Source organism: Nonomuraea sp. NPDC049758, from assembly GCF_040674635.1.
Lineage (GTDB): Bacteria > Actinomycetota > Actinomycetes > Streptosporangiales > Streptosporangiaceae > Nonomuraea.
The window spans coordinates 281448-335886 of sequence record NZ_JBFAMZ010000005.1 but is presented as its reverse complement, the minus strand read 5'-3'; the positions used below and the strand labels follow the sequence as shown (position 1 = coordinate 335886).

Below are 54439 nucleotides of genomic sequence, written 5' to 3'. Positions count from 1 at the left end.
GGTCGCCGCGGGCGTGGTCGACGACAACGGCGAGATCGTCGAACACACGCTCAGGCCGACCGCGGCCGACCGGCCCGACGTGGTCGCCGACACGGTCGCGGACGTCGTCCGCGAGCTGTCGCAGGGCAGGGACGTCGAGGCGGTCGGCGTCGGCGCGGCCGGGTTCGTCGACGAGACCCGCTCGATCGTGCGCTTCGCCCCCAACCTCGCCTGGCGCGAGGAGCCGCTGCAGAAGAAGATCGGCGACCTGGTCGGCCTGCCCGTCGTGATCGAGAACGACGCCAACGCCATGGCCTGGGGCGAAACCAGGTTCGGCGCCGGGCGCGGCCAGTCCCACGTGGTCTGCCTGACGCTCGGCACCGGCATCGGCGGCGGCATCGTCATCGACGGCGCCCTCTACCGCGGCCGCTGGGGCATGGGCGCCGAGCTCGGTCACATGCAGGTCGTGCCCGACGGACGGGTGTGCGGCTGCGGCAACATCGGCTGCTGGGAGCAGTACGCCAGCGGCCAGGCCCTGGTCAAGGAGGCCAGGGAGATCGCCGCCCGGCAGCCCGACCGCGCCGAGATCCTGCTCGGCCTGGCCGGCGGCCGGATCGAGGGCGAAGAGGTGACCGAGGCCGCCCGGCTGGGCGACAAGGCCTCGCTGGCCGCCTTCCGCAGCCTGGCCGACTGGCTCGGGCAGGGCATGGCCGACCTGGCCGCCGTGCTCGACCCCGGCTGCTTCATCGTCGGCGGCGGCGTCTCCCGGGCCGCCGACCTGTTCCTCGACGAGGCCCGCGAGGTGTTCGCCAGGCAGCTCACCGGCCACGGCCACCGGCCGCTCGCCGACATCCGGCTGGCCGAGCTGGGCGCGTCGGCGGGGGTGGTCGGGGCTGCCGACCTGGCCAGGCGGCGCTAGCCGCGTGCCGGCCGTGGCTCCCTCGTCCGGCACGCGGGGCATGCGCGACGGCGTGCTGGTCAGGATCGCCTCGTACAACGTGCGCAGCATGCGCGACGACGTGCCCGCGCTGCGCCGGGTGCTCGCCGCCATGCGGGCCGACCTGGTGTGCGTCCAGGAGGCGCCGAGGTTCGCCCGGTGGCGGGCCAGGCGCCGGGCCCTGGCCGAGGCCGGCGGCCTGCGCGTGGCCACGCCGGGACGCGCCGGCGGCGTGTGCGTGCTGGCCGGGCCGCGGGCCCGGGTGCTGGAGGCGCGGCTGCACCGGCTCAAGGCGTTCCCCGGCCTGGAACGCCGGGTGCTGGCCGTCGCCGTCGTCGAGATCGGCGGCGCGCGGCTGGCCGTCGGCTCGCTCCACCTCGACCTGCACCTCGCCGCCCGGCTGCGGCACGCGGGCGAGGCCATGTCCCTCATGGAACGGGCGGCCGCCGCGCACGACGCCGCCGTCGTGGTCGGCGCCGACGTCAACGAGCGGGGGCACCAGCCGGCCTGGCGTCTCCTGGCCGCCCGGCTGTCCGACTGCCACGCCGTCGCGCCCGCGGGCGACGGGCTGACCTTCCCCGCCGCGCGGCCCGCCGAGCGCATCGACGCGGTGTTCGCCGCGCGCGAGGCACGCGTCCTGTCCTGCGGGGGAGTGGCGGCCGGGAACGCCGATCTGGCCGGGGCCAGCGACCATCTGCCGGTGCTCGCCGAGTTGCAGGTTGGACTCTGACGGGCGAGCCGCCCGGGCCAGCCCGTAGCATTTGTTCATGACCCGTCGCTCTCAGCGGCGTGCGCTCTCCGTCCTTCTGGCGACGTCCGTGGCCTTGCCGCAGGTCACGCCCGCCGCGCATGCCGAGCCCCGCCCCGCCGCCGAGGCGTGGCAGAAGTCGACGAGCGCGCGCCTCGACGCGGACGGCTCGCTCTCCGACGTGCTCGCCGTCTCGCCGGGCGACGTGTGGGCGGTCGGCCAGCAGGAGATCTGGGACGTCTGGAAGAACCGCGGCACGATCCGCCACTGGAACGGCAGCAGCTGGAACGAGGTGGCCGTGCGCGACGCCACCGCCGCGGGCAACCTGCGCGGCCTGGCCGCCGCCGGCGCCTCCGACGTGTGGGCGGTCGGCGACGGCCACGACGGCCTGCCCTATCTGGCCCACGGCGATGTCACCGGCTTCGACCGGGTCCGGCCACAGGGGCTGCACGCCGGCGACTGGCTGGGCGGCATCGACGCCAAGCCGGGCCGGGTGGTCGCGGTCGGCAGCCGGGAGAAGTCCGGGCTCGTCCTCACCGGCCAGGGCAACACCTGGACCGTCCAGCAGACCAAGGAGAAGGGCGCGCTCTACGCGGTCGCCTCGGGCTTCGCCGTCGGCGACACCGGCGGCGCGCCGCTGATCATGCACTACACGTCGGGGGCCTGGAAGTCGATGTCCGTGCCCGCCGTCCCCGGCGGCTACCTGCGTGACATCCAGGTCGACAGCTCCAAGCGGGCGGTGGCCGTCGGCGGGGTCTACCACGGTCCCGGCGAGATCTCGCCGCTCGTGCTCACCTGGAACGGCAAGCGCTGGCAGCGCCTGGCGATCCCGGCCACCGGCGCCCGCCTCTACGGCGTCACCGGCGACGGCAAGGGCCGCTACTGGATGACCGGCTACGACCCGGAGCAGGCGGCCCAGCCGTTCGTGATGCGCTGCGAGAAGGACGCCTGCCAGATCATCCGCGGCGCCGCGGAGAAGGGCCGCAGCAGCGTACGCCTCCAGGCGGTGGCCTACCTGGCCGGCAAGGGGGCGCTGTGGGCGGTCGGCCACGCCGTCGACGCGGCCGACCGCTACACCGACGTCGTGGAGTCCTTCGCCCCCCGCACCACCACGGCCAAGTCGTAGCGGGCCGGGCTACAGGACGGCGCCGTCGTCCCAGCCGGAGTCGTTGGGCGGGCCGTCGCCCATCCGCACGACCAGCGCCACGAACCCGCCGATGAACGCCGCCACCGCGGTGAACAGCGCCCACCCCTCCATCTGCCAGCTGGCCATCGCCGCCACCAGCAGGTAGGCGGGCCCGCCGAACAGCGCCACCCAGGCGAGCTTGGTGGGCAGGTCGAGCTTGGGCAGCGGCGGCGGGGGAGGCGGCTCGAAGTGCCCCTCGTCCTCGTCGTCGTCGCGGGCGGGTTCGTGGCGGTCGTCGCGGTCGGGCGCGTCCTGGTCGAGTTCGGGCTCCTCGGACGGTTTGACCACCCTGCGGGTGGGCTCGGCGGGCACGTTCTCGCTGTCCGGCCATGGCTGGTCGGCCGAGTCGCGCTCGGCTGTGTCGTTGAAGGACGCGACGATCTGCCGCCAGACCTCGTCCTCGTCACTCTGGGGCGTCACCTAGATGGGCCTCTCCGCAGCGATCGCGACTTCCCCCTGGGTGCGATCAGTCCCTCTGCAAGGGTACCGAGGCATGTGTCCGGATGAAGTCGAGGCTACCGGCAAAGATCCTGTCGGCATCGTTGTCAAGCGTCGCAACATGGTAGCTGTCCGTGAGCTCCTCGATCGTGGCCTGCGGGACCTTCTGGCGAATGATCGCCACACTCGTCGGTTTCACCACGTGGTCGTCGCGGCTGTGGAAGACCAGCAGCGGCTGGGTGACCTTCGCCAGGTCGGCCTGCACCAGTGACCACAGCCCCGGCAGCGACGCGGCCGCCTTGACGGGCGTGCGGGCGTAGGCCAGCTCGGTCACGCCGGGCTTCTTGACGTCGTTGGCGACGCCGGGCACCGACGGCAGGAACCACTTCAGCAGCGGCGCCAGCCTCAGCAGCGGCACGTCACTGGCGATGGACGGGTTGACCACCACCACGCCCCTGACCGCGTCCCCGTGCACCTCGGCCAGCCGCAGCGCCAGGCAGCCGCCCAGCGACAGGCCCGCCACGAACAGCTCCGAGCAGCGCCCCTGGAGGTCGGCGAACGCCTTCTCCACCTCGGCGTACCAGTCTTCCCAGCGGGTGCGGTTCATCTCCTGCCATGTGGTGCCGTGCCCCGGCTGGCGGGGCAGCGAGACGCTGACCCCATGGCCCGCCAGGTACTCGGCCCAGGGCCGCAGCGACTGCGGCGTGCCGGTGAACCCATGGCACAGCAGCACACCGACCTGACCCGCTCGGTGGTGGTAGGGCTCCGCGCCTGGCATGAGCGGCATAACAGCTCCTTGACGCAATTTCATCCCGGAACTGCCCGATCGTCGCACGTTCAGGGGTGATTGTGCGAGAGCTGGTGTAGTTGCATCTCGCCAGGGATGGGAAGATGACTCTGCTCAATCACGATGTCCTGGGGAAGAGGTGGCCGGGTGTTCTACTGGGTGGTCAAGGCCATCTTGAAGCCGATCCTCATGCTCTTCCGCCCGTGGACGGAGGGCGGGGACAACGTACCCAAGCAGGGTCCCGCGATCCTGGCCGGAAACCACCTCTCCTTCGCCGACCACTTCTTCGGCCCGCTGCAGATCCGCCGCAAGGTGATCTCGCTCGGCAAGGCCGACTACTTCACCGGCACCGGCATCAAGGGCTTCTTCACCCGGCTGTTCTTCAGCGGCGTCGGCACGGTGCCGATCGACCGCTCCGGCGGCAAGGCCAGCGAGGCCGCGCTCCGCACCGGCCTGCGCATCCTGCGCGAGGGAGACGTCCTCGGCATCTACCCCGAGGGCACCCGTTCGCCCGACGGCCGCCTCTACAAGGGCAAGACCGGCGTGGCCCGGCTGGCGCTGGAGTCGCGGGTGCCGGTCATCCCGTGGGCGATGGTCAACACGTACGAGATGATGCCGCCCGGGCGGCTGTTCCCCAAGCTCGGCATCCGGCCGGGCGTCCGGTTCGGCAAGCCGCTCGACTTCTCCCGCTACTACGGCATGGAGGACGACCGGCTGGTCCTGCGCGCGGTCACCGACGAGATCATGTACGCGCTGATGGAGCTGTCCGGCCAGGAGTACGTCGACAAGTACGCCGCCAGCGCCCGGGTCGAGATGGAACGCGCCCGCCGCGCCGCCGCCAAGACCGGCTCCTGAGGGCCTGCCCGTTTTCCGGCCGGCCGTTTTCCGGCCGGTTCCCTGCGCCTTCGCGGTCAGCTTCTGAGGGCCTGCTCGCTTTTCGTCATCGCGCTGGTCAGTGAGGTCAGCTCCGCCCGGGTGAGCCGGTCGATCAGGTAGTCCCGCACGACCTCCACGTGCCCGGGAGCGACGCGTTCCAGGCAGCGCTCGCCCGCCTCCGTGAGCACCGCCAGCACCCCGCGGTCGTCGGAGGGGCACGTGGTGCGCTCCACCAGCCCCGCCTTCTCCAGCTGCGTGATCTGGTACGTCAGCGCGCTCTTCGACACCACCACGCCCCGGGCCAGCTCGGTCATGCGCATCCGGCGCTCGGGGGCGGCCGACAACCGCACGAGGATCTCGTACTGCGGGTGCGTCAGCCCCGCCGCGGCCTTGAGCTGCTCCTCGATGCGCCGTTCGAGCAGATGGGAGGCCGACAGGAAGGCGCGCCAGGCGGCCATCTCCGTCTCGTCGAGCCAGCGGGTGTCCGTCACGTCCCAAGTGTACTTGTTGTTCAGATTTGAACTACCGGTAGAGTGGTTGTTCAAATCTGAACGACTCCCTTGGAGGGTCCATGATCGACCAGGCGCGTCCCATCGCCCTGCTGCTGGCCAGGCTCGCCATCGGCGTGATCTTCCTGGTGCACGGCTACCAGAAGTTCGCCGACATGGGCATCGCGGGCACCACGAAGTTCTTCGAGTCCGCGGGCATCCCCCTGGCCGGGGTGGCCGCACCGGCCGTGGCGGTGCTGGAGGTGGCCGGCGGGATCGCGCTGATCCTCGGCGCCGCCCTGCCGATCGCGGGCACGCTGCTGGCCCTCGACATGATCGGGGCGATCGTGTTCGTCCACGGCTCCAGCGGCTTCGGGGCCGGTGAAGGGGGCTACGAGTTCGTCCTCGCGCTGGCGGCGGCGAGCCTGGCGGTGGGATTCACCGGCGGCGGCGCCCTGGCGCTCGACGCCCTCCTCGGCCGCCGCCGCACCACGGCTCCGGCCACCGCCTAGCGGCCCGCCCGTTCCGGCCGCTCACGACCCTCGCGCGCCCACGCGTGGGGGTCCTGCGGTCTTTGCTGTCGTCCGTACGGCGTGCGCGGGGGATCCTGCGGTCGGGGCTTCGTCTGTACGGCGGTCGGGCGTCGGGTGTACCGGTGACGTCTCACCGGGCCCGGGCCAGGGCCCGGGACTGGGGCGTCAGGTCAGGTGGGCGCGGATCTGCCGGATGTGCTCAGGGGTGGTGCGGCAGCAGCCGCCGATCAGCGACGCCCCGGCGCGCTCCCACTCCTTGGCGGCCAGGCCGTACTCCACCGGGTCGGACAGGCCCAGCCACCGGCGCTGCTCGGCGTCCCACGTCTCGCCCGAGTTCGGGTAGACCACGACGGGCAGTCCGCCGGACAGGCGGGCGACCAGCCCGGGGATGTGCCGCGGCGCCGTGCAGTTGACGCCGACCGCCACCACCTGCGGGTTTCCGGAGAACAGCGCGGCGGCCCGGTCGATCGGGGTGCCGTCGTTGATGCGCTCGGCGTCGCGGCAGGAGAAGCTCACCCACGCCTTGACCCCCGGCGTGGAGGCCAGCAGCCCGGCCAGCGCCCGCGCCTCGGCGTAGGACGGGATCGTCTCGCAGGCCAGCAGGTCGGCGCCGGCGGCGGCCAGGATCTCCCAGCGCGGACGGTGCCAGGCCAGCAGGCCGTCTTCGTCGAGGTCGTAGTCGCCGGTGTACTCGGCGCCGTTGGCCAGATAGGCGCCGTAGGGGCCGACCGAGGCCGCCACCAGGCCGCGACCGGCCTCGTCGCGGGCCTGCCCGGCCAGCTCGACCGACAGCCTGATCAGCCGCTCGGCCTCGGACCGGTCGAGCCCGCGCCGCTGGAAGCCGGGGATGGTGGCCTGGTAGCTCGCCGTGGTCGCCACGTCGGCGCCCGCCGCGTAGTAGTCGGCGTGCACCCGCCTGATGAGCTCGGGCTGCTCCAGCAGCAGGCGCGCCGACCAGAGCTCGTCGCGCAGATCCGCGCCGAGCGACTCCAGATGCGTGGACAGGCCGCCGTCCAGGACGAGTGTGCTCACCCGTCCAGAATAGGAGGCCGCGGGGGATGGTGGCACATGGGAATGGCACGCCTTTTCCCGGAGACGGCTGAATATCGCGGCGGAGATATCGCCGGGCGTGGAATTCATAATGGGTCGTGGGGGCATTCGCGCGCCGGTTTGCGGGTGCGCCGGGTCGTTCGCGGCGCCGGGGCCCGTCATGGCGTGCCGTCGTTCCCTGGACGCCCGCCACGGCCCATTACGCCGGGCTTGCAGATAATTAGGCAGCGAAATCAGCAAAGAATACAGAATCCCCGCCATTGGCGGAAACGGCGGTTCTGGAAACGGCGCTACCGCCAAGTCCGGTGCGGCACGGTTGGACCCGTTAGTGGCCGATTAGCGATTCGCCACATGTGTCCCTGAACGCGAGCCCCGTCGATCACCACCCAGCCGCCCCACCCCGCCGGCCCGCCGCCCGGCCCCCGCGGTACTGCCCGCCGCCGCACAGCCGGCCGCCGGGCCGCGCTGCGGCGCGTTCCCGCGTCGGACCGTTCATGGATGGAGGTGGCAGCGCTGCCGGGTGGTGCAGCGCTGCCGGGGTGTCAGGTGGGTGTCAGCCTCGTTTCCAGAAGGGGCGGTGGCGCTTGCCGGGCTCGGGGTCGCCCGGGGCGAGTGGGCCGTCCTCGGGGAGAGGGTCGCCGGGGGCGAGTGGGCCGTCCTTGGGGAGTGGGTCGCCCGGCGCGATGGGGGCGTCCGGGAGAGTGGGGTCGGTCGGGGCGTGGTCGGCGGGGGTGCCGGTGAGCGTGGCCAGCGCTTCGAGGGCGTGGTCGTGCAGGGCACGGAGATCCGCGCCGGGACGTTCGGCCGCCTCCAGCTCCCGGGCCAGCGTCGCCAGCGCCTCGTTCCCGCCCAGGTACGCCGCCAGCGCCGCCAGACGCGAGCCCAGGTCGGCCAGGTACAGCGCGTCCGGTGCGCGCATCGCCCTGAGCCGGTCCAGTTCGGCCTTCAGCTGCGGCCTGACCGACTCCAGCCGGTGCGCCGGACGCGGCGACGACGGAGGTGCGAACTTGGGCGAAGCCCCATGCCCAGGGCCGCCACCGGAGCCGGGTGCGGACGGCGCAGGACCGGCAGGGCCGCCCGTGAGGGGCGGGGCCGGGAAGGGGGCGTCGGCCGGGGAGGGGCCGCCGAGCGGAGCCGGCGCGCCGAAGCCCTGGTCGAAGGACGGCGGGGCCGGCGGCATCATCCGGGCGGCACTCGCGGGACGCGCCATCGTCATCGCCTGCGCCACGAACCCCCCGCCCATGGACGGGTTCGGCGGCAGCTCCCACCCGCTGGGCGGCTCGACCGGCTGGATCACCCGGTGCTCGGGCGCGCCCTCCGCCACCTGCCTCGTGTCGATCGCCACGTACGCCGTGAACCTGCACAGAACGCCGTTCTCCAGCGAGACCTCGACGATCCGCGACTCCAGCCCGTGCTCGCCCATGGCGTACCGGTCCTCCAGCTCGCGCAGGTGGGCGCGGGCCCAGACGGCGCGGAGGGCCGGACTGGCGGTGGTCACCCCCGTGACGCGCTCCTCCCACGGCCCCCCGGCCGACGTGCCGCGCACGGTGACGGCCTCGGCGCCCTCGCGGCACCGTCCGTACACACGGAGGGGGACCCCGGGGAAGATCGAGCCGAGGTGGGTCACGGTGCCGGGCTCGGTCTCCAGCCCCTTCAGGGACAGGTCCGTCACCAGCGGCGCGCCGATCCTGCGGTGGATCTGCTCCATCGCCGCGTCGAGCCGGTCCTCGGACTCCACCAGCTCGCACCGGCCGGCGCCCAGCCCGGCGAGCCGGCCGAGGAAGCCGGCGTTCACCGCCCGGTCGATGCCGACCGTGTGCACCCGCATCGCCGACAGCGCGCCGCCGGCCTGCTCCAGGATCTGGTCCTCGTTGCCCACCTGGCCGTCGGTGACCAGCACCACCACCCGCTCCCTGTCGCCGGGCGCGCCGAGGAGCGCGATGGCGCGGCGCAGCGGTTCGAGCAGCTCGGTGCCGCCGCGCGCGTCGACCCGCGCCAGGTGCTCGACCGCGCGGTACCGGTTGCGGTCGGACGCCGCCACCAGCCCCTCGAACGCCGCCTCGACCACCGAGTCGAACGTCAGCACGTTGAAGCGGTCGTGCGCGGTCAGCGTGTCGACGATGCGCGCCGCCGCCCGCCGCGCCGCGACCATCTTCCAGCCGCCCATGCTGCCCGAACGGTCGAGCACCAGCACCACGTCCCGCGGCGCGCGGGCGGCCTGGAGGGCGGGCGGGACGACGGTGAGCGCGAACGTGCCCCGCCCGTCGAACTGCAGGGACGTGGACGCCTCGAACGACAGCCGCAGGATGAAGTCACGGTCGAGGCGCTCGCCCGGACGCAGGCGCACGGTGTGGCCGTCCTCCTCGACCACGTGCAGGCTGGAGGCCAGCTCCCGCAGGTCCAGCCCGGAGGCGTCGACGCGGGCGGTGAGCGAGAGCCGCACGGGGCTGGGGAAGCCGGGCAGCAGCACCGGCGGCGTGATCCTCGACGCGTCGGGGACGGCGTCGGTGTCCGGCGCCACCCCGGAGCCCGCCGGGTCGCCGTCGAGCGGGGTGCCCGGGACGTACCGCGGGGCCACGACGAGCGGGAACCGGAAGGTCGCCGCGCCGTCCTCGTAGGGGAGGGGCTGGCTCATGGTCAGCCTGATCGAGACGCGTTCGCCGGGCAGGATGTTGCCCACCCTGATGGTGAAGACGTCGGGCCGGTCCTCCTCGGCGATGGCCGCCCGCCTGCCCTCGCGCAGCGCCTGGTCGTAGTCGGCCCTGGCCTGCCCGCGCTCCTTCAGCACGCCCTCCACGACCCGGTCGTCGGCCTCCATCCTGAAGGCCGTCACCGCCGCCCGGTCGGGCAGCGGGAAGACGTAGGTCGCCTCCAGCGTGACGTCGAACGGGTTGCGGAACCCCTGCTCGACCTCGACCCCGGCGACGAGCCCGGCGATGTCGGCGTGCACGTCCACGCTGTCCAGCGGCAGGTTGCCGCGCTCGGTCAGCAGCGCGCCGAACCCGGCCTCCGGCACCGGCAGGCACCGTGCGGGCTCCAGCGAAGTGATCTTCACAGCAGTCTCCTCTCTACGAGCACCGCGAGCAGCGGCCCAGCCGCCGCCAGCACCGCCTGAACGTCGTCCTCGGACGGAGGACGCCCCCCGTCCCACACAATGCGCACCCCGTCCGCGAGCACGACCCCCGCGGCCGGCCCGCCCCCGGCATGCCCCGCTTCGGCGTCGGCGGGGCGTTCGCTCCCGGCCGGGGCGCGGCGGACCGGCCGCTCGGCCCAGAACCTCTCGCGGCCCGGCTCGCCGCCGCCCGTAGCCCGCCCGCCCGGCGGGCGTCCAGCCGCGCGCGCCTGGCCGTCGAAGGCCCCGTTCGCCTCGCCGCCGGACGTCACGTTCGTCGTCGTGGCGATGACGGACGCGGGCCCCGCCGAGCGCGGGCCGTCCGGCGGAGAACCAGGGACCGCCCGCCCGTCGCCCGCGGACGGCACGTCGGCGAGCCCGGCGGCCGACGCCAGCGTGGCGTTCGTCGCGCCGGCCAGCGCCGTCTGGATCTCGGCGATCGAGTGCCCCGCCGCCTGCATGCGCTTGACGGCCACCAGTTGCAGCAGGTGCCGCCGGCCGTAGCGGGCGATCCTGCCGCGCCGGGTCAGGGGCGGGTCCACGAGGCCGATGGTGGTGTACCACCGGATCAGGCGTTCCCCGGGCACGTCGCGGACCCGGCCGTTGACCGGCTGGGCGCCTGCGCGCAGCGCCCGCGCCGCATGCTCGGCCAGCTCGCCGATGGTCCAGGTGTCGCTCATACCTCCACAATGACACTGTCACTATTACACTGTCAACGATGGAAAGATCGGAAGAATCCGCCCCCGGATGACGTTCTAAATAGGCATAAGCACCACTGAAGGGGAGGAAATACGACATGGCTACGATCACCGGTCCGCTCTCGGGCGAAGCCAAGAACACTGTCGCCGAAGCCCTGCAGGACGCCCTGGTCGATCTGATCGATCTGTCGCTGGTCGCCAAGCAGGCGCACTGGAACCTTGTCGGCGCCCATTTCCGCCCGATTCACCTCCAGCTCGACGAGCTGACCGACCTGGCCCGCGCCCACATGGACACCATCGCCGAGCGGTCGGTCGCGCTCGGTGTGAACCCCGACGGGCGCTCGGCGACCGTCGCCAAGTCCACCCGGCTCCAGCAGCCCGAGCGCGGCTGGCTGGAGGACGGCAAGGTGGTGGCGACGATCACCGACATCCTCGACGGCATCAGCAAGCGCATGTACGAGCGCATCCGCGCCACCGACGAGGCCGACCCGGTCAGCCAGGACCTGCTCATCGCCGTGACGCAGGACATCGACAAGCAGCACTGGATGTTCCAGGCCCAGCGCTGACCGCGCGCGGCCCCGGCCGCACCACCCGAAAAGCCCGGGCACGACCACAGTGTCCGGGCTTTCGCGTGTCCGCCCCCAAGATGGGCGATCTTCCGTCCGGTGGGTACGGACTGTCACGCATCGTCCAGGGGCCTGCGGCGATCTCACGCCACGACGGAGCGCGGGGTTTGCGCAGAGTTTGATGTCACGAGTCCTTGCCATTCATGTCGGTGCGGTCGACTAGCGTGGCACCTAGAGGGAGGCCCCACGATGTCCCACAAGACTCTCCTCCGCACGGGCCCGCTCTTGCAGGGCGGCATCAGCCCGTACGGGCCGCTCACGCCGGCGTCCGCCGACGGGCTCGCGCTCCCGCCGGGCTTCACCGGCCGGGTGGTGGCCCGGTCGGGCGACAAGGTGGCCGGGCTCACCTGGCACGCCGCACCCGACGGCGGCGCCTGCTTCCCCGACGGCGCCGGCTGGATCTACGTCTCCAACTCCGAGCTGCCCCTGCTCGGCGGCGCCTCCGCGCTGCGCTTCCACGCCGACGGCACGGTCGCCGACGCCTACCGCATCCTGTCCGGCACCGACCTCAACTGCGCGGGCGGCGCCACGCCGTGGCACACCTGGCTGTCGTGCGAGCTCGGCGACCGCGGCCGCGTCTTCGAGTGCGACCCCTACGGCGCCCGCGCCGCCCGCCCCCGCCTGGCCATGGGCCGCTTCCGGCACGAGGCCGCCGCCTGCGACCCCGAGCGGCGCGTCGTCTACATGACCGAGGACGAGCACGACGGCTGCTTCTACCGCTTCCGTCCCGGCGACTGGGGCGACCTGACGGAGGGCACGCTGGAGGTGTTGTGCGCGTCGGGCGGCTGGCGGCCGGTGCCGTCCCCGGCCGCGCTGCTCACCGCGGCCCGCCACCAGGTCGAGGACGCCCGCCACTTCGACGGCGGCGACGGCTGCCACTACGCGGGCGGCGTCTGCTACTTCACCACCAAGGGCGACACCGGCCTGTGGGCCTACGACGCCCACACCTCCACGCTCGACCGGCTGTGCGAGGGCGTGCGCGCGATCACCGCCGCCCCCTCGGGCGACCTCTACGTGGCCAGGGAGACGACGGAGATCGACGTCATCGCGCCCGACCGGGCCGTCACGCCGTTCCTGCGGCTCACCGGGCACGAGGGGGCCGAGCTCACGGGGCTGGCGTTCTCGCCGAGGGGCGACCGGCTCTACTTCTCGGCCAGGCGCGGCCGCACCGAGGGCCACACGTTCGAGGTCCGCGGCCCCTTCCGGCCCTGACCGCACCGCCCCGGGCTCAGGTCGGGCGGCGGACCGGCATGAGGGCGCTCAGGTGGTGGCCGCGAGGTCGAGCGACCACATCTCCTCGGTGACCTCGGCGCCGTTCTCCACGCCGGGCTCCGCCGACTCCAGCTCGAACCCGGCCGTCTGGTAGATGCGCCGCGCGCTCACCAGACAGTCGCGCGTCCACAGCGTGATCCGCCGGTAGCCCCGGTCCCTGGCGTGGCGCAGGCACTCGGCCACCAGGCGCCGCCCGATCCCGAGGCCCCGCGCCGACGGCTCGACCAGCAACATGCGCAGCTTGGCCGTCGTGTCGTCCTGGTGCACGCAGAACACGCAGCCGGCGCGCTCGCCGTCGACCTCGGCGATCCAGCCGGCGTCGCGGGCGGGATCGTAGGCGCCCACGATCCTGGCCACGAGCTGCTCGAACTCGGTGCCCCAGCCGTACTCCTCGCTGTAGAGGGCGCCGTGCCGGTAGGCGACCCAGCCGAGGTCGCCGGTCCGCGGGGGCCTGATCACGTACGAGCGGGCGGCCGGCTCGCCGAGCAGCCGCCTGATCGTCGCCATGCTGCCGACCAGCAGCGCCCGGTCCGCCTCCGGCAGGCCGCCGAGCAGCCGTTCGATCTCCTCGGCCGAGCGGCGGTCGAGCCCGGCGAACGTGGCCGCGCCCGCCTCGGTCAGCCGGACGACTTGCTTGCGGGCATCGGCGGCCGACCGCTCGCGGGCGACCAGCCCGTCGCCCTCGAAGCGGGCCAGGATCCGGCTCAGGTAGCCCGCGTCGAGGTCGAGCAGGCCGCGCAGCTCGCCGGTCTCCATGCTCTCGGCGTGCGCGAGCTCGAACAGCACCCTGACTTCCGTCAGCGAGTAGGGCGAGTCGAGCATGCCTGCCTGGAGGACGCCGATCACTTTCGTATAGAACCGGTTGAAGGCTCTGATCTCAGAAACCCTTGCCTCCGTCAACGAATTCATTGCCCCAGTCAACCATAAGAAGGATCCCGTTGTGAACCTCTACATAGGCGGCTACGGCCCCGGCATCGTCACGGTGGGCGGCGAGCTGACCCGCGTGGCCTCGCCGTCGTTCCTGGCCGCCCACCCCACCCTGCCGGTGCTGTACGCGGCCGGCGAGCTGCAGCGCGGCTGGCTCACCGCCTTCACCACCGAGGGCGGCCTGTCCCCGCTGGACGAACGCTCCAGCGACGGCGACAGCCCCTGCCACGTCGCCGTCCACCCCTCGGGGAGCCTGCTGGCCGTGGCCAACTACGGCGACGGCACCGCCGGCCTGCACCACCTGGACGAGCGCGGCGCCTTCACCGGCGACCCCGTCGTCCTGCGGCACGAGGGCTCGGGCCCCGACCCCGACCGCCAGGCCGGCTCGCACGCCCACATGTGCGTCTTCCACGACGACGTCCTGCACGTCTCCGACCTGGGCACCGACGAGATCCGCCGCTACCGCCTGGACGGCTCCCCGCTCGACCCGATCACCCTGGCCCCCGGCACCGGCCCCCGCCACTTCGCCTTCGCCGGCGACCGCCTGTACGTGGCCGGCGAGCTGGACGGCACCGTGACCCTCGTCGAGGGCGGGCGCCGCACCGTCGTGCCCGCCTCGCGCGCCGGGGGCGACAACGCGCCCAGCCACCTGCAGCTCGACGGCGACCTGGTCTACGTCGCCAACCGCGGGCCCGACACGGTCTCGGTGCTGCGCGCCGCCGACCTGTCCCCGGTGGCCGAGGTGCCCTCGGGCGGCGCCTGGCCCAGGCACTTCGCCATCGCCGGCGACCGCCTGTACGTCGCCAACCAGAACTCCGGCGAGGTGACCGTGTTCACGCTGGAGGACGGGGTGCCCGAGCCGGCCGGTCAGTCGTACGAGGTGCCCAGCCCGTCCTGCGTGCTGCCCGTGTAGGAACGCCGGGCGGGAAGCGGCCCGGTGTAAGGATCTGGCCAAGTCGTGGCCCGGCCCCGTGGCGGGCCGCGACGATGGCCGGGTGCGCAAGCTCCTGCTGCTCCTCACCCTGTTGATCGCCGTCCTGCCGGCCGCCGGATGCGGCGGCGGTCCCGTGCGGCCGGCGCCGTCCGCGTCGCCCGCGCCGCCCGTCCCGCAGCCGTCGGAGACGGGCCGGCCGTCGCCGCCGCCGGTGGACGCGGGGGAGTCCTGGCGGATCACCACCCGCGGGGCCGACCACGAGATCGAGGGCTACGCCGACCACGTGAGCGTCCTGCCCGGCCAGTCCTTCGCCCTGCACGTGTCCACCACCGCCCCGCGCTTCACCGCCGGCGCGTTCAGGATGGGCGCGCACCCGGCCAAGGTGTGGGAGTCGCCGCAGGTGGACGGCGTGCGCCAGCCTCCGGCCAGGACCGTGGACGGCATGGTGAGCGCCGCCCACTGGAAGCCCTCGCTCACCGTGGACACCCGCGGCTGGACGGAGGGCGCGTACCTGATCAGGCTCGACGCCTCGACCGGCGCCCAGCGGTATGTGCCGATCACCGTCCGCTCGGCCTCCACCCGGGGCCGGGTGGTGATGGTGAACGCGGTCACCACCTGGCAGGCGTACAACCTGTGGGGCGGCCGCAGCCTGTACCTGGGCCCCGGCGGGTTCGCCGATCGCTCGCGCGAGGTCACCTTCGACCGTCCGTACGACGGCGGCGGCGCCCGCCTGTTCCTCGACTTCGAGCAGTCGGCCCTGGCCGTGGCCGAGCGCAGCGGCGTGCCCCTGGCCTACCTCACCAGCCTCGACCTCGGCCCCGGCGTGCTGGACGGCGCCCGGGCCGTGGTCTCGCTCGGCCACGACGAGTACTGGTCGCCCGCCATGCGCACGGCCGTCACCAGGGCCAGGGACAGCGGGACGAACCTCGCCTTCCTCGGCGCGAACGCCGTCTACTGGCGCATCGCGATCAAGGGCAGGACGGTCGCCTGCGACAAGGAGCGGCTGTGCCCGCTGTGGCGGGACTCCCGCCCGGAGAGCGCCCTGGTGGGCCAGATGTACGACTGCTTCCCCGCCCAGGGCGCCTACACGGTCAGCAGGCCGGGCCACTGGATCTTCGCGGGCACCCGGGGGCGGCGCTTCCCCGGCATGGTCGGCCCGGAGACCGACAAGGTCTCGCGCGGCTCGCCGAAAGGCGTGGAGGTGCTGGCCGACTCGCCGTTCTCGTGCGGAGGACGCGGGACGACGTCGCAGAGCACGTACTACACGGCGCCGAGCGGGGCGGGGGTGTTCGCCTCGGGCACGATGCGCTGGGTGTGCGCGATGCGCGGCAAGCGCTGCGGCCACGGCGTCCCGGAGTCCGCGGCCGCCTTCACCCGCCGCGCCACGGCGAACGTGCTGACCCGGTTCGCCGCCGGCCCGGCCGGGCGCTCGGGTCAGCCCGCCCACCCTCCTCAGGGCCGCGCGGGCCCGCCGGCGAACGCCGCCCCCGGCAGCGGCCCGCAGGCGGCCGGAGGGCGGCTGTGAGCGGCCCCCGGGAGCGGCCCGAGGGCGGCCGGAGGCGGCTATGAGCGGCGCTCGCGCAGGATCGCCGCCAGCCGCTCCCTGATCTCCCGCTCGGCCGCCTCCTTGTGCACGCCGAGATCGGCCAGGGCCCGCACCACCGGGCCCTCCTCCAGGGAGAGCACGCCGAGCAGCAGATGCTCGGTGCCGACGTAGTTGTGCCCGAGCCGCAGGGCCTCGCGCAGGGTCAGCTCCAGCGCCTTGGCGCACTGCGCGGAGAACGGCAGGGTGACGGGCGACTGCCCGCCGCCGGGCCCCATGGCCGCCGTGACGGCCTCGCGGACCGCCTCGGGGGAGGCCCCGAGCGTGGCCATGGTCGAGGCGGCCAGCGCCTCGGGCACGTGCAGCAGCCCGAGCACCAGGTGCCCGACCTCGATGTGGTCGTGCCCCGACAGGCGCGCCTCCTCCTGGGACTTGACCACCGCGACCCGGGCCTTGTCGGTGTAGCGGGCGTAGTTGCGCAGGTCGTCGGCGAGCGAGCCGCCCTCCTTGACCACGAACCGTTTCTGCGCGGCCTGCTTGGTCACGCCCATGCTGCGGCCGATGTCGGTCCAGGAGGCGCCGGAGTGGCGGGCGTGGTCCACGAAGTGGCCGATCAGGTGGTCGGCCACTTCGCCGAGGTGCTCGCCCAGCGTGACGGCGTCGGAGAGCTGGCCGAGCGGGTCGCCGTCCGGATGACGGCTCTTGATGGCGGCGATGAGGTCGTCGAGACGTACGGTTTCGTCCATGCGTCAACCATAGGTTGACGCTGAAGTGCCGTCAACCCCGGGTTGACGATCGCCGCTTCCAGGAAATGATCGAGGGCCGCGCGTTTGGTCTAGACCACTGAGCGTCGCGGCAGGCACAATGCGAGCTGTCACCGAGCAATGGTTCGTGAACCCCATCGGGAGGAACCCGCCATGCGTATAGGAGTGCTCACCGGAGGCGGAGACTGTCCGGGTCTCAACGCCGTCATCAGGGCCGTGGTGCGTAAGGGGGTGAGCACGTACGGCCATGAGTTCGTGGGCTTCCGCGACGGCTGGCGCGGGCCCCTGGAAGGCGACACGATGCCGCTCGACATCCAGGCCGTACGAGGCATCCTGCCGCGGGGCGGCACCATTCTCGGATCCTCCCGCACCAACCCGATCAAGATCGAGGGCGGCGTCGACCGCATCAAGGAGAACCTCGCCGCCACCGGCGTCGACGCCCTGATCGCCATCGGCGGCGAGGACACGCTCGGCGTGGCCAAGCAGCTCTACGACCGCGACGTCAAGGTCGTGGGCGTGCCCAAGACCATCGACAACGACCTGTCCGGCACCGACTACACCTTCGGCTTCGACACCGCGGTCAACATCGCGATGGAGGCCATCGACCGGCTGCACACCACCGCCGAGTCCCACCACCGCGCGCTGATCTGCGAGGTCATGGGCCGCCACGCGGGCTGGATCGCGCTGCACGCGGGCATGGCCGGCGGCGCGAACGTGATCCTCATCCCCGAGAAGCCGTTCGACATCGACCGGGTCTGCGAGTACGTCGAGTCCCGCTTCCGCACCCGCTACTCGCCGATCATCGTCGTGGCCGAGGGCGCCCACCCGATCGAGGGCCAGATGGAGCTGCAGACCGGCACCCTCGACGCGTTCGGGCACGTCCGGCTCGGCGGCATCGGCGAGGTGCTGGCCAAGGAGATCGAGAAGCGCACCGGCAAGGAGGCCCGCACCACCGTGCTCGGCCACATCCAGCGCGGCGGCACCCCGACGGCCTACGACCGGGTGCTGGCCACCAGGTTCGGGCTGCAGGCGATCGACGCAGCGCACGAGGGCGACTACGGCACGATGGTCGCGCTGCGCGGCACCGACATCGTCCGGGTCGGGCTCGACGAGGCGACGGCCGAGCTGAAGACCGTGCCGGCCTCCCGGTACTCCGAGGCCGAGGTGTTCTTCGGGTGAGGCCTTCTACGGCTGCCTGAAAGCGGCTTGCAAGCGCCGGGCCGTACTTTCTGGGCAGCGGGGTTACCGCTTACAACCCCCCTCGGGGTACGGCTTGGGGCGCAGCGAGTCGGCGGCCCACTTTGCGCCGCAAGCCGTACCCAGGAGATAGCTCAACCGCGGGGCGCGCCGAGGTGATCCACCTCCGGCGCGCCCTCGTCGCGTCCGGCCCCGTACGGACGCTCGTCGCCGAGGGCTACCTGCGGGGCGTGCGCATCATCTGCTGCTGTTGCGGGCGGGGGGCGGCCTGCGGCGCGGGGTAGGCCAGGCGCTGCTGCTGCTGGGCGGTGCGCCGGCGCAGCTCCAGGCGGGCGACCAGCTCGGCGTCCTCGTGCAGCTCCTCCTCCGAGGGTGCGAGGATCACCATGAGCAGCATGGTCAGCGTGATCAGGCTGATCACGGTCATCAGCGGGACGAGGAAGTCGAGGGCGTCCGCGCCGGTGACCATGCCGGGCTCGGCGTCGACGGTGACCCGCATGGCGTACATGCCGGTGTAGTGCATGCCCGAGACGGCCACGCCCATGACCAGCGCCGCGCCGGTGATCCAGACCGGCTTCTTGACCCGCAGCGTGAACCAGAGCGCGGCGGTCGCGGCCACGACGGCGATCACCACGGACCCGGCCACGATCGTGCGGTCGTAGGAGACGTGGGCGCTCATGTTCATCGCGTACATGCCGAGGTAGTGCATGCTGGCCACGCCGAGCCCGGTGAGCAGGCCGCCGCCGAGCAGCGCCAGCGCCCGGCCGCGGCCGTAGGAGACCAGGAACAGCCCGGTGCCGACCACCACGACGGCCACGGCGGCCGAGGCGACGGTGAGCGGCACGTCGTACTTGATCTGCGTGCCCTCCACCGCGAAGCCCATCATCCCGACGAAGTGCATGACCCAGATGCCGGTGCCGCCGATGGAGATGGCCGCGCCGATCAGCCAGCGCACCCGCGACGCGCCGCGGCTGGCGTGCGCCTGTGCGGTGAGCCGCAGTCCGAGCATCGAACCCAGGCACGACATCAGGTACGCCAGCAGCGGTGTGAGCGGTCCGTGGGTGAAATGATTAACAGCGGTCATATATCGACATTCCTTGTGATTAGGGGTTGACGGATTGTGTCATCCGGTCCGCCCCTTCTGTATGGATAATGCAACTATCTGTCAACCGGCGTGTCGGAAACATGAGAGGCTCTCATGAGCATCGAGGGGCCCTTCTGGCGCGCGATCGCCGTCTTCCGCGCCGCGTCGTTGCTGTACGCCGCCGTGCTGATGGCCCAGTACCGCGGGTACGAGCAGCCGGTCGCCGGCTGGCTGGTGATCGCCCTGATGGCGTTGTGGACGGCCGGAGCCACGTACGCGTACGCGTCCGAAAGGCTGCGCGGGTGGCCGCTGCTGGCCGTGGACCTGCTGGTGGCGCTGGCCTGCCTGCTGGCGTCCCCGTACGTGGAGGGCGCCCGTCAGGGCCTGGCGGGCACCATGCCCGTGCCTGCCACCTGGGTCGCCGCGCCCGTCCTGGCCTGGGCCGTGTACGGCGGCAGGCGCGCGGGCGCGGTGGCGGCGGCCCTGGTCGCCGCCGCGGACCTGTGGCTGCGCGTGCGCGCCCCGGAGGCGCCCGTGATGATCAACGGCGCGGTCCTGCTGTTCCTGTCAGGAGTGGTCGTCGGACACGTGGCCCGGCTGGCCAAGGAGGCCGAGGAGCGCATGCAGCGCGCGGCCGAGATGGAGGCCGCCCAGCGCGAACGCGACCGGCTGGCCCGCGACCTGCACGACTCCGTCCTGCAGGTGCTGGCCCTGGTCCAGCGGCGCGGCCGGCAGATCGGCGGCGAGGCGGCCGAGCTGGGCCGCCTGGCCGGCGAGCAGGAGGCCGCGCTGCGCGAGCTCATCGCCGCCCGTCCCGCCCCGACCGGCGCCACGGACCTGCGCTCCCTGCTCATGCGGCACGGCTCGCCGTTGGTGACGGTCTCCACCCCGGCCACGCCGCTCGTCCTGCCCACCCCGGCGGCCGAGGGCGTGGCGGCCGCGGTGGGGGCCGCCCTGGACAACGTGCGCGAGCACTGCGGCGCGGACGCGCGGGCCTGGGTGTTCGCCGAGTCCTGCGACGACGTGGTCATGGTGACCGTCCGCGACGAGGGCCCCGGCATCCCGGAGGGGCGCCTGGAGCGGGCCGCCGCCGAGGGCCGCCTGGGCGTCGCGCAGTCCATCCGGGGGCGCGTCGCCGACCTGGGCGGGACGGTCGCCGTCGCCTCCACGCCGTCCGGGACCGAGATCGAGATCAGTCTTCCCTGCGGATGGGCGCGGATAGGCGGGGACCGGCCCGGTTAGAGTGACGTCATGGTGCGGGTCATGGTGGTGGACGACCATCCCATGTGGCGCGACGGCGTGGCCAGGGATCTGTCCGAGGCGGGCTACGAGGTCGTGGCCGTGGTGGGGGAGGGCCGGCAGGCGATCAGGGCGGCCGCGGCCGTACGCCCCCAGGTCGTCGTGCTGGATCTACGCCTGCCCGACATGTCCGGCGCGGAGGTGGCCGCCGGGCTGGCCGGGGCCGAACCGGCGCCCAAGGTCCTGGTGTTGTCGGCCAGCGCCGAGCAGGACGACGTGCTGGCGGCCGTCAAGGCGGGCGCGTCCGGCTACCTGGTGAAGTCGGCGAGCCGGGAGGAGTTCCTCGACGCCGTCCGCCGCACCGCCGAGGGCGACGCCGTCTTCACGCCGGGCCTGGCCGGGCTGGTGCTCGGGGAGTACCGGCGGCTGGCCGCGCGCCCCGCCGCCGGACGCGCCGACGACGACGGCCCGAGGCTGACCGAGCGAGAGACGGAGGTGCTCAGGCTGGTCGCCAAGGGCCTGACCTACCGGCAGGTCGCCGACCGCCTGGTGCTCTCGCACCGCACGGTCCAGAACCACGTGCAGAACACGCTGAGCAAGCTCCAGCTGCACAACCGGGTGGAACTGGTCCGATATGCGATCGAGCAGGGCCTCGACGCGGACTAAACTCGATGGGTCGCGGCGTTGCCTTCCTAGCGCCCGCGCTTTCCCCGTCTTCCCCGGAGGTTCCACCATGACGATGTCCGCCCTGGGCGAGCCATGCGTTCTGCTCAAGCTGGGCGAGATCGTTCTCAAGGGCAAGAACCGTGAGCTGTTCGAGCGCCGCCTGATCGACAACATCCGCTTCGCGCTCCAGGATCTCGGCCTCAAGACCGACGTGCGCCGGCGCCACGGCGTCGTCGCGATCTTCCTGCCCGAGGGGTCGGACGTCGAGCAGGCCGACGCGGTGGCCCGGCGGGTCGCCGACGTGCCCGGCCTGGTGTGGATCCACCGCGCCTGGCGGGTGGCCAAAGACCCCGACACCGTGCTCAAGGCCGGCCTGGAGCTGATCCGCGACCGCGAGGAGGTGGCGCGCAAGGCCAGCTTCGCGGTGCGCTCCCGCCGCCGCGACAAGCGCTTCCCGCTGCGTTCCAACGAGCTCGACCGGCTCGTCGGCGGCGCGATCAACGACGAGTACCAGCTGCCCGTCGACCTGAAGAACCCCGAGCTGACCGTCTTCATCGAGGTCGACCGGGACGAGGTGTTCGTCTTCACCGACGGCATCCCCGGCCAGGGCGGCCTGCCGGTCGGCAGCAGCGGCCGGGCGCTGGTGCTCATGTCGGGCGGCATCGACTCGCCGGTGGCGGCCTACCGGATGATGAAGCGCGGCCTGCACGTCGACTTCCTGCACTTCTCCGGCATCCCGTTCACCACCTCCGAGTCGATCTACAAGGCGTACGCGCTGGTCAGGAAGCTCGACAGGTTCCAGGGCAGGTCGCGGCTGTGGGTGGTGCCGTTCGGCAAGGCGCAGCAGTCCATCCGCAACTCGGGCCAGGACCGCCTGGCCGTGATCGCCCAGCGGCGGCTCATGCTGAAGACGGCAGAGGAGGTCGCCCACCGCATCCGTGCCGGCGCGCTGATCACCGGCGACGCGCTCGGTCAGGTCTCCTCCCAGACGCTGGCCAACATCACCGCCCAGGACAACGCGGTCGAGCTGCCGATCCTGCGCCCGCTCGTGGGCTGGGACAAGACCGAGATCATGGCCGAGGCCCGGCGCATCGGCACGCTGGAGATCTCGGAGCTGCCCGACGAGGACTGCTGCTCCCTGCTGGCTCCCAAGCGCGCCGAGACGCGGGCCAAGATCGACGATCTCAAGCAGATCGAGAAGCGGCTCGACGCCGAGGAGCTGTGCGTGCAGCTCGCCGACTCGATCCAGGAGTACACGCTGTAGCTCAGGCCGCGTCGACCTTGAACGGGTCGTGCTCGGCCAGCAGCTTGTCCAGCCTGGCCTGGTCCACGCGGTTGGTCACCTCCGCCAGCTCCTGCCGGTCGCGGACGACCTTGCACAGGTTGACCGTGGAGGTGACCACGTACAGCAGGCCGAGCGCGAGGAACGCCCTGATCCAGCCGGAGGCCGGCAGGTAGATCAGGGCGATCACCACGGACGACACGGAGACGGCGAACGACAGGACCGCCTGGACGTAGAACGCGGCGGTCTGCGTGGGGCGGATGGGCTTGCTCATGAGTTCATGGTGATCTCGCAGGCCAGGCCGTCGCATGGGGTTTCGTACTCAAGTTACTCCTGAGTACGAAAGGCCCGGTCCCAGCCCCGGACGCGGGGCGCGGGCGAGCCGATGGCAGGATGGCCCAAGACGCGAGATCGGTGAGGGGAGTGATCGTGGAGGAGTCGCGCCTGCCTCCAGGCCAGTACGTCCCGCGCGGCCGCCCCGTGATCCACTACGGCAGGGTGCCCGCGTTCAAGCCGGACAGCTGGGACTTCCGCGTCTTCGGCGCCACGGCCTCCGGCGAGGAGCACTGCCTGACGTGGGCGGACTTCGAGCTGCTGCCCCGGGACACGCGCATCGCCGACTTCCACTGCGTCACCAAGTTCTCCCTCATGGCCAACGAGTGGCGGGGCGTCACCCCGGCCACGATCATGGAGCTGGCGCCGCCCGACCCCGGCGTGCGCCACGTCATGATCTGGGCCGAGTACGGCTACAGCGCCAACCTCCGCATGTCCGACTTCGCCGCCCCCGACACCCTGTTCGCCACCGAGCTGGACGAGAAGCCGCTCAGCCCCGACCGCGGTTTCCCCGTGCGCATCGTGGTCCCCCACCTGTACGCGTGGAAGAGCGTCAAATGGGTGCGCGCCGTCGAATACCTCCTGGAGGACCGGCGCGGCTTCTGGGAGGAACGCGGATACCACAACCTGGCCGATCCCTGGCGCGAACAGCGCTACTCCTACCAGGAGGAACCCGGCGAGGGCCCCCCGTAGACTTCGCTGCGGGTTTCCACCCGAACACGACCGGTTATTGGCTACGGTTTGGCGCATGCAGACCACCGCATGCGTGGCGCTCTCCCTCCTGCTCTTCCTCCTCGGCTACGCCTGCGCCAGGACGCGCCGCCCGGCGCTCCCCGAAGGCGGCGGCAAGCACGAGGCCACCTTCACCGCGTTGCACGTCGCGGGGCTGGCCGCGCCCGCCCTGCGCGGCGGGCTCGACCGCGACTCGGCGCGCAAGGCCGTACGCCACCTGCACGCGCTGCTCGGCACCCGCGCCGTCGCGATCACCTCCACCGACGCCGCGCTGGCCTGGGACGGCCCGTGCACCGACGACGTGCTCACCTACGCCCGCACCACCCTGGCCGCCGGGCGGGCGCAGGTGTTCGCCGGGCGGCCGTACGGGGCCGTGGTCGTGCCGCTGACCGTGGACGACACGGTCGTGGGCACGCTGGCGGCCTTCGACGAGGAGGTCAGCGCGGCGCTCGTGCGCACCGTGACCGAGCTGGGCCGCTGGGTGTCGGGGCAGCTGGAGCTGGCCGACCTCGACGCCTCCCGTAGGCGGGCCCTGGAGGCGGAGATGCGCGCGCTGCGCGCCCAGATCTCGCCGCACTTCGTCTACAACGCGCTGACCACGATCGCCTCGTTCGTCCGGACGAACCCCAAGCGCGCCCGCGAGCTGCTGCTCGACTTCGCCGACTTCTCCCGTTACGCCCTGCGCCGCGCCCACGACTTCACCACCCTGGCCGACGAGCTGACCTGCGTCGACCGGTACCTGCTGCTGGAGCGCGCCCGCTTCGGCGACAAGCTGCGCTTCAGCCTGCAGGTCGCGCCCGAGGTGCTGCCGGTGCCGGTGCCGTTCCTGTGCCTGCAACCGCTGGTGGAGAACGCCATCAAGCACGGCATGCGCGGCCGGCGCGGCGGCGGCGAGGTGCGGGTCGTGGTCCGCGACGCCGGCCCCGAGGCCCACATCACCGTCGAGGACGACGGCACCGGAATGGACCCCGAATGCGCCAGGCGCATGCTCGACGGCGAACCGGCCCGCGACGGCGGCGGCATCGGCCTGGCCAACGTGGACCTGCGCATGCGCCAGATCTACGGCGACGGCTACGGCCTCGTCGTGGAGACCGCGCTCGGCGCCGGCACCCGGGTACGGCTGCGCGTTCCGAAGACGCAATTTACCTCAATGTAGTCAATTCCTTACGCTGAGCTGGCGTGTCGCTTGTGACCTCTGCTTTCATACGGCAGCGTGGAGCCCATGCTGAGGGTCCTGGCGGTCGACGACGAGGTGCCCGCTCTTGAGGAGCTCGCCTACCTGCTGCGCCAGGACACGAGAATCGAACACGTCGCGACCGCGGCCGACGGCGTCACCGCGCTGCAGGACATGGTGCAGATGATCGGCGGCGGCGAGCGGCTCGACGCGATCTTCCTCGACATCCGGATGCCGGGCCTCGACGGGCTCGACCTCGCCCGGCTGGTCGGCGGCTTCCCCAGCCCGCCCAAGCTGGTGTTCGTCACGGCGCACGAGGAGTGCGCGGTGCAGGCGTTCGAGCTGGAGGCCGTCGACTACCTGCTCAAACCGGTCAGGGCCGAGCGCCTGGCGGAGGCGGTCAGGCGGCTGGAGGCGGCCTCCGCGCCGCTCGCCGAGCCGAGCCAGGACGATGTGATCCCGGTCGAGCTGGGCGGGCGCACCAGGTTCGTGCCGCAACAGGCCATCTGGTTCGCCGAGGCCAAGGGCGACTACGTGCGGCTGCACACCGGCGACGGCAGCTACCTCGTCCGCATGTCGCTGGCCGCGCTCGAACGCCGCTGGTCGGAGGCGGGGTTCATCCGCGTCCACCGCAGCACCCTGGTCTCGGCCCGGCACGTCACCGAGCTGCGCTTCGAGGGCGGCCGGGTCACGCTCACCGTCGGCACCGAGACGTTGCAGGTCAGCCGGCGGCACAGCCGTCAGGTGCGCGAACAGCTCGTCCGCCAGCATCGCGGCGTCTTCTCCTGACCGGCCGGCCCGCAGGGGCTGGTGCCGATGGGTGGGCGTGAAGCTGGGCGTGTCCGGCGGGCGCCGGGCGGCCGCCGGCCCCGGCCGCCGGCCGGTCTGCCGCCGCGATGGTAAAAGATTTCCCAGGTCACGTCGGGGTCGGGCCCTTGGCGCCGGTTCCCGCGATGCCCTCCAGGGGCCTGCCGGTCGCTGGGAGGACCCATGAACCAGCCGTTCGTCGCTCGCCGGTGACCGCTCGCCGTCCGGACACCCTCCGTATGTCGATGACTACAGACCGTTCAGCGAGCTGGCCGTGAACAGGGTTTCGCCCACAAGATCGCGACCGTAGTGTTTCGGCATCGGAAGCCACCCGGCGCATCGGGGGGGACGGGCCGCAAGGCTCAAGCAAGGGCCTGATGCGTCGGCTTCACCGGTGACCCACCAGGTCACCACGGCTGTCGGGCCTTTGACCGGGGGGTAGGGCCCGCCTGCCGATCAGGTGAGGGGGCGCCTGCGGAGGCCACGGACCCCGGCCCCGCGATCCGGCCTTCGGGGGCGGCCGGATCGTGCGAGCAGGCGCCCCTATCACGATTGCTGACCCGGACGGGCTTTCAGCCCCGTCACCGGGGATCGCGCCGGGTCAGCCCTCGTCGCGGAGCTTCTTCAGCAGCTCGATGTCCTCGCGGTGCTTGTCGGCCTTGCCGGGCGTCTCGATGCAGATCGGCACGCCCGCCACCGCCGGATGCCGCATGATCTCGGCGAACGGCTGCGCGCCGATGTGGCCCGCGCCGATGTTCTCGTGCCGGTCCTTCTTGGCCCCGCACACGTCTTTGCTGTCGTTGGCGTGGATGAGCTTGAGCCGGCCGGGCGCGATGGCGTGCAGGGCGTCGAACGTCTCCCGCACCCCGCCCTCGGCGGCCAGGTCGTGGCCGGCGGCGAAGGCGTGGCAGGTGTCGAGGCAGACGCAGGCCCGCGGGTGCCAGTCGAGCGCGGCGAGATAGGGCTCCAGGTCCTGGACGGTCGCGCAGAGCATCGCGCCCTGGCCCGCCATGGGCTCCAGCAGCAGGTCGGGGCCGCCCTCGGGGATCTCGTCGAGCAGCGGCAGCAGGGTCTCGCGGATCTGCCGCAGCGCGTCGTCGCGGGACTGGGTGACGGCCGAGCCGGTGTGGACCACGACGCCCTTGGCGCCGGTCTCGACCCCGCGCCGCAGCCCGTGGCGGACGACGGCGATGGAGTTGGCCAGCGTCTCGGGGTTGGGCGAGCCGAAGTTCACCAGGTACGGCACGTGGATGAACGCGGTGACGCCGGACTCGGCCAGCTTGGCGTCCTCGGCGGGCTTGCCGTCGTTGAGCGCCCAGCCGCGCGGGTTGGTGACGAACACCTGGATCATCTCGGCGCCGATCTCGGCCATGTACTTCAGGCCGCCGGTCGCCAGGCCGCCGGTGACGGACACGTGCCCGCCGATCAGGGATGTCAAGGTCATGATGGCTCCCAGTGTAGGCGCAGCTCAGGGGCGTCCCGGCCGGGGCCGGGTTGGAGCATGACACGAAAAGTCCTGGCCATCCCGTTGCGTACTTGGGAGTTCTCACGGATGGACCGGGAACCAGGCCGGTGTGTGTACTGCTGACATGTCCAACTCCCTGGCCGGGTTCAACCGGCGGCCGCGCGCGGAGGCGGAGGCGGAGCTGCTGGCCTGCTGCGCCTCCCGCGCGTTCGCCGCGGCGGTGGCCGCCCGCCGGCCCTACGCCGCCCGCGAACGGCTCGCCGAGGCCGCCGAGACGGCGGTGCGCGAGCTGACGTGGCCCGACGTGCTGGAGGCGCTGGCGGCCCACCCGCGCATCGGGGAACGCCCGTCCGGGGACGGCCGGGAGTCGCGCTGGTCGAGCGAAGAGCAGGCAGGCACCCGAGGAAACGCGGAGCTGCGGGCCGCGCTGGCCGCGGGCAACCGCGCGTACGAGGAGCGGTTCGGGTACGTCTACCTGGTCTGCGCCACCGGCCTGAGCGGTGCCGAGCTGCTGGCCCGGCTGCGCGCCCGGCTGGACAACGACGAGGAGACCGAGCGCGGGGTCGTCCGCGACGAACTAATCAAGATCACCCGGCTGCGGCTGGGGAAGCTCATGGAAGGGGAGGGGAGATGAGCTTCTCGACGCACGTCCTGGACGCGGTCTCGGGCCGCCCGGCCGCCGGGGTGGGCGTCCGGCTGGAGCACGAGGGCCGCGTGCTGGCCCGGGGCAGCACCGACGACGACGGCCGGATCAAGGGCTGGGACACCGAGGAGGGCGTGCACCGCGTCGTCTTCGACACCGGCGCCTATCTGGCCGACACCTTCTACCCCGAGGTCGTCATCGCCTTCACCGTCACCGACGCCGCGGCGCACCACCACGTGCCGCTGCTGCTCAGCCCGTACGCCTACTCCACCTACCGAGGGAGCTAGATGACCGTCAAGCTGGGCCCCAACCGTTACGGCAAGGCGGAGACCAGGCTGGTCCACGTGGTCAGGGAGGGGGCCGTCCACCACCTCAAGGACATCAACGTCAGCACCTCGCTGTCGGGCGACATGGAGGAGGTGCACAGGAACGGCAGCAACGCCGCCGTCCTGCCCACCGACACGCAGAAGAACACCGCCTACGCCTTCGCCAGGAAGCACGGCGTCGGCGAGATCGAGGACTTCGCCCTCTTACTGGCCCGCCACTACGTCTCCGCGCACCCGTCCATCCACCACGCGCGGGTGGAGATCGAGGAGTACGCCTGGAACCGCATCCCCGGCGAGTCGCGGCACTCCTTCGTGCGCGACGGCGGCGAGGTGCGCACCTGCGTCGTCCACCACGACAGGGACGGCCGCACCACCGTCGTGTCCGGCCTGACGGACCTGGTCGTGCTGAACTCGACCGGCTCGGAGTTCCACGGCTACCTCGTGGACGAGTACACCACCCTCCAGCCGACGACCGACCGCGTCCTGGCCACGGCGGTCACCGCCCGCTGGCGGCACGCCGGGACAGGTGAGCGCCCGCCGTACGCGCAGGTGCGCGCCTGCCTGCTGGACGCCTTCGCGCAGACGCACAGCCTGTCGTTGCAGCAGACCCTCTTCGCGATGGGCGAGCGGGTGCTGACCACCTGCCCGCAGGTCTGCGAGGTCCGGCTCACGCTGCCGAACAGGCACCACTTCCTGGTCGACCTGTCGCCGTTCGGCCTGGACAACGAGAACGAGGTCTTCTACGCCGCCGACCGTCCCTACGGGCTGATCGAGGGCAGTGTGCTGCGTGAGGACGCACCCGACGCGGGATTCGCCTGGGAGTGAGGACGATGGACTTCTTGCGGCCCACCACGTGGGCTGAGGCGCTGGCCGCCAAGGCGGACCGGACCGGAGCGCTGCCCGTCCAGGGCGGCACCGACGTGATGGTCGAGATCAACTTCGACGTGCGCAGGCCGGAGGCGCTGCTCGACCTCAACCAGGTGGCCGAGCTGCGCGAATGGGACATGACCGACGGGGTCTGCCGGATCGGGGCCGGAGTCACGTACGCCACGGTCGTCGACGAGCTGGGCGGCGTGCTGCCGGGGCTCGCGCAGGCCGCGCGCACGGTCGGCTCGCCGCAGATCCGCAACCGCGGCACGGTCGCCGGCAACCTCGGCGCGGCCTCGCCCGCGGGCGACAGCCATCCGCCGCTGCTGGCGGCGGGCGCGGTCGTCGAGGTCGAGTCGCGCGAGCGCGGCACCCGGCTGATCCCCGCGGCCGAGTTCTACCTCGGGGTCAAGCGCAATGCCCTGGAGCCGGACGAGCTGATCAGGGCCGTGCGCGTCGAACCCGCCCAGGGACCCCAGTACTTCTCCAAGGTCGGCACGCGCAACGCCATGGTGATCGCGGTGTGCTCGTTCGCGGTCGCGCTGCACCCCGGCGAGCGGCGGGTCGGCACCGGGATCGGCTCGGCCGCGCCCACGCCGCGCCGCGCCCTGGAGGCGGAGGACCTGCTGGCCCGGGAGCTGGACTGGCACGCCCCGCTCGACCCCGCGCTGCTGGCCCGCTTCGGCGAGCTGTGCGCGCGGGCCGCCGCGCCGATCGACGACGTGCGCGGCACCGCCGCCTACCGGGTGCACGCGGTCGGCGTGATGGCCCGGCGCACGCTCACCTGGGCCTGGAACGACCATCTCGCGAGAAGGGCCGCCTGATGCGCCTGAACGTCACCGTCAACGGACGCGCCCACAGCGTGGACGACGTCTGGGAGGGGGAGAGCCTGCTGTACGTGCTGCGTGAGCGGATCGGGCTCCCCGGCTCCAAGAACGCCTGCGAGCAGGGCGAGTGCGGCTCGTGCACGGTCTATCTCGACGGGCTGCCGGTCTGCTCGTGCCTGGTCGCCGCCGGGCAGGCCGAGGGGCGGCGGGTGCGCACGGTCGAGGGGCTGGCCGCGGGCGACCGGCTCGACCCGGTGCAGGAGGCGTTCGTCGAGTGCGGGGCCGTGCAGTGCGGGTTCTGCACCCCCGGGCTCGTCGTACAGGCCCATGACCTGCTCGAACGCGTGCCCCGGCCGTCCGACGCGGAGATCCGCGAGGCGCTGGCGGGCAACCTGTGCCGCTGCACCGGCTACGAGAAGATCCTCGACGCGGTCCGGCTGGCCGCCGCGCGGAAGGCGTCCCGATGACCCTGCTGATCGAGAACGTGCACATCGCGCCCGTCGCCGGCCCCGAGATCCCTTCCGGCCACCTCGTCGTCGAGGGCGACCGGATCGCCGCGCTCGGCCCCGGCCCCGCGCCCGCCACCCCCGGCGCCCGGCGGATGGACGGCTCCGGCTGCCTGGCCACCCCCGGCCTGGTCAACACCCACCACCACCTCTACCAGTGGGCCTCCCAGGGGCTGGCCCAGGACGCCACCCTGTTCGAGTGGCTGGTGGCGCTCTACGACGTGTGGGCCGCCATGGACGCCGAGGTCGTCAGGGGCGCGGCCACGGCGGGGCTCGGCTGGCTGGCGCTGTCCGGCTGCACCACCTCCAGCGACCACCACTACGTCTTCCCCAAGGGCCGCGGCGACCTGCTCGCGGCCGAGGTCGAGGCGGCGCGGGAGATCGGCCTGCGCTTCCACCCGGCGCGCGGCTCGATGGACCTGGGCCGCTCGCAGGGCGGGCTGCCGCCGGACGAGGTGGTCGAGGAGCTCGACGACGTGCTGGCCGCGACGGCCGAGGCGGTGGACGCCCACCACGACCCGTCGCCGTCCTCGATGGTCCGGGTCGCGGTCGCGCCGTGCTCGCCGTTCTCGGCCGGCGCCGAGCTGATGACCCAGTCGGCGGCCCTGGCCAGGGCCAAGGGCGTCCGCCTGCACACCCACCTGGCCGAGACGCTCGACGAGGACGAGCACTGCGTCGAGCGGTTCGGCCTGCGTCCGGTCGACTACATGGACAAGCTCGGCTGGCTGGGGCCCGACGTGTGGCTCGCGCACGCCGTGCACCTCAGCGACGCCGACATCGCCAAGCTCGCCCGCACCGGCACGGGCGCGGCCCACTGCCCCTCCTCCAACGGCCGCCTCGGCTCCGGGATCGCCCGCGTGTCGGAGATGCTGCGCCGGGGCGTGAACGTCGGGCTCGGCGTGGACGGCAGCGCCTCCGCCGAGCTGACCTCACTGGCCGGGGAGATGCGGCAGGCCCTGCTGTTCCAGCGGGCCAGGTACGGCCCCCGCGCGCTGTCGGCCCGCCAGGCGCTGGAGCTGGCCACCCTGGGCGGGGCGCGCAACCTGGGCCGCGAGGCCGAGCTCGGCTCGCTGGAGCCGGGCAAGCTGGCCGACGTCGTCCTGTGGCGGACCGGCGGGCCCTTCACCGCCGCCGTGGCCGACCCGGTGTGCGCGCTGGTGTTCGGGCCCCCGCCGCCGGTGGCCCGCGTCCTGGTCGGCGGCCGGACCGTGGTCGAGGACGGCGAGCTGCGGACGACGTCCCACGACGCGGCCGGACGGGCGGGCGCCGAGGCCCACCGCAGGCTGATGCGACTGGCGGCCGAGCGCGGGCACTCGGCGGGCAGGGAGGTCCAGCACTAGGGTGTGAATGTCCGGAACGTGGCATTCAGTACCGAAAGGCGGTCCCGTGTCGGCAGAACTCCCCGGTGAGCGGCTGGCGCAGCTCAAGAGCACCTTCGCCGAGATCGACACCGACGGCGACGGCTTCGTCAGCGAGGCCGAGCTGAAGCGGCACTTCCCCGACCTGCCCGCCGAGGCCCTCGGCGCGCTGAGCCAGGAGGCCGACTCCGACCAGGACGGGCGCTACTCGCTGGAGGAGTTCATCCGCGTCGTCTCCTGACGCCCTACTCCGCCAGCGCGCGCTCCAGGGGCGTGCGGAAGCGGGGCGTGATCCGCACGCCGCCGAGCCAGGAGGCCAGACCGGCGATCTCGGCCTCCACGGCCGCCACGGCGTCGGAGCCCAGGTCGGTGAGCGCCCGCCAGACGATCTCGCCGCCGGGCCGCTGGCCCCAGCCGCCGACGACCCGCCCGTCCCACCACACGGTCGGGCCGACGTTGCCGCTGCGGTCGAACAGCTCGGCCCGGTGCTCCTGCGGCAGGTACCAGTCGCGGCCCTGCCAGCCCATCGGCGTCGGGTCCAGGGCGGGCAGCAGCGCCGCCCACGGCTCGGGCTCGGGCGTCTCGTCCAGATCGCCGGGCAGGACGTATCCCGCGCCCTCGTCCAGCTCGACCTCGACCGCGCCGACGGCGGCCAGCGCGGCGCGCACCTCGCGCAGCGTCCAGCCGGTCCACCACTTGACGTCGGCCTCCGTGCCGGGGCCGAACGCCGCCAGCCAGCGGCGCACCAGCTCCGCCTGGGCCTGCGGGACCGTGGTCGGGTCCATGGGCGGGGCGACGGCCCACAGGTGCTGCGTGCTCGTCCACGAGCCGGACGGGCGGCCCTGGCGGACGAGCCGGCCCTCCATGCCCATCAGCGTGATCAGTCGCTGCCCGACGCTGTGCACGGCCTCGTACGGCTTGCCCACGGCCACCCGGAACTGCTCGCGCAGCCGCGGCTCCAGCACCCCCAGCCGGGCCGCCGTCGCCGTGCCCTCCGCCGCCAGGACGCGCAGCACCGACGACTCCACGTCGGCCAGCCACGGCTCGTCCCAGCCGCCGGCCGCGGTGAGCTCCTTGACCAGCGCCTTGCGCACCCTCGTGGCGACCGCGAGCGTGGAGGAGTGGTGCACGACGGGCACCAGCGCGGCCGGGACCACGAACACCGTGCGGCGCATCCCGTGCATGCGCACCAGCGTGCGGTCCTCGTACAGGGCCCGCTCGACCGGCGCGGTGCCGGGCGCGGTGAGCCGGGCGCCCGCCGACAGGAACACCGTCGCCGGGTCGGTGGCGTGCAGCGCCACCACGGACGCCGTCGCCTCCTCCGGGGTCGCCGCCTTGGCCGCCAGGCTGTGGCGCACGCCCAGCCGGCGCCGCCTCTCCCGCTCAGATATGCGCATGAAACGCCTCCTTACGGGATGTGAGCCTAATTGGAGGATCACACACCTCAGAACCCGCCAGAACAGCTCAGGTTCGTGCTCGCGGCCCATGGGCGGCGGGCGCGGGCGCCTGTTTCACTGAGGGCACCTTCCTTGAGGCACCTTTCACTGAGGGCACCTACCCTCGGCCGCCGCCGGCCGGGGGGCTGATGTGATGATGAGTCACGCCTTCCTGCCCGCTCGCACCGGGCAGGAAGGCGTGTCCGGCCATTGTTCAGCATCTTGTGGGAGTTCGTAGTGGTAAAGCAGGTTCTGGTGGCACCCGACAAGTTCAAGGGCTCCCTCACGGCCGCCGAGGTCGCGGCCCGGGTGTCGGCGGGGCTCGGGGTGCCCACGGTCGAGCTGCCGGTCGCCGACGGCGGCGACGGCACCGTCGAGGCGGCCGTGGCCTGCGGGTTCGACCGCGTCACCGTGGAGGTCGCCGGGCCCACCGGCGAACGCGTGAGCGCGGCGTACGCCTGGCGGGCGGCCGGCGGCACGCCGACGGCCGTGGTCGAGCTGGCCGAGGCGTCGGGGCTGCGGCGGCTGTCCGCCGGGCCGGCCCCCTTGACCGCCACCTCCTACGGCACCGGAGAGCTGATCGCCGACGCCCTGCGCAGAGGCGCCCGGCGGGTCGTGCTCGGGCTCGGCGGCAGCGCCTCCACCGACGGGGGAGCGGGCATGGTCCGGGCGCTCGGCGCGTGCCTGCTGGACGGCGACGGGGCCGAGCTGCCCGACGGCGGCGCCGCGCTGCGCGGGCTGGCCCGCATCGACCTGTCCGGGTTCGCCGACGTCTCCGGGGTGGAGTTCGTGGTGGCGAGCGACGTGGACAACCCCCTGCTCGGCCCGCACGGAGCCGCCGCCGTCTACGGGCCGCAGAAGGGCGCCGGCCCCGAGGACGTCAAGGTGCTGGAGGCGGGCCTGTCCCGGCTGGCCGCCGTCGCCACCCAGACCCACGGCCTGGTGGGCGCCGTCGAGCACGACGACACCCCGCGCGCCATGGGCGTGGCCGGAGCCCCCGGGGCGGGCGCGGCGGGCGGCGTCGGGTTCGCGGCGCTGGCCTTCCTCCACGCCGAGCTGCGGCCCGGCATCGAATACCTGCTCGACCTGCTCGGTTTCGGCGCGCTCGTCCAGGGCGCGCGGCTGGTGATCACCGGCGAGGGCTCGCTCGACGAGCAGTCCCTGCGCGGCAAGGCGCCGATCGGCGTGGCCCAGGCCGCGGCCAGGGCGGGCGTGCCGGTGGTCGCGGTCTGCGGCCGGCGCACCCTCGGCGACACCGAGCTCAAGGACGCCGGCATCGAGGCCGCCTACGCCCTGACCGACCTGGAGCCCGACCCGGCCCGGTGCATGGCCGAGGCCGGGCCGCTCCTGGAACGCCTGGCCGCCCGGGTGGCCGCCGAGCATCTGGAGGGCAGATGACCGTTCACGACCTCGTCGTCCGCTCCCGCAGGGTGGTCACGCCCGAGGGGGAGCGGGCCGCGGCCGTGGCCGTACGGGGCGAACGCGTCCAGGCCCTGTACGACTACGCCGAGCCCCTCGACGCCGCCGAGGACATCGACCTGCGCGACCTGCCCCTGCTCCCCGGCCTGGTGGACACGCACGTGCACGTCAACGAGCCGGGCCGGACCCATTGGGAGGGCTTCGCCTCGGCCACCAGGGCGGCCGCCGCGGGCGGCGTGACCACGATCGTGGACATGCCGCTCAACTCCCTGCCGCCGACCGTCAGCGTGGAGGCCCTGGAGGCCAAGCTGCGGGCCGCCCGCGGGCAGTGCCACGTGGACGTGGCGTTCTGGGGCGGCGCGGTCCCCGGCAACCTCAAGGAGCTGCGGCCGCTGCACGAGCGCGGCGTCCGGGGCTTCAAGTGCTTCATGTCGCCCTCGGGCGTCGAGGAGTTCCCGCCGCTCGCCACGGCCGAGCTGCGGGCGGTGCTGACCGAGGTCGCCGGGTTCGGCGGGCTCGTCGTGGTGCACGCCGAGGACCCCGAGCTGCTGGCCGAGCCGGGCGGGCCGACGTACCGGGAGTTCCTGGAGTCGCGGCCGGGAGCCGCCGAGCGCAGCGCGGTCGCGCGGGTCGTCGCGCTGGCCGCCGAGACCGGTGCGCGCGTGCACATCCTGCACGTCTCCAGCGCCGAATGCCTCGACGTGCTGGCGCGGGCCCAGGCCGACGGGGTGGCGGTCACGGCCGAGACCTGCCCCCACTACCTGACGCTGGAGGCCGAGCAGGTGCCCGAGGGGCGCACGGCGTACAAGTGCTGCCCGCCCATCCGCTCGCGGGCCAACCGCGAGCTGCTGTGGGACGGCCTGGCCCACGGCGTGCTAAGCAGCGTCGTCTCCGACCACTCGCCCTCGCCCGCCGACCTGAAGGTGCCCGACTTCGCCGCCGCCTGGGGCGGTGTCGCCTCCCTCCAGCTCGGCCTGTCCGCGGTCTGGACGGAGGCCGCCCGGCGCGGCCACACCCTCGCCGACGTCGTCCGCTGGATGTCGTCGGCCCCCGCCGCGCTGGCCGCGATCCCCGGCAAGGGCGCGATCCGCCCCGGCGGCGACGCCGACCTGGTCGCCTTCGACCCCGACGCCGACAACCCGGTGGACGCCGCCCGCCTGCACCACCGCAACCCCGTCACCCCCTACCACGGCCGCGTGCTCAAGGGCGCGGTGCTGACCACCTGGCTGCGCGGCCGTCCCGTGGACGGAGAGCCGCACGGCCGCCTCATCCTCGGGGAGCAGTAGATGCCCGGCTTCACCACCCTGCCCGACCTGGCCCTGCGCACCCTCGGCGGCGCGGTCGTGGCGGCCAGCGACGAGTCCTTCGCCGAGAAGGAGAGCCTGATCAGGCCGGGCCGCCCCGGCTTCCGCGCCGAGACGTTCGGCAACAAGGGCCAGGTGTACGACGGCTGGGAGACCCGCCGCCGCCGCACCCCCGGCCACGACTGGGCGCTGGTGCGGCTGGGCCTGCCGGGCGTGATCCGCGGCGTGGTGATCGACACGGCCTGGTTCAAGGGCAACTACCCGCCCTACGCCTCGGTCGAGGCCGCCGCCGTGCCCGGCCATCCCGCGCCCGCCGAGCTGGCCGCCGCCGACTGGACGGAGATCGTCCCGAGGACGGCGCTCAAGGGCGACGCCGAGCACCACGTCGAGGTCACCGGCGACGACACCCGCTACACCCACGTACGCCTGAACATGTACCCCGACGGCGGCATCGCCCGCCTGCGCGTGCACGGCGAGGTACGCCCCGACCTGTCCGTCTACGAGGGGCTGAGCCTCGACCTGGCCGCCCTCCAGAACGGCGGCCTGGTCACCGCCTGCTCCGACGAGTTCTACTCCGCGCCGAACAACGTCATCGCCCCCGGCCTGGCCCGCCACCAGGCAGAGGGCTGGGAGACCGCACGCCGTCGCGGGCCGGGCAACGACTGGCTGCTCATCCGCCTGGCCGGGCCGGGCCTGGTGCGCCTGGCCGAGATCGACACCACGAACCTGATCTTCAACGCCCCCGGCCACGTCGCGCTCACCGGGCTGTCCGGCGGGCGCGAGGTCACGCTGCTGCCGAAGACCCGGTTGCAGCCAGACGCGCCCCACCGCTTCCGGCTCGGCCCCCCCGAACCGGTCACCCACGTACGGGTCGACATCTACCCCGACGGCGGGCTGGCCAGGGTGCGCCTGCACGGGCACCTGGCCTGACCAGGCGCACTACTGCCAGAGGAAGACCGTCGCGCCGGGCGGCCGCTCACTGTTCGGTAACGGCCGCTGGTACTGCACGACGCCGCCGTTGGCCAGCCGCTGGACCCGCACGTGGAAGCCCAGCGACTCCAGCTCCGACTTGGCGTCCTTGACGTTCTTGCCGATGACCGCGGGCACCAGGCGGAACTCCTGGTCGTCGCGGGCCTCGTTGTCGCCCTTGAACCAGTCCCAGAAGTCGGTCTGGCAGCGCGCCACCGTGATCATCGCGGGGGTGCCCTTGTCGACCTCGGACTTGGCCTTCGGCGCCTGGGCGATGACCGTGCACGGCTCGGCGTCGTCGTCGACCTCGTTGACCTGCACCGCGAAGCCCTGGCCGCCGAGGTAGGCGGCGGCCTCGTCCTTCGGCATGCCGGTCACGTCGGGCATCACCATGCCGGCGCTCACGAAGATGCCGACCTTCGCGCCCTCCTTGACCTTCTCGCCGGCCTCGGGGGAGCTGCGGATCACCTTGTTCCGCTCGACCTCGCCGTTGGGCAGGCGCTTGACGCTGCCCACGGTGAGCCCGGCCTCGGCGATCTTGACGCGCGCCTCGTCGCTGGTCAGGCCCCTGACGCTGGGGACGATCACCCGCTTGGGGCCGAGCGAGGGCACCAGCGTGATCGTGCTGCCGCTCTCCACCTCGGCCTTGCCCTCGGGGTCGGTACGCAGCACCAGCCCCTCGGCGGTGTCCTCGTTGTACTCGCCGGCGACCTTGTTGACCTTGAAGCCCTTGCTCGTGGCGGTGCGCTCGGCGACCACCACGTTCTGGCCGACGAGGTCGGGCACCTGCACGTATTTGGTCTGGGAGAAGTACCAGCCGGTCAGCGCCACCGCGACGACCATCACCGCGGCGAGCGTGACCAGGAACCAGTTGGGCCTGAACGAACGCCTGGACGGCGGCGGCGACACCGGCGGCGTCACCTCGGCGCGCGGCTGGATCAGCGTGTGCGCCGGCGCGGCCAGCGGCATCGACGGGGCGCCCGCGCCGCTCGGCCGCGGCGGCATCGACTGGTTGAACACGGCCGTCATGGCCGGCGGGGTGCTCAGCCGGGGCAGCATCCGGTGGGCGTCGACCGCCTCGACCAGCATCGCCGTGGCGTCGGCCGGGCGGTCGTGGGGCTCGCGGGCCGTGGCGTGCCCGACCAGCGTGTCGATCAGCGGCGGCACCTCGGGCACCAGCGACGACGGCGGCGGCACCGTGTCGTGCACGTGCCGGTAGGCCACCGACATCGGCGTCTCGCCGTCGTAGGGCTGCTGCCCGGTCACCAGCTCGAACAGCATGATGCCCGCGGCGTAGACGTCGCTGCGCACGTCGGCGCCGCCGGTGGTGACCTGCTCGGGCGACATGTAGCCGATCGTGCCGATCATCACGCCGGTACGGGTCTGGTTGGTCGCCTCGATCGCCCTGGCCAGCCCGAAGTCGACGACCTTGACCCGGCCGTCGTCGGTCATCAGCACGTTCTCGGGCTTCACGTCGCGGTGGACCATCCCGGCCTGGTGGGCCGCGCCCAGGGCGGCCAGCACCGGGATCATGATCTCCAGCGCCTCGCGGGCGGGCAGCCTGCCGCGCTCGCGCAGGATGTCGCGCAGCGTGCGGCCCGGCACGTACTCCATCGACAGGTAGACGACGTCGGTGTCGGTGCCCTGGTCGAAGACGTGCACCACGTTGGGGTGGGACAGGCTGGCCACCGACTTGGCCTCGCCGATGAACCTGCGGACGAACGCCGGATCCTCGGCGAGCGAGCGGTGCATGACCTTCAACGCGACAGTGCGATCCAGCCGGACGTCGAGCGCCAGGTAGACGGTCGCCATACCGCCCCGGGCGATCCGGCTCTCGATGCGGTAACGCCCATCGAGGAGCCGCCCGACCAGGGGGTCCGCAGTCGTCTTATCCACCACCCCCCTGAGTTTACGGGCGTTTTGCCACCGGCAGGGCCCGCGCGCCCGAAACCGATGCGGAGACGTTCTCGCGAGAGCGGCCCCGACCGGCGGAAGGGCCGGCGTGAGCCGGTCCCTCCGGGCGTCTCATAGGGATCTCCGAGGGGATCTTCAGAGGGGATCGCAGAGGAGATCTCCAGGGAGGATCTTCAGGGCGTCTCCCGGGCGCCTCCGGGGCCTCTCCCGGGCGCCTCGGGGGCGTCTCTAGGGGGTCGTCGGAGAGGACGCCTCGGCGTAGCGCCGGCGCGGGATCCGGCCCGCCTGCCGCGCCTGGCGTCCGGCCGTCACGGCCGCCCTCATCGCCGAGGCCATGAGCTCGGGCCGCTGCGCCCGGGTGACCGCCGTGGCCAGCAGCACCGCGTCGCAGCCCAGCTCCATGGCCAGGGCGGCGTCGCTGGCCGTGCCGATGCCGGCGTCGAGGATCACCGGCACCCCGGCGGACTCCACGATGAGCTCGATGTTGTGCGGGTTCCTGATCCCGAGCCCCGAGCCGATCGGCGCGCCCAAGGGCATCACCGCCGCGCAGCCGGCCTGCTCCAGCCGCCGCGCCAGCGCCGGGTCGTCGCCGATGTACGGCAGCACCACGAACCCGTCGGCCACCAGCCGCTCGGCCGCGTCGAACGTCTCGATCGGGTCGGGCAGCAGCGTGCGCTCGTCGGCGATGACCTCAAGCTTGACCCAGTTCGTCCCCAGGGCCTCGCGGGCCAGCCGGGCCGTCAGCACGGCCTCGCCCGCGGTGAAGCAGCCCGCGGTGTTCGGCAGCACCTTGATGTCGCGGCGGCGCAGCACGTCGAGGACCGAGCCGCGGGCGCCGGGGTCGAGCCGCCGCATGGCCACCGTGGTCAGCTCGGTGCCCGAGGCGACCAGGGCCTGGTCGAGCACCTCCAGGGAGGGCGCGCCGCCGGTGCCCATGATGAGCCGGGAGGCGAACTTCTCCCCGGCGATGATCAGCTCATCCACCCTGCACCGCCGTCAGCACCTCGACGCGGTCGCGGTCGCCGAGCGCCGTCGTCTCCCACGAGCTCCGCGTCACCACCTCGTCGTTCACGGCCACGGCCACGCCGGTGGTGGCGGTGGTCAGCGTCCGTACGGCCTGGGCCACGGTGGTGCCGTCGGCCACCTCGTGTGCGGCGCCGTTGATCGTCACAATCATGAAATATCCCGAAATCTCGCGGGCGAGCACAGCGCGGCCAGCTCGCCCTCCTCACCCGTCAGAATCCCCGCGCCCGTCGAAAGCCTTACCGCCCGAGCCGCTGGCTGTGTGGTTGTCTGTACCGCTGGCTGTGTGCCTGTCTGGGCCGTTGTCGAGGCCGCCGTCGCGGGCCTCGACGTCGCGGCCGAGGGCGTCGCGGACGGTGCCAGCATCGCCGACGTGACCAGGGCCGCCGTCAGGGGGGCCAGCAGCACCCCGCCCCGGTGGTGGCCGGTCGCCAGCACCAGCCCGGGGACCTCGCCCGCCCCGATGATCGGCAGGTTGTCAGGGGTGCCCGGACGCAGCCCGGCGACCACGTCGGCGACCTCCAGCTCGGTGACGCCCGGCACCAGCTCCCTGGCGTCGCGCAGCAGCTCGTAGAGCCCGCCCGCGGTCACCCGGGTGTCGAACCCCAGCTCCTCCTGGGTCGCCCCGAGCACCAGCTCGCCGTCGCCCCTGGGGACGAGGTAGACGGGCGCGCCGTGCACCATCCCGCGTACGCACCGGCCGAGCAGCGGCTGCGGCGAGCGCAACCGCATGATCTGCCCCTTGACCGGCCGGACGGGCACGTCGGCCAGCTGCCCGCTCCACGCCCCGGCGGCCAGCACCACCCGCTCGGCCGCGATCTCCCGCACCGCCGGCTCAGGCTGACCGGGTACGGGCTCAAGCCGCACCCCCGTCACAGCACCTGTCGCAGCTCCCGCCACAGGTCCTGCCACACCGCCTGTCCCAGCGCTTGCTGCACCGCTTGTCCCAGCGCCGATCCCAGCGCTGGGCCCCGAGCCGGTCCCAGCACCGGTCGCGGCGCCTGGAGCGGCGGCGCCGTCGCGCAGCAGGCCGGTCACCCGCGCCCGCACCACGGGCACGCCCAGCCGGTCGAGCGCGGCCAGCAGCGCCGCCGTGACCCGGCGCGGATCGACCCAGGCGTCACCGGGGGCCAGCAGCCCGCCGCGCACCGAAGGGGCCAGCATGGGCTCCAGACGGCGGCACTCGCGCCCGGTCAGCCGCTCGACCCGCAGCCCCAGCTTGTCCATGAACGCCGCCAGGTCGTCGAGCGCCGCGAGGTCGTCGGCCCCGAAGGCGACGTCGAGCGTGCCGTCGGCGCGCAGGTCGAGCGCACGACCAGCGGCCCCCTCCGGCCCGATCACCCCGAACGCGCCCCCGAACGCCTCACCGGCCCTCGCCCCGGCCACGCCACCGGGACCGCCACCGGGACCGCCATTGGGACCGCCGCTCAGGCCCGCGCCGAGACCTGGCCCGAGGCCCGCACCGAGGCCCGCGTCGGCGGCCAGTTCGGCGGCGAAGGACGGCCATCGGCTCAGCGAGGCGGCCCCCAGCCGCAGCAGCGGCTCCTCGGTGTAGGCGACCTCGCTGACGGGCGCCAGCATCCCGGCCGCCGCGTAGGACGCGCCGCGCCCCGGGGCCGGATCGACCACCGTGACGGGCAGCCCCTCGCGGGCCAGCCGCCAGGCGATCGACAACCCGACGACCCCGCCGCCCACGATCACATTCATCCGCGCTCCCTTCGCCGGCATGATCCGGATCAGGTGTCTTGCGGTCGAAGGCCCGTTCAAGCCTTCCTCTCAGCCCGGTGACGGCCGGACTCCCGCGCGTCTTGCGCCTCCAGCCTACGGCCTCGGCGCGACGTGCCGGCACCGCCCCCGTTATGGTCATGAACGTGAACCATGTCGTAGTGGTGGGAGCGGGCCTGGCCGGGCTGCGCAGCGCGGAGGCGCTGCGCGGGCGCGGCTTCACCGGACGGATCACGCTGATCGGCCAGGAGCGCCATCGGCCCTACGACCGTCCGCCGTTGTCCAAGGCCGTGCTGTCCGGCGCGGCCGACTCGAGCTTCCTGGAGGCCGACCTCGACGCGCTGGAGGTCGACTTCTGGCCCGGCGTCACGGCCAAGGCCCTGCGCGAGGGCGTCGTGGAGACGACCGAGGGCGAGCTCGGCTACGACGGCCTCGTGATCGCCACCGGCACCGAGCCGATCACCGTGCCCGGCGACGGCCACCAGCACGTCCTGCGCACCCTCGACGACGCCCACGAGCTGCGCGCCGGGCTCGTGGCCGGGGCCCACGTGGCGATCATCGGCGCCGGCTGGATCGGCGCCGAGGTCGCCACCGCCGCCCGCAAGGCCGGCTGCTCGGTGACCGTGATCGAGGCCGGCCCCACCCCACTGGCCAACGCCGTGGGCCCGGAGATCGGCGCCCGCACGCGACACTGGTACGACGGCATCGACCTGCGCCTGAACACCATGGTCGACGAGGTGGACGAGGGCGGCGTGCGGCTGGTGGGCGGCGAGTTCGTCCAGGCGCACGTGGTCGTCACGGGCATCGGGGTGCGCCCGGCCGTCGAGTGGCTGGCCGGCTCCGACATCGACCTGCACAACGGCGTCGTCACCGACGAGCACCTGCGCACGTCCATGCCGAACGTGGTCGCCGCGGGCGACTGCGCGGCCTGGTGGTCGCGCCGCTACGGCGTCCGGCTGCGCGTCGAGCACTGGGACACCGCGCTCGGCTCGCCCGAGGTCGCCGCCGCGACCCTGCTGGGGGAGGAGGCCGTCTACGACCCGGCCCCCTACTTCTGGTCCGAGCAGTTCGGCCACATGGTCCAGTACATCGGCCACCACCCCTCCGGCGACCGGCTGCTCTACCGGGGCGAGCCCGAGGGCAAGTGGTCGGCCGTCTGGCTGACGTCCGGCGACACCCTCGCCGCCGTGCTCGCCGTCGACCGGCCCCGGGACTACGTGCAGGGCCGTAGGATCATCGAAGGCGGGCATCGCCTCGACACAGAACGCCTGGTAGATCCAGAGGTCCCCCTACGGGATTGTGTTGTTTGAGCAAGGACGGCATGTGGTAGTTGTGGTTTCGTGACGCTTTCTGTTGCACAGATCGACCGGGAGACCGACCAGCTCGTCGACGAGTGGCTCACTCTCCCCGAAGTGGCCTCACGCCTCGACCTCTCGATCGGGCGGGCCAAGCAACTCCTCAAGGACCACAAGCTGCTCGGCGTGCGCCGTGGCGGCGGCGGGCCACAGGTTCCCGCGGTGTTCCTCGACGGGAAGGACGTGATGAAGGGCCTGCCCGGCACACTGACCGTGTTGCAGGACGCCGGCTACGACGACATCGAGTCGCTGCGCTGGCTCTTCACCCCAGACGAGTCCCTGCCGGGGTCGCCCATCGAGGCGATCAAGGCCGGCCGTCACACGGAGGTCAAGCGGCGTGCCCAGGCCCTCGCTTTCTGAGGCCCGCCTCTATCTCTGCACCGACGGCCGCCGCGACCGCGGCGACCTGGCAGAGTTCCTCGACTCGGTGCTGGCCGGCGGCGTGGACATCATCCAGCTGCGGGAGAAGGGCCTGGAGGCACGCGAAGAACTCGCGCTCCTGGAAGTCTTCCGCGACGCCTGCGACCGGCACGGCAAGCTGCTGGCCGTCAACGACCGGGCGGACATCGCCTTCGCCGCCCGGCCCGACGTGCTCCACCTGGGGCAGGACGACCTTCCCGTGACGGTCGCGCGAGAGATGCTCGGCGACGACATCGTCATCGGCCGGTCCACCCACTCCGTCGCCGAGGCGTCCGCCGCGGCCGTGGAGGAGGGCGTCGACTACTTCTGCTGCGGCCCGATCTGGCCCACGCCGACCAAGCCGGGCCGCCACGCGCCCGGCCCGGCGCTGCTTCGGCACGCGGCCTCACTGGGACCGGTCCCGGGGTCGGCCGCGCCGCGGCCGTGGTTCGGGATCGGCGGCATCGACCTCACCAACCTCGACGAGGTCATGTCGTACGGCGTGAGCCGCGTGGTGGTCGTGCGCGCGATCACCGACGCGGAGGACCCGGGAGCGGCGGCGGCCGAGTTCGCCAAACGCCTGACCCCCTGACACTGACCCCCTGACACGATCGGGCGCCCGTCCACGACGGGCGCCCGCAATCCACGGCGAGGCCGCCTGCCGACGCGGGCCGCTCAGGCCGGCCACCGGTACCAGGGGCCCCGGGGTCAGGTCCTGCGGGACGTCGCGGCGATGGCCAGCTCGGTCAGCGCCGTGCGCGACCCGGCGGTGACCGGCGCCTCGTCGAGCGCGGCCAGCGCGTCGGTGAGATAGCCGGCGATCAGGTCCTCGCACTCCCGCAGCGCGCCGCTGTCCGTGATGATCTCGCGCAGGACGCTCACCCCGACCTCGTCGAGCCCGGGGTCGCCGAGCAGCCTGCGCACCGTCGCGGCCGCCTCCGGAGCCGCCCCGGCCAGGGTGCGGGCCACCAGCATCGTGCGCTTGCCCTCCCGCAGGTCGTCGCCGGCCGGCTTGCCGGTCTGGGCCGGGTCGCCGAAGACGCCGAGGATGTCGTCCCTGAGCTGGAAGGCGATGCCGACGCGGCGGCCGTAGCCGGTGCACAGCTCGTCCATCCACGGCTCCAGCGCGCCGGCCGCGAGCACCAGGCCGAGCCTGAGCGGCTGCTCCACCGAGTACTTGCCGCTCTTGAACAGCGCCACCCGCAGCGCCGACTCGAAGGTGTTCTCGCCGTGGGCCTGCTCCAGCAGGTCGAGGTACTGGCCGCACATCAGCTCGGTGCGCATGTGATCGTGGACGGGCTGGGCGGCGGCCAGCGACGCCGGCGGCAGGCCGCTGGTGCGCCACATCTCGCCCGACCACACCAGCAGCAGGTTGCCCAGCAGGATGGCGGCCCCCTCGCCGAACTGCTCGGCCGAGCCGTGCCAGCCCTCCTTCTCGTGCAGGGACTGGAAACGGCGGTGGGCGGCCGGCATGCCCCTGCGCAGGTCGCTCTTGTCCATCACGTCGTCGTGCACGAGCGCGCTGGCCTGCAACAGCTCCAGCGACGCGGCGGCGGTGAAGATCTCGGGCACGTCGGTGCCGCCCGCGCCGCGCCAGCCCCAGTAGCAGAACGCGGGACGCAGGCGCTTGCCGCCGGCCAGCAGGTCGCCCGCGGCGGCGCGCAGCGGTTCGAGCTCGGCGTCGCCCGAGGCGGGCAGCTGCCGTTCGACGAACTCCCCGAGGGCGCGCTCCACCTGGGTGCGCAGGGCGTCCATGCTCGCGGCGTCAGTGGTCATGCCTTGAGACTAGTGGGCGCGGACTCGGGGTCGGGTCCCCGGTCTAGGGGCGGCCGACCCGGACACCGGCCTGTACGCTTGGGACATGGCGCTTGGTCGACCCTCCATCCTGCCCGATCGTGTCCCCACCGTCCGCGAGCTGCTCGCCACCGGTGGCCGGTCGTTCTCCTTCGAGTTCTTCCCGCCGAAGACCGACGAGGGCGAGCGGCAGCTGTGGAAGGCGATCAGGGAGCTGGAGTCCCTGCGCCCCACGTTCGTCTCGGTGACCTACGGGGCCGGCGGCTCGACCCGCGACCGCACGGTCGACATCGTCGAGCGCCTGGCCCACGACACCACGCTCACCCCTGTGGCGCACTTCACGGCGGTCAACCACTCGCTGCGCGAGCTGCGCCACCTGGTCGGCCGCTTCGCCGACGCGGGGGTGCGCAACATCCTGGCCGTGCGCGGCGACCCGCCCGGCGACCCGACCGCCGAGTGGGTGCGGCATCCCGAGGGCGTGCTCTACGCCGAGGAGCTGGTGCGGCTCATCCGGCAGGCGGGCGAGTTCTGCGTGGGGGTGGCGGCGTTCCCGTACAAGCATCCGCGGTCGCCGTCGATCGAGTCCGACACCGAGTACTTCGTGCGCAAGTGCCGCGCGGGGGCCGACTACGCGATCACCCAGATGTTCTTCCAGGCCGACGACTACCTGCGGCTGCGCGACCGGGTGGCGGCCCAGGGCTGTGACACGCCGATCATCCCGTGCATCATGCCGGTCACGCAGATGAGCACGATCGCGCGGTCGGAGCAGCTGTCGGGGGCGCCGTTCCCGGCCGAGGTGGCGGCCCGCTTCGAGGCGGTCGCCGACGACCCGGCCGCGGTGCGGGCGCTCGGCATCGAGCACGGTGCGGAGCTGTGCCAGCGTCTGCTCGACGAGGGCGCGCCCGGCATCCACTTCATCACGTTCAACCGGTCCAGCGCCTCGCGCGAGGTGTTCCAGCGCCTGACGCCGGTCGCCGCCAGCGCCTGATCCCGGCACCGCCTGATCCCGCCATCGCCCGACCCCGCCCATGCGGATGCCCGTCACCCGCCCGCAGGGGGACCGGGCGGATGACGGGCAGGGGGTGGTATCCAGTCGGTAACGTGTCCGTCACTTTCTGTCATGAAGATGCCCTCGGGCATGACCTGGCAAACCCTGCGAGTACCGGCTTTACCTGCGGTGATGTGCGACGCCCTCAGTCGAGGGGGAGTGGGCGGCCGACGATCGCGTACTCCTCGTGGCCGCCGGGGAAGACGAAGCGGGTCAGCAGGTCGGCGAAGCCCATGCTGGCGTAGAGGTGACGGGCGGCCGTGGGGCGGTCGTGCGTGGACAACACCGCCGAGCGCTCGGCGCGACCGGCGCACAGGGTCCGGATCATGGCCCGGCCGATGCCCTTGCCCTGGTGGTCGGGGTGCACGTGGATCTCGGCCAGCTCGAACGCGTGGCCCATCCAGGCGTGCGCGGCCTCCTCGCCCGCCTCGTCGGCCAGCGCCCTGCTCACCACGTCGTGCCACCACTGGCCGGTCGCGCCGCGGAAGCCGTACGCGAAGCCGACGATCCGGGGGCGCGCCACGCCGGTCGGGTCGCGCAATTCTGCGAAATAGCACTGGAAATGGGGATATGTGCCGTGGTTTCGCATGATGGTCTTGCGGCCGGCGATCTGCTCGGGGGGCGGGTTCATCGCCGCCGTGTAGATGTCGATCACCGTGTCCAGGCGTTCGGTGAACTCGGCCGGGCCCGCCCCGCGAAACTCGATCACTCGTCGCACATTACTCGACGTCGACCGGAGTGCCTCCGGTGATCGCCAGCAACTCCTCGAACGTCGTCGGGAACACCGTCAGCGGGTGGCCGCCGGCCGCCCACACCACCTCGTGCTTGCTCAGCCAGTTGTCCACCAGGGTGCGGACCGGGGCCGGATGGCCGACGGGGGCCACCCCGCCGATCGGCTGACCGGTCGCGGCCCTGACGAACTCCGGCGTGGCCCGCCGCACCTTGGCGACGCCGGCCGTACGGGCGATGAGCTCGACGTCCACCCGGTGGGCGCCGCTGGTCAGGACCAGCAGCGGCGCGCCGTCGGCGTCGAAGATCAGGCTGTTGGCGATCGCCCCCACCTCACAGCCGAGCTGGGCGGCCGCGGTCGCCGCGGTCGGGGCCTTCTCGGGCAGGACGACGATCTCTCCGGTGGCGCCCGCCGCGCGCAGGGCGGCCTCCACGACGACGGCGTTCGCCGGCAACTTCTCGGACATGAGGACACTCTAAACAGGTTGACCGGCTTATTACCTGTTCATGGTGGGTGGTGTAGGGTCCATCGATCCGGATAGTTCGTGATATGAGAGGTGGTACCGGTGGGGGCTCGACGGCTGCCCGGAGTGGCTGCTCTGCTGACGGCTGGGGCCGTCGTACTCACGGGCTGCGGCGCGCAGGCGGACCTGTCAGCCGCGACGACCATCACCGGCGCGTCCGGCACGCCAGGCGCGGCGGGGGCCGAGGCAGGCCCGGCGAAGGCGCCCGTCACGGCGCCCGTCACGGCGCCGCGCAAGACGCTGAAGCTGGGCGCGAAGGGCACGTCCGTCACCTGGCTGCAGCGGCGCCTGGCAGCTCTGGGCTACCTGCCCGGCAAGGCCGACGGCAGTTACGGCGGCACCACCCTCGCCGCCGTCTGGGCCTTCCAGAAGGTCAACGGCATCACGCCGACCAGCACGATCGCCCGCAGGACGTGGGAGGCGCTGGAGCAGCCGAAGACCCCGAAGGTGCTGGTGGGCAACGGCAAGCCGACCCGCGCCGAGGTCAACCTGACCAAGCAGATCATGGTCCTGTACGTCGATGGCCAGGTGCGGCTCATCACCCACATCTCCTCCGGCAGCGGCGTCCCGTACTGCGAGACGACCACCTGGCAGGGCAAGGAGCAGCGCTTCTGCGGCTCGGCCCGCACGCCGACCGGCGACTTCCGCACGACGTGGCGGGCGAGCGGCTGGCACAAGTCCTACCTGGGGCAGCTCTACAACCCGATCTTCTTCAACGGCGGCATCGCCTTCCACGGCGCGCTGTCGGTGCCGCTCTCCCCGGCCTCGCACGGCTGCGTGCGCATGCCGATGAACGTCGCCGAGGTGCTGCCCGGCCTGCTCGGCAAGGGCGTGCCGGTGCATGTGAGAGGCGCGTTCAGGCGCGCGTAACGTCCGCATAACCGGATCCGGTGACGGCCGGGTTATCCGCCTCTTGCTGGACTTCCCCCGACTTGAGGGGGAATTCCATGACGACGACGTTCGCAGCTCGTGTTCCGGCTCCTGCCCCGTACGTGCGGCGCGGGAGCCGGTCGCGTTCGTGGTGGTTGCTGGCGATCGGGTGGGTGGCGCAGGTCGCGCTGCGGCTGTGGTTGTTCCGGCAGCACGCCGGGCCCGTGGCCAACCCGGACGAGACCGGATACCTGATCGCCGCCCGGTGGCTGGCCGGCGGGCCCGGGGCGGATCTGACCGGTTTCACCTTCTACCAGGGCGGCTACCCGCTGCTGCTGACGCCGGTGTTCTGGTTCACGCAGGATCCGGTGGTGGCCTACCGGCTGGTCGTGGCGGTGGGGTCGATGGTGGCGGCGGGGGCGTTCCCGCTGGCGTACCTGCTGCTGCGGCGGCTGGGGACGGGGCCGCGGGCGGCGATGGCGGCGGCGTTCGCGGGCGGGTTGTCGCCGTCGCTGCTGCTGTTCTCGGGGCTGGCGCTGGCCGACGCGGTCCTGCCCACCCTCGTCCTGGCCTGGCTGGTCGCGCTGCACGACCTCGTGGCCAGGGGGTCGGTCAGGGCGGGGGTGCTGGCGGGCGGCCTGGCGGGGTACGCCATGGCGGTGCACCTGCGCGGCACCGTCGTCCTGGCGGTGACCCTGCTGGCGATGGCGGGGATGCTCATCGCGGGCCGCCGGGGCCCGGCGGGGAGGTTCTTCGCGCGCCGCCGCGGCGTGGCGGCCGGGACGGCGACGGCGGGGCTGTCCATCGCGCGCCGCAGGGGCGCGGCAGCCGGGCTGGTGGCCGCCCTGGTGGCGGCGGGGGCGGCGACGGCGCTCAACCGGGTGTTGTCCGCGGCGCTGTACCCGGGCGGGGCGCGTGACCTGTCCGGCCTCCTGGCCGAGCGGGTGAGCGGGCTCGACGGGCAGGCGTGGGCGCTGGCGGGGGCGGCCGGGCAGCTCTGGTACCTGATCGCCGGGACCTGGGGGCTGGCCGGGGTCGGGCTCGCGGGCGCCGTCGCCGTCGTGGCCAGGCGGTCGGCGCCGGGGCCGCGGCGCGTGCTCGCGGCCGTCCTGCTGGCCACGACCCTGGGCATCGCCTACGCCTCCTCGGCCGCGCTCCCCGACGAGCACCGGATCGGCAACTACGCCTACGGCCGTTACCTGGCCTGCGTGGCGCTCGCCTGGACCCTGGCCGGGCTGCTCGTGCTGGCCAGGGCCGGCCGCGGGGCCGTCGTCCGGCACGCGCTCGCGGCGGCCGGGCTGCTCGCGGCGACCGGCGGCGTGGTGATCTGGTTCGCGGGGGACCGGCTCCAGCGGTACGCGTTCATCGCCTTCGACTTCCCCGAGGTGATCTTCCTCAGCCGGGTGCGGGACTCCTTCGACCTGGTCGCCACCTCCCTCGCGGCGCTCGCCCTGCTGGCGGGCCTGGTGGCAGCGGCGCTGCTGACCGCCCGCCGGGGATGGCCGGCGGTCCTGGCCGTGCTGGCGGCGGTCAACCTGGTCTTCGCCGCCGACCTGGCCCCGAAGTCCGCGCCCGCCGCCGGGCCCGACTGGCTCCCCGTGCTCACGGGCCCGGGACGGGTGGCCGTGGACCGGCGGGTGAAGTGGAACATCCGTGCCGTCCTGGCCTACCGCGTCTCCTGGACCGAGGCCGAGCTCTACGACGGCACGCCGCCGGCCGGCGTCTGCACCGCCGTCGTCCCGCCCCACTCAGGGCCGGCGCCCGCGGGGTGGGCCGCGACCGGCGCGGGCGGCACCCGCCAGGGCTGGACCACCTGGGTCAGCGACCGCTGCCCCGGCGGGTCAGCGCGGGGGCGGTGACGCCGTCCGGGCCGCGGTGTACGCGCGGACCATGCCGACGGCCTGGGCCAGGGCCGCCGCCACCAGGAGCAGGGCCGAGAACCACTGGTACGGCGGGAGCGCGTCGGCGAAGGCCGGATAGTCGTAGAAACCGGGCAGCCGCGGCACGGGGTTGTAGACGGCCGCCGCGAGCCCCAGCGCGTACGGCAGGATGAGCACGCCCGACAACACCAGCAGCGCGCCGCGACCCCGGGCCGCACGGCCCAGCAGCAGGCCCACCACGGCGATCCCCACGGCCGCGACGCCCGCCACCAGCGCGATGCCCCTGACGATCCACCACAGGTCCGAGCCCAGCGACGTCAGGCCGCCGGAGGTCATCGGGTCCGCCGGGTCGGGGCCCCGCGCGCCCGACGCCGTGCGCAGGGCCGCGTAGTTGACGGCCGCGTACGCCGCCGCCAGGACCGGCCCCGACAGCAGCAGGATGAGAGTGCCCGTCCGTCCTCGCACCGATCCCCCTCACACGGCCGGTCCCGTACGGCCGATCCGCCGGTTGTCCGCCACCCATGCCGATTCGCGTACGGCCGATACCGTCAGCTGTCCGCCACCCGCGTCGACAGCCTGTCAGACGCGCGCCGCCACCCGCCACCCTCGGCCGCGCGGGCAGGGTGGTCAGCGGGGGAGGCCGTGGAGGGCGATGTCGGCGGCCCGGCGGGCGGCGTCGCGGGTCTGCTCCACCGGGAGGCCGTCGTTGAGCGTGGTCATCACGGCCAGCTTCACCGCGCCGATCAGCGAGCCCACGGCGGCCGCCGCCTCGACCCGGCCCAGCCGGTCGGGATAGGCCGCCGCCAGCGCGTCCGCCAGCCGGAGCTGGCTGTCGAACAGCAGGTGCAGCGCCCGTGCCTGGAGGGGCGGCTCGCGCATGATGAGCTCCAGGCGCAGCGCCGTCTGCTCCGACCAGGTGGCCTGGCCGTCGTCCGACGTCGAGAGCGCGTCCTCGATGAAGGCGCGCAGCAGGTCGGCCGGCGTCTGGCCGGGGGCGGGCGCGGACAGGAACGCCAGCGCGCGCTCGATCTGGTGCTCGGAGTCGTAGAACAGCACGTCCTCCTTGCTGGCGAAGTAGCTGAAGAAGGTGCGCGTGGAGACCTCGGCGGCGGCGGCGATCTCCGCCAGCGTGGTCTCCTCGTAGCCCTTCTCGCCGAACAGCCGGAGCGCGCCCTCGATCAGCGCCCGGCGCGTGCGCTGCTTCTTGCGCTCCCGCAGTCCTACCATGACGGAACCCTACACCGATTTACGAATTTCATGCATTGAAATTTTGCATCGGTTGAGGTTTTCTAGGGAGTGAGCTCGGAAAGGAGCCAGCATGTCCGACCTGACCTTTCCCGTCGCCCGCCGGCGGCCGTTCGATCCGCCCGAGGAAGCCACGGCCCTGCGACAACAGGGCGCCATGCACCGCCTGACCTTCGCCGACGGCCACCTCGGCTGGCTGGTCACCGGCTACTCGGCCGCCCGCGCGATCCTGGCCGACCCCCGCTTCAGCAACCGTCCGGAGCGGCTGCACCCCGTCGTGCCCGCCCGGGTGCAGCTCCAGCGGGAACTGCCGCCCGGGTTCTTCCTGCGCATGGACGCGCCCGAGCACACGCGCTACCGCAAGCTGCTCATGGGTCAGTTCACCGTCCGGCGGATGAAGGCGCTCGAACCCAGGATCGAGGAGATCACCCACTCCTGCCTCGACGCCATGCAGGCCGCCGGGCCGCCCGCCGACCTGGTGCAGTCCTTCGCGCTGCCGATCCCGTCGCTGGTGATCTGCGAGCTGCTCGGGGTGCCGTACGAGGACCGCGCGGTGTTCCAGGAGGAGACCAAGATCCTGGTCAACCTGGAGACCAAGGCCGACGACGCCCTGGCCGCGTTCACCAGGATCGGGGCGTACCTGTCGGAGCTGATCGGCCGCAAGCGGGCCGAGCCGGCCGACGACCTGCTCAGCGGGCTCGTCGGGGAGCTGAACCACGAGGAGCTGACCGGGGTCGCGTTCCTGCTCCTGCTGGCCGGGCACGAGACCACCGCCAACATGCTGGGCCTGGGCACGTACGCGCTGCTCACCAACCCCGACCAGCTCGCCGCCATGCGCGACGACCCCTCGGTGGTGGACAACGGCGTGGAGGAGCTGCTGCGCTACCTCACCATCATCCACATCGGCCCGGTGCGCAGCGCCCTGGAGGACGTCGAGATCGAGGGCCACCTGGTCAGGGCGGGCGAGTCGATCGCCTTCCACCTGCCCACCGTGAACCGCGACCCCTCCCGCTTCCAGGACGCCGACCGCCTCGACGTCCACCGGCCGGTCGGCGGGCACCTGACGTTCGGCCACGGCATCCACCAGTGCCTCGGGCAGCAGCTCGCCCGGGCCGAGATGCGCATCGCGTACCCGGCGCTGCTGCGGCGCCTGCCTGGCCTACGCTTGGCCGTAACGCCTGAGGAGGTGCCGATGCGTTCGGACATGAGCGTCTACGGAGTGCACCGCCTCCCTGTCACTTGGTAGGTCACGATGAAGATCACAGCGGATACGACGGTGTGCATCGGGGCGGGCATGTGCGCCCTGACGGTGCCGGAGGTGTTCGACCAGAGTGAGGACGAGGGCACGGTGGTGCTGCTGCGCGAGGTGCCCGAGGAAGGGCAGGAGGAGGCCGTGCGGCGCGCGGTGTCCCTGTGCCCGTCGGGGGCCATCTCCGTGTCCTGAGCCGCCTCGTCCGGTCCGACCGTCCCGCCGCCGCCACCGCCCCCGGTGGCGGCGGCTTCGTGCGCTTCTGGCGCCCTCGCGGGCGGCGATCCCCATGCCCGAACGGAGTGACGTCGCGGGACGGATCGATCATTTCGCGCCATGGTCATCGAACCTGTGTTCGTGGAACAGGTTGACACCGAGCGTGATCGAAATTATGTTCGACCTAGTGGCGGTGAGGCTCGCGGCTCAACGTCACCCAAGGGCCTGGCCGCGGTCGTTCGCTTCCCCAAGCGATTCCCGTGGCCAGGCTCCACGGGCGAAGGGCGCGTCCTCGTCGTCGGCGGAGACGAGTGGGCGTGTCCTGGCCGGACGGGGAGAGGGGAAGCTCCTCGTCCGGCCGGCCCGGCGGAAATGTCGGTGGCGTCTGAGAGTGTTGGCCTCACCGGCGGAGACGCCGGCCGCCGCCCACGACTCCAAGGAGGCGCGCAAGATGGCACCACGGCCTAGAGAAACGCCCGGGCCCCGGCTGTCGCCTGCGGTTCGGGCACACTTGACCGATTCACGTTCCTGCCTGGCGGAGGCGACCGCCGCTCGCACCCCGGCATCCCGATATGTGGCCGCCCACCTGGCGGCTCTTCGTGCGGCTGCGGCGATCCTGGCCGCCCGTCCCCGTCCCATGGAGGGCCGCAGGCGCCGTCTGCGCAGCGCGTGGGAGCTGCTGCCCGAGGCCGAGCCGCACCTCGCCGAGTGGGCCGCCTACTTCTCCGTGAGCGCCGCCAAGCGCGCGGCCGCGGAGGCGGGCGTGGTCCGCGGCATCAGCGCGGCCGACGCCGGCGAGATCCTGGCCGAGGCCGAGACGTTCGTCTCGACGGTGGAAGAGCTGCTCGGCGTCCCGGCCCAGCCCCAGCTCCCGGTGGACGTGCCGCTGGCGGGCTGACCCCGCCGCCCGGCTCTCCAGGCGACGCCGCCGCGCGGAAGAGCGCGGGTGGCGGGGTCCAGCAAGGCCGATGAACGTAAGCAAGGCGGCTGTTGCTGACACGTGTGCCCAAAAGGGGCCGGGAAGGACGGACCGCGACGCCTGTGGGGCGGGATGCGGCTCTCGCCATGCCCAGGCGTGTCACATCGGTTTTGGGGATTCGGGCCCTTTGTCGCGTTTGCCGAATAATTGAAAGTTCATTTTCGGGGTGGTACGACGGAGGGCCCGCCAGGGGAATTGGCGGGCCCTTCGGGGGTGAAGCGGTGGGTTCTAGAAGGACTCGACGGCCCGGCGCGCCTCTGCGTCGAGCACGCCCCAGCTGATGAGCTCCTCGGTCAACTCGCTCGGCGACTTGTCATAGATCACAGCCAACGAACGCAGGTCCTCCTGGCGGATCGACAGGACCTTGCCGTTGTAGTCGCCACGCTGGCTCTGAATGGTGGCGGCGTAACGGGCAAGCGCTCCGGCCTTCTCCTTCGGCAGTGTCGCCAGGCGCTCCAGGTCGATCACAAGCTTGGGAGTGGGCCCGAGCGGGCTCGGCGCGGCGCCTCCGGGCAGCAGCTCGGAGACGGGCACCCCGTAGAAGTCGGCAAGCTCGGCAAGTTTCTGCACGGTGACAGCTCGGTCGCCACGCTCGTAAGAGCCCACGACCACGGCTTTCCACCTGCCGCGCGACTTCTCTTCGACTCCATGCAGGGACAGCCCCTGCTGGGTGCGGATGGCGCGGAGTCGTGCACCCAGCGACTTTGCGTACTCAGACGGCATCGTGTGGCCCCCCGGCTCTCGTATGTATCGCTCTTAGTAGATTGTGCTCCCTTGCGGCATATGCCCCAGCCACCGGGGGGTACGGTGCCAGGCTCGGCACCATCGGTAGCCGTGGCCCTGGGTTTACCCCAGAACGCCGCGCGGTGTGGTTACGCACAGTGACGGTAAAGGGGTGGGAGCCTAAGGTCAAGCTGATTGGAAAAAAGATGCCGAATCCGGTCCGGGAGGGAACGC

General features: G+C 72.9%; 57 protein-coding genes and 1 riboswitch (1 of these 58 running past the window's edge). Of the genes, 35 read left to right on the top strand and 22 right to left on the bottom strand.

Annotation, left to right across the window (positions count from 1 at the left end; translation table 11 throughout):
• The 3 genes in view from AB0J46_RS15860 to AB0J46_RS15850 are tightly spaced (at most 37 nt apart) and all read left to right on the top strand, a layout consistent with a single transcriptional unit that may run on beyond the window.
• Positions 1–898, top strand: the 3' portion of a protein-coding gene (locus tag AB0J46_RS15860; RefSeq protein WP_364331702.1) for an ROK family glucokinase. The gene continues 35 nt to the left of window position 1, outside the view; 898 of the gene's 933 nt are visible here — the last part of the coding sequence; its start codon lies off the left edge, out of view; its stop codon occupies positions 896–898.
• Between the two features lie 13 nt (positions 899–911).
• A complete protein-coding gene (locus AB0J46_RS15855; RefSeq protein WP_364331699.1) occupies positions 912–1646 on the top strand; it encodes an endonuclease/exonuclease/phosphatase family protein in 735 nt (244 codons plus the stop codon).
• A gap of 37 nt (positions 1647–1683) precedes the next feature.
• A complete protein-coding gene (locus AB0J46_RS15850) occupies positions 1684–2790 on the top strand; it encodes a hypothetical protein (RefSeq protein WP_364331696.1) in 1107 nt (368 codons plus the stop codon).
• Positions 2791–2799: 9 nt separating this feature from the next.
• Here AB0J46_RS15850 and AB0J46_RS15845 read toward each other — a convergent pair whose 3' ends face one another.
• Positions 2800–3270 (bottom strand): hypothetical protein, encoded by a 471-nt coding sequence (locus AB0J46_RS15845; protein ID WP_364331693.1) that lies wholly within the window; start codon positions 3268–3270, stop codon positions 2800–2802.
• A 46-nt stretch (positions 3271–3316) separates the two neighbouring features.
• Positions 3317–4075: an alpha/beta fold hydrolase gene (locus AB0J46_RS15840; protein ID WP_357967798.1), complete on the bottom strand. Its 759-nt coding sequence runs from the start codon at positions 4073–4075 to the stop codon at positions 3317–3319.
• 147 nt (positions 4076–4222) lie between these two features.
• Here AB0J46_RS15840 and AB0J46_RS15835 point away from each other — a divergent pair, with 147 nt between their 5' ends.
• The gene (locus tag AB0J46_RS15835) at positions 4223–4930 is read left to right on the top strand and encodes a lysophospholipid acyltransferase family protein (protein ID WP_358294097.1); all 708 of its coding nucleotides are present in this window, start codon (positions 4223–4225) and stop codon (positions 4928–4930) included.
• A gap of 56 nt (positions 4931–4986) precedes the next feature.
• Here AB0J46_RS15835 and AB0J46_RS15830 read toward each other — a convergent pair whose 3' ends face one another.
• Positions 4987–5442: a MarR family transcriptional regulator gene (locus AB0J46_RS15830; protein WP_364331689.1), complete on the bottom strand. Its 456-nt coding sequence runs from the start codon at positions 5440–5442 to the stop codon at positions 4987–4989.
• 80 nt (positions 5443–5522) lie between these two features.
• On the opposite strand from AB0J46_RS15830, the gene AB0J46_RS15825 reads away from it, so the two are divergent.
• Positions 5523–5951, top strand: coding sequence for a DoxX family protein (locus tag AB0J46_RS15825; protein ID WP_364331686.1), 429 nt, complete (start codon positions 5523–5525; stop codon positions 5949–5951).
• Positions 5952–6137: 186 nt separating this feature from the next.
• Here the strand turns inward: AB0J46_RS15825 and mmuM are convergent, their stop codons facing one another.
• From mmuM to AB0J46_RS15810, 3 genes are all read right to left on the bottom strand, one after another.
• Positions 6138–7004, bottom strand: a complete 867-nt coding sequence (mmuM, locus tag AB0J46_RS15820; protein ID WP_352353249.1) for a homocysteine S-methyltransferase — start codon at positions 7002–7004, stop codon at positions 6138–6140.
• A gap of 571 nt (positions 7005–7575) precedes the next feature.
• Entirely contained in the window at positions 7576–10077 is a 2502-nt protein-coding gene (locus AB0J46_RS15815) for a VIT domain-containing protein (RefSeq protein WP_364331682.1), read from the bottom strand.
• Complete coding sequence (locus tag AB0J46_RS15810) at positions 10074–10814, bottom strand: helix-turn-helix domain-containing protein (RefSeq protein WP_364331680.1); 741 nt, start codon at positions 10812–10814, stop codon at positions 10074–10076. The genes AB0J46_RS15815 and AB0J46_RS15810 overlap by 4 nt, the downstream gene beginning before the upstream one ends.
• Before the next feature lie 116 nt (positions 10815–10930).
• Here AB0J46_RS15810 and AB0J46_RS15805 point away from each other — a divergent pair, with 116 nt between their 5' ends.
• Together AB0J46_RS15805 and AB0J46_RS15800 are read left to right on the top strand one after the other, a co-directional pair.
• Positions 10931–11398 carry a DNA starvation/stationary phase protection protein gene (locus AB0J46_RS15805; RefSeq protein ID WP_364331677.1) on the top strand — a complete coding sequence of 156 codons (468 nt, stop codon included), beginning with the start codon at positions 10931–10933 and terminating at the stop codon, positions 11396–11398.
• A 249-nt stretch (positions 11399–11647) separates the two neighbouring features.
• Positions 11648–12670 carry an alkaline phosphatase PhoX gene (locus tag AB0J46_RS15800; protein WP_364331674.1) on the top strand — a complete coding sequence of 341 codons (1023 nt, stop codon included), beginning with the start codon at positions 11648–11650 and terminating at the stop codon, positions 12668–12670.
• Between the two features lie 48 nt (positions 12671–12718).
• Here the strand turns inward: AB0J46_RS15800 and AB0J46_RS15795 are convergent, their stop codons facing one another.
• Positions 12719–13576 (bottom strand): helix-turn-helix domain-containing GNAT family N-acetyltransferase, encoded by an 858-nt coding sequence (locus AB0J46_RS15795; protein WP_364331671.1) that lies wholly within the window; start codon positions 13574–13576, stop codon positions 12719–12721.
• Between the two features lie 94 nt (positions 13577–13670).
• Here AB0J46_RS15795 and AB0J46_RS15790 point away from each other — a divergent pair, with 94 nt between their 5' ends.
• Together AB0J46_RS15790 and AB0J46_RS15785 are read left to right on the top strand one after the other, a co-directional pair.
• A complete protein-coding gene (locus AB0J46_RS15790; RefSeq protein WP_364331668.1) occupies positions 13671–14570 on the top strand; it encodes a beta-propeller fold lactonase family protein in 900 nt (299 codons plus the stop codon).
• A gap of 82 nt (positions 14571–14652) precedes the next feature.
• Positions 14653–16116 carry a N,N-dimethylformamidase beta subunit family domain-containing protein gene (locus AB0J46_RS15785; RefSeq protein ID WP_364331665.1) on the top strand — a complete coding sequence of 488 codons (1464 nt, stop codon included), beginning with the start codon at positions 14653–14655 and terminating at the stop codon, positions 16114–16116.
• 38 nt (positions 16117–16154) lie between these two features.
• Here AB0J46_RS15785 and AB0J46_RS15780 read toward each other — a convergent pair whose 3' ends face one another.
• Complete coding sequence (locus AB0J46_RS15780; RefSeq protein WP_364331662.1) at positions 16155–16880, bottom strand: Clp protease N-terminal domain-containing protein; 726 nt, start codon at positions 16878–16880, stop codon at positions 16155–16157.
• Positions 16881–17051: 171 nt separating this feature from the next.
• Between AB0J46_RS15780 and AB0J46_RS15775 the strand changes: the two genes are divergently transcribed.
• Positions 17052–18077 carry a 6-phosphofructokinase gene (locus AB0J46_RS15775; RefSeq protein ID WP_352331196.1) on the top strand — a complete coding sequence of 342 codons (1026 nt, stop codon included), beginning with the start codon at positions 17052–17054 and terminating at the stop codon, positions 18075–18077.
• Between the two features lie 235 nt (positions 18078–18312).
• Here AB0J46_RS15775 and AB0J46_RS15770 read toward each other — a convergent pair whose 3' ends face one another.
• Positions 18313–19179, bottom strand: a complete 867-nt coding sequence (locus AB0J46_RS15770) for an MHYT domain-containing protein (protein WP_364331658.1) — start codon at positions 19177–19179, stop codon at positions 18313–18315.
• A 114-nt stretch (positions 19180–19293) separates the two neighbouring features.
• On the opposite strand from AB0J46_RS15770, the gene AB0J46_RS15765 reads away from it, so the two are divergent.
• The 3 genes from AB0J46_RS15765 to thiI all read left to right on the top strand — a co-directional run bounded on the left by AB0J46_RS15765 (position 19294) and on the right by thiI (position 22348).
• Positions 19294–20421 (top strand): DUF5931 domain-containing protein, encoded by a 1128-nt coding sequence (locus AB0J46_RS15765; protein ID WP_364331655.1) that lies wholly within the window; start codon positions 19294–19296, stop codon positions 20419–20421.
• A 9-nt stretch (positions 20422–20430) separates the two neighbouring features.
• Complete coding sequence (locus AB0J46_RS15760; RefSeq protein ID WP_364331652.1) at positions 20431–21084, top strand: response regulator transcription factor; 654 nt, start codon at positions 20431–20433, stop codon at positions 21082–21084.
• 67 nt (positions 21085–21151) lie between these two features.
• Complete coding sequence (thiI, locus tag AB0J46_RS15755; protein WP_364331649.1) at positions 21152–22348, top strand: tRNA uracil 4-sulfurtransferase ThiI; 1197 nt, start codon at positions 21152–21154, stop codon at positions 22346–22348.
• 1 nt (position 22349) lies between these two features.
• Here the strand turns inward: thiI and AB0J46_RS15750 are convergent, their stop codons facing one another.
• Entirely contained in the window at positions 22350–22640 is a 291-nt protein-coding gene (locus tag AB0J46_RS15750) for a YiaA/YiaB family inner membrane protein (RefSeq protein WP_352330712.1), read from the bottom strand.
• Between the two features lie 155 nt (positions 22641–22795).
• Here AB0J46_RS15750 and AB0J46_RS15745 point away from each other — a divergent pair, with 155 nt between their 5' ends.
• From AB0J46_RS15745 to AB0J46_RS15735, 3 genes are all read left to right on the top strand, one after another.
• Positions 22796–23392, top strand: a complete 597-nt coding sequence (locus AB0J46_RS15745; protein WP_357993229.1) for a molybdopterin-dependent oxidoreductase — start codon at positions 22796–22798, stop codon at positions 23390–23392.
• A gap of 55 nt (positions 23393–23447) precedes the next feature.
• Positions 23448–24587, top strand: coding sequence for a histidine kinase (locus AB0J46_RS15740; RefSeq protein WP_364331644.1), 1140 nt, complete (start codon positions 23448–23450; stop codon positions 24585–24587).
• Positions 24588–24653: 66 nt separating this feature from the next.
• Complete coding sequence (locus AB0J46_RS15735) at positions 24654–25394, top strand: LytTR family DNA-binding domain-containing protein (protein ID WP_364331641.1); 741 nt, start codon at positions 24654–24656, stop codon at positions 25392–25394.
• 619 nt (positions 25395–26013) lie between these two features.
• Here the strand turns inward: AB0J46_RS15735 and AB0J46_RS15730 are convergent.
• Positions 26014–26856: a deoxyribonuclease IV gene (locus tag AB0J46_RS15730; RefSeq protein WP_364331638.1), complete on the bottom strand. Its 843-nt coding sequence runs from the start codon at positions 26854–26856 to the stop codon at positions 26014–26016.
• Between the two features lie 145 nt (positions 26857–27001).
• Between AB0J46_RS15730 and uraD the strand changes: the two genes are divergently transcribed.
• Genes uraD through AB0J46_RS15695 form a run of 7 tightly spaced genes read left to right on the top strand, consistent with a single transcriptional unit; the run spans position 27002 to position 31645 of the window.
• Positions 27002–27511 carry a 2-oxo-4-hydroxy-4-carboxy-5-ureidoimidazoline decarboxylase gene (gene uraD / locus AB0J46_RS15725; RefSeq protein WP_364331635.1) on the top strand — a complete coding sequence of 170 codons (510 nt, stop codon included), beginning with the start codon at positions 27002–27004 and terminating at the stop codon, positions 27509–27511.
• Positions 27508–27807 (top strand): hydroxyisourate hydrolase, encoded by a 300-nt coding sequence (uraH, locus tag AB0J46_RS15720; protein ID WP_364331632.1) that lies wholly within the window; start codon positions 27508–27510, stop codon positions 27805–27807. Before uraD ends, uraH begins: the two co-directional genes overlap by 4 nt.
• Positions 27808–28671 (top strand): factor-independent urate hydroxylase, encoded by an 864-nt coding sequence (pucL, locus tag AB0J46_RS15715; RefSeq protein ID WP_364331628.1) that lies wholly within the window; start codon positions 27808–27810, stop codon positions 28669–28671.
• Positions 28672–28676: 5 nt separating this feature from the next.
• Entirely contained in the window at positions 28677–29537 is an 861-nt protein-coding gene (locus tag AB0J46_RS15710) for an FAD binding domain-containing protein (protein ID WP_364331625.1), read from the top strand.
• Positions 29537–30007 carry a (2Fe-2S)-binding protein gene (locus AB0J46_RS15705; RefSeq protein WP_364331622.1) on the top strand — a complete coding sequence of 157 codons (471 nt, stop codon included), beginning with the start codon at positions 29537–29539 and terminating at the stop codon, positions 30005–30007. The genes AB0J46_RS15710 and AB0J46_RS15705 overlap by 1 nt, the downstream gene beginning before the upstream one ends.
• Positions 30004–31386 carry an 8-oxoguanine deaminase gene (locus AB0J46_RS15700; protein ID WP_364331619.1) on the top strand — a complete coding sequence of 461 codons (1383 nt, stop codon included), beginning with the start codon at positions 30004–30006 and terminating at the stop codon, positions 31384–31386. The genes AB0J46_RS15705 and AB0J46_RS15700 overlap by 4 nt, the downstream gene beginning before the upstream one ends.
• Positions 31387–31432: 46 nt before the next feature.
• The gene (locus tag AB0J46_RS15695) at positions 31433–31645 is read left to right on the top strand and encodes an EF-hand domain-containing protein (RefSeq protein ID WP_357967865.1); all 213 of its coding nucleotides are present in this window, start codon (positions 31433–31435) and stop codon (positions 31643–31645) included.
• A 4-nt stretch (positions 31646–31649) separates the two neighbouring features.
• On the opposite strand, the gene AB0J46_RS15690 is transcribed toward AB0J46_RS15695, so the two are convergent.
• Positions 31650–32801, bottom strand: coding sequence for a winged helix DNA-binding domain-containing protein (locus tag AB0J46_RS15690; protein WP_364331616.1), 1152 nt, complete (start codon positions 32799–32801; stop codon positions 31650–31652).
• 294 nt (positions 32802–33095) lie between these two features.
• On the opposite strand from AB0J46_RS15690, the gene AB0J46_RS15685 reads away from it, so the two are divergent.
• Genes AB0J46_RS15685 through alc form a run of 3 tightly spaced genes read left to right on the top strand, consistent with a single transcriptional unit; the run spans position 33096 to position 36493 of the window.
• Positions 33096–34238: a glycerate kinase gene (locus tag AB0J46_RS15685; RefSeq protein ID WP_364331613.1), complete on the top strand. Its 1143-nt coding sequence runs from the start codon at positions 33096–33098 to the stop codon at positions 34236–34238.
• Positions 34235–35545, top strand: a complete 1311-nt coding sequence (gene allB, locus AB0J46_RS15680; protein ID WP_364331610.1) for an allantoinase AllB — start codon at positions 34235–34237, stop codon at positions 35543–35545. The genes AB0J46_RS15685 and allB overlap by 4 nt, the downstream gene beginning before the upstream one ends.
• Entirely contained in the window at positions 35546–36493 is a 948-nt protein-coding gene (gene alc, locus AB0J46_RS15675; protein WP_364331607.1) for an allantoicase, read from the top strand.
• A gap of 9 nt (positions 36494–36502) precedes the next feature.
• Here alc and pknB read toward each other — a convergent pair whose 3' ends face one another.
• From pknB to AB0J46_RS15655, 4 genes are all read right to left on the bottom strand, one after another.
• Positions 36503–38428, bottom strand: coding sequence for a Stk1 family PASTA domain-containing Ser/Thr kinase (gene pknB / locus AB0J46_RS15670; RefSeq protein ID WP_364331604.1), 1926 nt, complete (start codon positions 38426–38428; stop codon positions 36503–36505).
• A gap of 246 nt (positions 38429–38674) precedes the next feature.
• A complete protein-coding gene (locus tag AB0J46_RS15665; RefSeq protein WP_358294047.1) occupies positions 38675–39430 on the bottom strand; it encodes a thiazole synthase in 756 nt (251 codons plus the stop codon).
• On the bottom strand, positions 39423–39623 hold the full coding sequence (thiS, locus tag AB0J46_RS15660; protein ID WP_352331034.1) for a sulfur carrier protein ThiS: 201 nt from the start codon (positions 39621–39623) through the stop codon (positions 39423–39425). The genes AB0J46_RS15665 and thiS overlap by 8 nt, the downstream gene beginning before the upstream one ends.
• The gene (locus tag AB0J46_RS15655; RefSeq protein ID WP_364331600.1) at positions 39620–41176 is read right to left on the bottom strand and encodes an FAD-dependent oxidoreductase; all 1557 of its coding nucleotides are present in this window, start codon (positions 41174–41176) and stop codon (positions 39620–39622) included. The genes thiS and AB0J46_RS15655 overlap by 4 nt, the downstream gene beginning before the upstream one ends.
• Positions 41166–41282: riboswitch (TPP riboswitch) on the bottom strand. (Overlaps the previous gene by 11 nt.)
• Before the next feature lie 52 nt (positions 41283–41334).
• On the opposite strand from AB0J46_RS15655, the gene AB0J46_RS15650 reads away from it, so the two are divergent.
• From AB0J46_RS15650 to thiE, 3 genes are read left to right on the top strand one after another with little or no spacing between them, the layout of a single operon-like run.
• Complete coding sequence (locus AB0J46_RS15650; protein WP_364331597.1) at positions 41335–42504, top strand: FAD-dependent oxidoreductase; 1170 nt, start codon at positions 41335–41337, stop codon at positions 42502–42504.
• A 30-nt stretch (positions 42505–42534) separates the two neighbouring features.
• Positions 42535–42909, top strand: a complete 375-nt coding sequence (locus tag AB0J46_RS15645; protein ID WP_358294041.1) for an Rv2175c family DNA-binding protein — start codon at positions 42535–42537, stop codon at positions 42907–42909.
• Entirely contained in the window at positions 42887–43540 is a 654-nt protein-coding gene (gene thiE / locus AB0J46_RS15640) for a thiamine phosphate synthase (RefSeq protein WP_364331593.1), read from the top strand. Before AB0J46_RS15645 ends, thiE begins: the two co-directional genes overlap by 23 nt.
• A 116-nt stretch (positions 43541–43656) precedes the next feature.
• Here the strand turns inward: thiE and AB0J46_RS15635 are convergent, their stop codons facing one another.
• The gene (locus tag AB0J46_RS15635) at positions 43657–44724 is read right to left on the bottom strand and encodes a polyprenyl synthetase family protein (protein ID WP_364331590.1); all 1068 of its coding nucleotides are present in this window, start codon (positions 44722–44724) and stop codon (positions 43657–43659) included.
• A gap of 85 nt (positions 44725–44809) precedes the next feature.
• Between AB0J46_RS15635 and metF the strand changes: the two genes are divergently transcribed.
• Positions 44810–45730, top strand: coding sequence for a methylenetetrahydrofolate reductase [NAD(P)H] (gene metF, locus AB0J46_RS15630; protein WP_364331587.1), 921 nt, complete (start codon positions 44810–44812; stop codon positions 45728–45730).
• A gap of 205 nt (positions 45731–45935) precedes the next feature.
• On the opposite strand, the gene AB0J46_RS15625 is transcribed toward metF, so the two are convergent.
• Together AB0J46_RS15625 and AB0J46_RS15620 are read right to left on the bottom strand one after the other, a co-directional pair.
• Positions 45936–46499, bottom strand: coding sequence for a GNAT family N-acetyltransferase (locus tag AB0J46_RS15625; RefSeq protein WP_364331584.1), 564 nt, complete (start codon positions 46497–46499; stop codon positions 45936–45938).
• Between the two features lie 10 nt (positions 46500–46509).
• Positions 46510–46986, bottom strand: coding sequence for a YbaK/EbsC family protein (locus AB0J46_RS15620; protein ID WP_364331581.1), 477 nt, complete (start codon positions 46984–46986; stop codon positions 46510–46512).
• Positions 46987–47085: 99 nt separating this feature from the next.
• On the opposite strand from AB0J46_RS15620, the gene AB0J46_RS15615 reads away from it, so the two are divergent.
• Both AB0J46_RS15615 and AB0J46_RS15610 read left to right on the top strand, forming a co-directional pair.
• On the top strand, positions 47086–47913 hold the full coding sequence (locus tag AB0J46_RS15615; RefSeq protein WP_364331578.1) for a L,D-transpeptidase family protein: 828 nt from the start codon (positions 47086–47088) through the stop codon (positions 47911–47913).
• A 77-nt stretch (positions 47914–47990) separates the two neighbouring features.
• Entirely contained in the window at positions 47991–49772 is a 1782-nt protein-coding gene (locus tag AB0J46_RS15610; protein WP_364331575.1) for a hypothetical protein, read from the top strand.
• On the opposite strand, the gene AB0J46_RS15605 is transcribed toward AB0J46_RS15610, so the two are convergent.
• Entirely contained in the window at positions 49755–50258 is a 504-nt protein-coding gene (locus AB0J46_RS15605) for a hypothetical protein (protein ID WP_364331572.1), read from the bottom strand. The two genes, AB0J46_RS15610 and AB0J46_RS15605, sit on opposite strands and share 18 nt — an antisense overlap.
• Positions 50259–50420: 162 nt before the next feature.
• Positions 50421–51020 carry a TetR/AcrR family transcriptional regulator gene (locus tag AB0J46_RS15600; protein WP_364331569.1) on the bottom strand — a complete coding sequence of 200 codons (600 nt, stop codon included), beginning with the start codon at positions 51018–51020 and terminating at the stop codon, positions 50421–50423.
• Between the two features lie 91 nt (positions 51021–51111).
• Here AB0J46_RS15600 and AB0J46_RS15595 point away from each other — a divergent pair, with 91 nt between their 5' ends.
• The 3 genes from AB0J46_RS15595 to AB0J46_RS15585 all read left to right on the top strand — a co-directional run bounded on the left by AB0J46_RS15595 (position 51112) and on the right by AB0J46_RS15585 (position 53401).
• Positions 51112–52284: a cytochrome P450 gene (locus tag AB0J46_RS15595; RefSeq protein ID WP_364331566.1), complete on the top strand. Its 1173-nt coding sequence runs from the start codon at positions 51112–51114 to the stop codon at positions 52282–52284.
• 6 nt (positions 52285–52290) lie between these two features.
• On the top strand, positions 52291–52482 hold the full coding sequence (locus tag AB0J46_RS15590; RefSeq protein WP_357705325.1) for a (4Fe-4S)-binding protein: 192 nt from the start codon (positions 52291–52293) through the stop codon (positions 52480–52482).
• Positions 52483–53014: 532 nt separating this feature from the next.
• Positions 53015–53401: an SAV_6107 family HEPN domain-containing protein gene (locus AB0J46_RS15585; protein ID WP_364331563.1), complete on the top strand. Its 387-nt coding sequence runs from the start codon at positions 53015–53017 to the stop codon at positions 53399–53401.
• Between the two features lie 309 nt (positions 53402–53710).
• On the opposite strand, the gene AB0J46_RS15580 is transcribed toward AB0J46_RS15585, so the two are convergent.
• Positions 53711–54205, bottom strand: a complete 495-nt coding sequence (locus tag AB0J46_RS15580; protein ID WP_026214021.1) for a transcriptional regulator — start codon at positions 54203–54205, stop codon at positions 53711–53713.
• Between the last annotated feature and the right edge of the window lie 234 nt (positions 54206–54439).

Excerpts from the sequence above, each read along its gene's own strand:
- AB0J46_RS15850 (WP_364331696.1), top strand. The coding sequence starts at position 1,684 with ATGACCCGTCGCTCTCAGCGGCGTGCGCTCTCCGTCCTTCTGGCGACG.
- AB0J46_RS15840 (WP_357967798.1), bottom strand. The coding sequence starts at position 4,075 with ATGCCGCTCATGCCAGGCGCGGAGCCCTACCACCACCGAGCGGGTCAG.
- AB0J46_RS15825 (WP_364331686.1), top strand. The coding sequence starts at position 5,523 with ATGATCGACCAGGCGCGTCCCATCGCCCTGCTGCTGGCCAGGCTCGCC.
- AB0J46_RS15810 (WP_364331680.1), bottom strand. The coding sequence starts at position 10,814 with ATGAGCGACACCTGGACCATCGGCGAGCTGGCCGAGCATGCGGCGCGG.
- AB0J46_RS15805 (WP_364331677.1), top strand. The coding sequence starts at position 10,931 with ATGGCTACGATCACCGGTCCGCTCTCGGGCGAAGCCAAGAACACTGTC.
- AB0J46_RS15800 (WP_364331674.1), top strand. The coding sequence starts at position 11,648 with ATGTCCCACAAGACTCTCCTCCGCACGGGCCCGCTCTTGCAGGGCGGC.
- AB0J46_RS15780 (WP_364331662.1), bottom strand. The coding sequence starts at position 16,880 with ATGGACGAAACCGTACGTCTCGACGACCTCATCGCCGCCATCAAGAGC.
- AB0J46_RS15775 (WP_352331196.1), top strand. The coding sequence starts at position 17,052 with ATGCGTATAGGAGTGCTCACCGGAGGCGGAGACTGTCCGGGTCTCAAC.
- AB0J46_RS15770 (WP_364331658.1), bottom strand. The coding sequence starts at position 19,179 with ATGACCGCTGTTAATCATTTCACCCACGGACCGCTCACACCGCTGCTG.
- AB0J46_RS15765 (WP_364331655.1), top strand. The coding sequence starts at position 19,294 with ATGAGCATCGAGGGGCCCTTCTGGCGCGCGATCGCCGTCTTCCGCGCC.
- AB0J46_RS15760 (WP_364331652.1), top strand. The coding sequence starts at position 20,431 with ATGGTGCGGGTCATGGTGGTGGACGACCATCCCATGTGGCGCGACGGC.
- thiI (WP_364331649.1), top strand. The coding sequence starts at position 21,152 with ATGACGATGTCCGCCCTGGGCGAGCCATGCGTTCTGCTCAAGCTGGGC.
- AB0J46_RS15750 (WP_352330712.1), bottom strand. The coding sequence starts at position 22,640 with ATGAGCAAGCCCATCCGCCCCACGCAGACCGCCGCGTTCTACGTCCAG.
- AB0J46_RS15740 (WP_364331644.1), top strand. The coding sequence starts at position 23,448 with ATGCAGACCACCGCATGCGTGGCGCTCTCCCTCCTGCTCTTCCTCCTC.
- AB0J46_RS15735 (WP_364331641.1), top strand. The coding sequence starts at position 24,654 with ATGCTGAGGGTCCTGGCGGTCGACGACGAGGTGCCCGCTCTTGAGGAG.
- AB0J46_RS15730 (WP_364331638.1), bottom strand. The coding sequence starts at position 26,856 with ATGACCTTGACATCCCTGATCGGCGGGCACGTGTCCGTCACCGGCGGC.
- uraD (WP_364331635.1), top strand. The coding sequence starts at position 27,002 with ATGTCCAACTCCCTGGCCGGGTTCAACCGGCGGCCGCGCGCGGAGGCG.
- uraH (WP_364331632.1), top strand. The coding sequence starts at position 27,508 with ATGAGCTTCTCGACGCACGTCCTGGACGCGGTCTCGGGCCGCCCGGCC.
- pucL (WP_364331628.1), top strand. The coding sequence starts at position 27,808 with ATGACCGTCAAGCTGGGCCCCAACCGTTACGGCAAGGCGGAGACCAGG.
- AB0J46_RS15710 (WP_364331625.1), top strand. The coding sequence starts at position 28,677 with ATGGACTTCTTGCGGCCCACCACGTGGGCTGAGGCGCTGGCCGCCAAG.
- AB0J46_RS15705 (WP_364331622.1), top strand. The coding sequence starts at position 29,537 with ATGCGCCTGAACGTCACCGTCAACGGACGCGCCCACAGCGTGGACGAC.
- AB0J46_RS15700 (WP_364331619.1), top strand. The coding sequence starts at position 30,004 with ATGACCCTGCTGATCGAGAACGTGCACATCGCGCCCGTCGCCGGCCCC.
- AB0J46_RS15690 (WP_364331616.1), bottom strand. The coding sequence starts at position 32,801 with ATGCGCATATCTGAGCGGGAGAGGCGGCGCCGGCTGGGCGTGCGCCAC.
- allB (WP_364331610.1), top strand. The coding sequence starts at position 34,235 with ATGACCGTTCACGACCTCGTCGTCCGCTCCCGCAGGGTGGTCACGCCC.
- alc (WP_364331607.1), top strand. The coding sequence starts at position 35,546 with ATGCCCGGCTTCACCACCCTGCCCGACCTGGCCCTGCGCACCCTCGGC.
- thiS (WP_352331034.1), bottom strand. The coding sequence starts at position 39,623 with ATGATTGTGACGATCAACGGCGCCGCACACGAGGTGGCCGACGGCACC.
- AB0J46_RS15655 (WP_364331600.1), bottom strand. The coding sequence starts at position 41,176 with ATGAATGTGATCGTGGGCGGCGGGGTCGTCGGGTTGTCGATCGCCTGG.
- AB0J46_RS15650 (WP_364331597.1), top strand. The coding sequence starts at position 41,335 with ATGAACGTGAACCATGTCGTAGTGGTGGGAGCGGGCCTGGCCGGGCTG.
- AB0J46_RS15635 (WP_364331590.1), bottom strand. The coding sequence starts at position 44,724 with ATGACCACTGACGCCGCGAGCATGGACGCCCTGCGCACCCAGGTGGAG.
- metF (WP_364331587.1), top strand. The coding sequence starts at position 44,810 with ATGGCGCTTGGTCGACCCTCCATCCTGCCCGATCGTGTCCCCACCGTC.
- AB0J46_RS15620 (WP_364331581.1), bottom strand. The coding sequence starts at position 46,986 with ATGTCCGAGAAGTTGCCGGCGAACGCCGTCGTCGTGGAGGCCGCCCTG.
- AB0J46_RS15610 (WP_364331575.1), top strand. The coding sequence starts at position 47,991 with ATGACGACGACGTTCGCAGCTCGTGTTCCGGCTCCTGCCCCGTACGTG.
- AB0J46_RS15600 (WP_364331569.1), bottom strand. The coding sequence starts at position 51,020 with ATGGTAGGACTGCGGGAGCGCAAGAAGCAGCGCACGCGCCGGGCGCTG.
- AB0J46_RS15595 (WP_364331566.1), top strand. The coding sequence starts at position 51,112 with ATGTCCGACCTGACCTTTCCCGTCGCCCGCCGGCGGCCGTTCGATCCG.
- AB0J46_RS15590 (WP_357705325.1), top strand. The coding sequence starts at position 52,291 with ATGAAGATCACAGCGGATACGACGGTGTGCATCGGGGCGGGCATGTGC.
- AB0J46_RS15580 (WP_026214021.1), bottom strand. The coding sequence starts at position 54,205 with ATGCCGTCTGAGTACGCAAAGTCGCTGGGTGCACGACTCCGCGCCATC.